Below are 55,263 nucleotides of genomic sequence, written 5' to 3'. Positions count from 1 at the left end.
GTGCCATCGATTTCGTAAAAATACCGCTCATGGTGCCCTCCTTTGTGACGGTGACCGGATTCTCGGCGCCGTGAGAGGGGGATTCCATGATGCGCATCAAGGAAGGCCAGGCCTTGGGAATCCTTGTGCCATGCGGGTTTGAGGCAAATCAAATCAGGCGGAACGGGAGCGGAAAAAGCGGAAAAAACCCTAATTCGGGTGGTGTGATTTAGGAATCATCAAAGACACCAGGGGGGTCCGCCGGGAAACTTGAGCGCATTGCTCCGGGGGTTCGGTCGCAATAAATTCGATTTAATACAGGAGAGTAGACATGAAGATGAAGTCGCTAGGGGTACTCGCTTTGACCGTCATGGCAGGTGCCATGAGCTCGGCCTTTGCTCAGTCGGCAGCGCCGGCCATGACCGATGCCGAGAAGGAGCAGGCCAAGAAGATTTACTTCGAGCGTTGCGCCGGGTGTCACGGTGTGCTGCGTAAAGGCGCCACCGGCAAGAACCTGGAGCCGCACTGGACGAAGAAGGATGCCAGCGGCAAGGTGACCGAAGGGGGTACGCTCAAGCTGGGCCAGAATCGTCTGGAAAAGATCATCGCCTTCGGTACCGATGGCGGCATGGTGAACTTCGACGACATCCTGACCAAACAGGAAATCAATCTGATGTCGCGTTACATCCAGAATGTGCCGGATGTGCCGCCGGAATACAGCCTCAAGGAGACGATGGATTCCTGGAAGTTGATCGTGCCGGTGGAAAAGCGCCCGACCAAGCAGATGAACAAGATCAATCTTGAAAACATCTTCTCCGTCACCCTGCGCGACACGGGCGAAGTGGCCCTGATCGACGGCGACACCAAGGAAATCCGTTCCATCGTCAAAACCGGCTACGCCGTGCATATCTCGCGCTTGTCCGCGTCCGGTCGCTACGTTTACGTGATTGGCCGCGACGGTCGTCTGTCGCTGATCGACCTGTGGATGGAAAAACCGGCCGTGGTTGCCGAGCTGAAGATCGGTTTCGATGCCCGTTCGGTCGATACCTCGAAGTTCAAGGGCTTTGAAGACAAGTACGCGATTGCCGGTTCCTACTGGCCGCCGCAGTTCGTCATCATGGACGGCGAAACCCTGAAACCGCGCAAGGTGGTGTCCACCCGCGGCATGACGGTCGATGGCGAATACCATCCGGAACCGCGCGTGGCCTCCATCGTTTCCTCCTTCATCAAGCCGGAATGGGTGGTGAACATCAAGGAAACCGGCCAGATCCTGCTGGTGGATTACTCCGACATCGAAAACCTGAAGACCACCACCATCGCTTCCGCCAAGTTCCTGCATGACGGCGGCTGGGATGCCTCCAAGCGCTACTTCCTGGTGGCCGCCAATGCCTCCAACAAGATTGCGGCGGTCGATACCAAGGAAGGCAAGCTGGCCGCCTTGGTCGATGTCGCCAAGATCCCGCACCCGGGCCGTGGCGCCAACTTCGTGCATCCGCAATATGGTCCGGTGTGGGCGACCGGTCACCTCGGCGCGGATGTCGTGACGCTGATCTCGACGCCGTCCGATGATCCGAAGTTTGCCAAGTACAAGGAGTACAACTGGAAGGTGGTGCAGGAGATCAAACACGTGCCGGGCAACCTGTTCGTGAAGACGCACCCGGTGTCGAAGCACTTCTGGGCCGACGCGCCGCAGAACCCGGACAAGGATCTGGCGGAATCGGTTGCCGTCTGGGACATGGCCGATCTGTCTAAACCCAAGGCCATCCTCAACGTCGCCAAGGACTCCGGTCTGCCGCCGACCAAGGCCGTCAAGCGCGCCGTGCATCCGGAATACTCGAAGGACGGCAAGGAAGTGTGGATCTCGCTGTGGGGTGGCAAGACCGACCAGTCGGCCATCGTGGTGTATGACGACACGACGCTCAAGGTCAAGAAGGTGATCACCGATCCGAAGATGATTACCCCGACCGGCAAGTTCAACGTTTACAACACCCAGCACGACATCTACTAAGCCTGTTGTGCTTTTGATGTGAAGCAAGGAGACGGGGGCGCAAGCCCCCGTAATCTCTTGTCCGTGGGGATTTATTCTGTGAGAGGTGAATGATGAGATATGCATTGCACGCGGCGGCTGTCCTGGTGGGCGGCTTGAGCTTGTCTCCCCTGGCGTTCGCAGCGCCGGACTGGACTTCGGTGCCGGCTACGACCATTCATGTGTTCCACCCGGGCGTGACCCCGTGGGAGTGGATCGAGAGCAAGGGCAAACATGGCGGCAGCCGGGGTCTGAGCCGGGGTGAAAGCTGTGCGGGGTGCCACGTCGAGAATGGCGAGATCAACGTCGATCTAGAACGTATGGCGGGCGAGCTGGACCCCAAGGGCGGGCCAGCGGTGCGCGCTTTCCCGGTCCAGGTGCAGGCGGCTTACGATGCGGGGCAGCTGTACGTGCGCATGAGCTTCAAGGCGCCGGCGGGCGGGATCGACAAGTCGGACAAGGACAATGCAGTGAAGGCCACCGTGCTGTTCCCCAATGCCGAAGTGCCGATGGCTGAGCAGGTCGGCTGCTGGGCAACCTGCCACCAGGACGCCAGGACCATGCCGGACGGCAAGGACAAGACCAAATACACCAGCGCCGGTGCCTATGAATTGATGCAGTGGGCGAGTTCCGGCAAGGTGGCGGACGGCAGCATTACCGATCAGCGCCGCATGGAAGGCGGCCAGGCCGGCGTCAAGGCCGAGGGTGCCAAGCAGGGCGATACCTGGACGGTGACCTTCAGTCGTAAATTGCCTGCCAGCCCGACGGTGCATTTCGGTATTGCCGTGCATGCAGACCATGCTGCCGGTCGTTTCCACCATGTTTCCTTCGGTCATACGATTGGTCTGGGAGCAGAGGGCGATGTCAAGGCCAAGAAGTTCTAGGGCGGCGTTACGCCGCAAGGCGGCCTGGCGCTGGCTGGCGCGATCCACGCTGGCGCTGGCCGGGGCCCTGCTGATGCTGTTTCAGGCAACCGCAGAGGCCAGCGGTGCCGCGGCGGAAACGGCTGCCGTGCCCGGCATGGAACGCCAGCGCCAGCTGGTGCACATGGTGCGCCAGGAGTGCGGCTCCTGCCATGGCATGAGCTTGCAGGGCGGATTGGGGCCGGCGCTGCTACCGGCGGATCTGCAGGAAAAATCCGCCGAAGGTCTGGCGGCGACCATTTACCACGGTCGCCACGGCACGGCCATGCCGCCCTGGCAGCGGTTCCTGACGGAAGCCGAGGCGACCTGGATCGTCGAGCGTCTGCTGGCCGGTTTCCCCGAGTAATGCGCTGATGGGCGTGGCCCATCGTTTTTTCACTGGCTGTGTGCAGCCATTTCTTGCCAGGGGTGTGTCCATGCGTCGCCTGCTCGTCCTGTTTTTCGTCACCCTGTTGCTGGGCTGTGCCAGCACGGCGCCGACCGCGCCGCGCGCCACCGGCGATCTGGTACTCATCATCGAACGCGCCAGCGGCCATGTCACCCTGGCCAGCACCACTAGCCGCCAGCCCTATGCCCGCATCGGCGGTCTGGGCGATCTATCGCATGCCTCCGCCGTGTATTCGCGCGATGGCCGCTACGCTTATGTCTTCGGGCGCGACGGTGCGCTGAGCAAGATCGACATGCTGGAAGCACGGGTGGTCAAGCGGGTGGTGCAGAGCGGCAACGCCATTGGCGGTTCGATCTCGCAGGATGGACGCATCGTGGTGGCGCAGAACTACACACCGGGCGGCATCAAGGCCTTCGATGCGGAAACGCTGGAGCTGCTGTCGGAAGTGCCGGCCGAGTATGCGCCGGGGCAGTTTTCCAAGGTGGTTGGTCTGGCCGACACTGCCGGCAACAAATTCGCTTATGCGCTGTTCGAGGCGGGTGAAATCTGGGTCACCGATTTCAGCAATCCACGCCAGCCGCAGACGCAACGCTTCCCGGCCGGCAAGAACCCCTACGATGGCCTGGTGACGCCCGATGGCCGCTATTTCATGGCCGGCCTGTTCGGTGAAGACGGCATTGCCCTGCTTGATCTGTGGCAGACCGACCGGGGCGCGCGCAAGATACTGCAGAACTATGGGCGCGGTGAGGAGCGTTTGCCGGTGTACAAGATGCCGCACCTGCGTGGCTGGACCATGGCGCAGGGCAAGGTGTATCTGCCGGCGGTCGGGCGGCATGAAGTGCTGGTGGTCGATGCCACGACCTGGCAGGAAGTCGGGCGGATTCCGGTACGCGGCCAGCCGGTGTTTGTCATGGCGCGACCGGATGGGCGGCAGATCTGGGTCAATTTCTCTTTCCCCGATTACAGCAAGATCGATGTCATCGATACCCTGCAGGGCAAGGTGGTGAGCCAACTGGAACCGGGCAAGGGCATCCTGCACATGGAATTTACCCCGCGCGGCGAACATGTCTGGCTGTCGGCACGCGATGATCACAAAATTTTGATTTACAGCACGGAAACCCTTACTCAGATCGGGGACATTAAGGCCGACGCGCCCTCGGGAATTTTCTTTTCCAGCCGCGCCCACCGTATTGGCTTCTAAATGACATCCGAACTCACCTTCCGTCTGCTCAACGATTACCAGCGTGACTTTCCCCTGGTGGCGCGGCCTTTTGCCGCGCTGGCCACGACGCTGGGATGTACAGAAGACAGGGTGATCGAGCAGCTGCAGCACATGCACGCCGACGGGCGCATCTCGCGCATTGGCGCCGTGCTGCGCCCGGGGTGTTTCGGTGCCTCGACCCTGGTGGCGATGGCCGTGCCGGCAGCGCGTCTGGCGGAGGTGGCCGGGCTGGTGAATGCGTTTCCCGGTGTCAACCACAACTACCAGCGTGAACACGCGTACAACCTGTGGTTCGTGCTGACGGCGGGCGACAGCGGGGCGCTGACTCAGACGTTGCGCCAGATCGAAATGCAAAGTGGTCTGGCGACCTTGTCGCTGCCGATGGAAAAGGCCTACCACATCGACCTGGGTTTTCCCCTGTGCGGTGGCGCCAGGCCCCGGCAGCGCAGCGTAGCGGCCGCGGTGCAATCCCTGTCGGCGCAGCAGAAAACCATCCTGGCCCGGCTGCAGGAAGGCCTGCCCCTGGTCAGTGCGCCGTATCACCACATGGCGGCAGACTGCGCGCTGCCGGAAACGGAATTCGTGCAGCAACTGACGGACTGGCTGGCAGTCGGCGCGATCAGCCGCTTGGGTGTGGTGGTCCGCCACCGCGAACTGGGGTTTGCCGCCAATGCCATGCTGGTGCATGACATTCCCGACCATGCGGTGGATGCCGTGGCAGCGCAACTGGCGCAGGAAGATGCGGTGACCTTGTGCTACCGCCGCCCGCGCCACCTGCCGCAGTGGCCGTACAACCTCTTCTGCATGATCCACGGCCAGTGCCGGAGCGCGGTGGAGGCGGCCATCACTGCCTTGCGTGCGCGTCACGCCCTGCATGACACGGCGCACGCCGTGCTTTTTTCCCGCCAGTGTTTCAAGCAGACGGGGGCGCGCTATGTCTGACGCCATGGCCCTCGATCCGCTGGAGCGCAGCATCATCGATCACTTGCAGGGCGGTTTTCCCGTGTGTTCCCACCCCTATGCGGTGGCGGCTGCCCGTCTGGGTATGCAGGAAAGCGAGTTGATTGCGCGCATCAAAAATCTGTTGCAGCGCGGCGTGCTGACGCGTTTCGGGCCGCTGTTCCAGGTCGAGCGGGTGGGTGGTGCCTTCGTGCTGGCGGCGCTGGAAGTTCCGGAAGCCGACTGGGAGCGGGTGCTGGCGGTGGTCAATGCGCTGCCGCAGGTGGCACACAATTATCGGCGTGAGCATCGTTTCAATATGTGGTTCGTGTTGGCGACCGAAACTCCGGCAGGGATTGCCGAGGCAATTGCCTGCATCGAAGCCGGTACCGGCCTGAGGGTGCATGCTTTTCCCAAGGAAAAGGAATATTTCGTGGAAATGAAGCTGGCCAGCCGCGGGGGGCGCTATGGATGATTTCGCGCGTCGCCTGATCCTGGCGACCCAGCAGGGCCTGCCGCTGACCCCGGAACCTTATGCCGAACTGGCGCGGACCCTGGGTTGCGACGAGGCGACAGTCCTCGCCGGCATTGAGGATCTGCTTGCCCGCGGCGTGATCCGGCGCATCGGCGTGGTGCCCAATCACTACGCCATCGGCTATAGCGCCAATGGCATGAGCGTGTGGGATGTCGACGATGCCGTGGTCGATGCCCTGGGCGAGCGCATCGGCCAGCTGCCTTTCGTCACCCACTGCTACCGCCGGCCGCGCCATCTGCCCGACTGGCCGTACAACCTGTTTGCCATGCTGCATGGCGGCAACCGGGACGAAGTCATGGTGCACGTCGAAGAAGTGCGCGCGCTTCTGGGGGAAGCCTGTCGCAGCAGTGATGTGCTGTTTTCCACCCAGATCCTCAAGAAAACCGGGCTGCGGCTCACCGCCTGACAGGAGTAGGCATGTTTCGTATCAGTCAGTTCATCGCCGAAATCGACACTCCGACGCCCGTCGGGCCGCATCGCTCGCCGCCGGGTCCGGTCGTGATCTGGAACCTGCTGCGCCGCTGCAACCTGACCTGCCGCCACTGTTACTCGGTGTCGACCAATACGCATTTCCCGGGCGAGTTGAGTACCGAGGAAATCTACCGTGTGCAGGATGATCTCAAGGCCGCCCGCGTCCCGGTGCTGATTCTCTCCGGTGGCGAGCCGCTGCTGCATCCGGACATCTACGCCATTGCTCGGCGTGCCAAAAGCATGGGCTTTTATGTCGCGCTGTCGTCCAATGGCACGCTGATCGATGCAAGCAATATTGCCGCCATTGCCGAGTGTGATTTCGACTACGTCGGCATTTCGCTCGATGGCCTAGGCGCGACGCACGATCGTTTCCGCCAGCAGCAGGGGGCCTTTGATGCCTCCTTGCACGCCATTCGCCTGTGCCGTGACCATGGCCTGAAGATTGGCGTGCGCTACACCATGACACGCGACAATGCCGACGATTTGCCCGGCCTGCTGCAACTGGTCGAGGATGAGGGGATCGATCGTTTCTATTTTTCCCACCTCAACTATGCCGGGCGCGGTAATAAAAATCGTGCCGAAGACGCGCAGCACAAACTGACGCGCCAGGCGATGGAATTGCTGTTCGACACCTGTCTCGCCTATCGTCGGCGGGGTGTGCACAAGGAATTCACCACCGGTAACAACGATGCCGACGGGCCGTTCTTCCTGCACTGGGTGCGCCGGCATTTTCCGCAGCAGGCCGAGCACATTGCCGGCAAGCTGCGCCAGTGGGGTGGCAATGCTTCCGGCCAGAATGTGGCCAATATCGACAACCTGGGCGTCGTGCATCCCGACACCATGTGGTGGCACTACCCGCTCGCCAACGTGCGGGACAAGGCGTTTGGCGCTATCTGGGCCGATCTGTCTGATCCCCTGATGGCCGGGCTCAAACAGCGCCCGCGTCCGGTCGAGGGGCGCTGTGCCGGCTGTGCGCATCTGGCGATCTGCAATGGCAACACCCGGGTGCGGGCACAGCAACTGACCGGCAACCTGTGGGCGGAAGATCCCGGTTGCTATCTGACCGACGCCGAAATCGCCGCCTGAACCAGGCTACCCAAAGGAAACCCCATGTGCTCGCGCAATCACCCCGGAAAAATCACCCCAGTCGCCGCCAGGTGGACCTTCCTGGCGCTGCTGTTCGCCGCCGTGGCCGCTCCCGCGCTGGCGGCAGACGATACTGCGGCGCTGTATCAGAAGCATTGCGCCAGTTGCCACGGTGTTGACCGCCTCGGCGGCATGGGGCCGGCGCTGCTGCCGGAAAATCTGGGGCGCTTGCGCAAGGGTGAAGCCAGCAAGGTGATCGCCGAAGGCCGGCCGGCGACGCAGATGGAAGGTTTCGCCAAGCATCTCGACGCTGCGCAAATCGATGCCTTGCAGGCCTATATCTACACGCCGCCAGTGGTTAGTCCGCGCTGGGATGAAGCCGATATCAAGGCATCGCACATCGTTCATGCCGATGCGAAGCAATTGCCCCACCGGCCTTCCTTCAAGGCCGACCCGATGAATCTCTTCATCGTTGTCGAAAGTGGCGATCATCACGTGTCCATTCTCGATGGCGACACGCTTGAGCCCATCCACCGCTTTCAGTCCCGCTTTGCCCTGCACGGTGGACCGAAGTTCTCGCCGGACGGGCGGTTCGTCTATTTCGCCTCGCGCGATGGCTGGGTGACCAAGTACGACATCTGGAACCTGACGCCAGTGGCTGAAGTGCGGGCCGGCATCAATACCCGTAATGCAGCCGTCTCGGGCGATGGCAACTATGTCGCCATCGCCAATTACCTGCCGCACAGTCTGGTGATTCTCGACAGCGACCTCAAGCCCGTGCGCGTGCTGCCGGTGACGGACAAGGATGGCAAGCACAGCTCGCGGGTATCGGCGGTGTACGACGCCGCGCCGCGACAGAGTTTTGTGGCCGCACTGAAGGATGTGAACGAAGTCTGGGAGATTTCCTACGACCCGAAACACCCGGACATCGCGGTCGGCTGGGTGCACGATTTCCAGTACAAGGAAGGGGCCTTCATCCCTGGCTTCCTCAACCCGCAACGCACCAAGACCGAGGGTTATCTCGACGACTTTTTCTTCACCCAGGATTACAACGACCTGATGGGTGCCTCGCGGGAAGGCGGCCGCGGACAGGTGATCAACCTCGATGCGCGCAAGAAGGTGGCCGAACTGCAATTGCCCGGCATGCCACACCTGGGGTCCGGCATTACCTGGGCCTGGCAGGGGAAAACCGTGATGGCAACGCCCAATCTGAACGAAGGGCTGGTCAGCATCATCGACACCGGCAACTGGCAGCTGATCAAGAGCATTCCCACCCTGGGGCCGGGCTTTTTCATGCGCAGTCATGAAAAGAGCCGTTACGCCTGGACCGATTCGATGATGCACCGGGAACACCGCGACACCTTGCAGGTCATCGACAAGGAGACACTGGAGATCGTGGCGCGCCTGCGCCCGGAACCGGGCAAGACGCTGGCGCATGTCGAATTCACGCGCGATGGGCGCTACGTATTGGCGAGCCTGTGGGAGCGCAAGGCAGCAGGGGGGGCGCTGATCGTGTTTGATGCGGCGACACTCAAGGAGGTCAAGCGTATTCCGATGGACAAACCTGTCGGTAAGTACAATCTGCACAACAAAATCACCCGCTCGGAAGGGACCAGTCACTGAGTCGGTGGGAAGCAATGCGCCAATGGAAAAAGGGGGAAAAGATCATGCTCGGTAAAGTCAGTCTGGTGGGTGCTGGGTCGGGTGACCCGGAATTGCTCACGTTGCGCGCCTATCGCCTGATCCGCGAGGCGGAGGCGGTGGTGTACGACAATCTGGTCGGTGATGAGGTGATTGCGCTCATTTCTCCTGCGGCGCGTACGGTGTATGCCGGCAAGGAGTCCGGGCGACATGCCCTGCCGCAGGATCGCATCAATGAACTGCTGGTCAGTCTCGCCCGCGAGGGCCTGCACGTGGTGCGTCTGAAAGGTGGCGACCCCTTCATTTTCGGTCGTGGCGGGGAGGAAATGGCGGCGCTGGAAGCGGCCGGGATTCCGTTCGAGATTGTCCCCGGGGTGACCACGGCGTCTGCTGTCGGTGCTTACACCGGCGTACCGCTGACGCACCGGGCGCATGCCTGCACCCTGGTGCTGACGACGGGCCATCTGAAGGAAGGTTCGCTCGATCTCGACTGGGATGTGCTGGCCCGCGAGCGGCAGACGCTGGTGGTGTACATGGGACTGGCCGCCTTGCCGAAGGTCTGCGCCCAACTCATGGCGCACGGTCTGCCGGCGACGACGCCGGGTCTGGTGGTGCAATCGGCGACGACGCGAGGTCAGCGGAGCGTGGCCGCGCCCATTGCGGAACTGGCCGAGAAGGTGGCAGCGGCCGACCTGCAGTCGCCCGCACTGATCGTGATCGGTGCGGTGGCGGGCAATTACTCTGCCAAACGCGAGGCCGGTTTGCTGGCCGCACGTTATGGCGCGTCGGCCGGAGTCCCGGTGGCGGACAGCGCGCCGCTGCAATCGCTCAATCTGGAATGCGCGGTGAGCATGGCCTGACGGCCCGGCTTCAGCGCGCCGGCAATTGCGCCAGGCGCAAGGCGGTGGCGATGTCGGCCACCAGGGCGTCGCATTCGTCGGCACGCAGCGGTTCGCCACCGTGGTAGCCGTAGGGTACGGCGTACACGGCACAACCGGCGTTGCGGGCGGTAGCGATATCGTGGCGGGAATCGCCGATGTGCAGATTCCCCGCCACCGCCCGCTCCATCGTGGCGCAGGCGTGCAGCAGCGGGGCGGGATGTGGTTTGCGCTGCGCGGTCGTGTCGCCGCCGACGACGACCGGGAAAAAGGGGGTTAGCGCGAGTTTCTCCAGCAACTGCAGGGTGAACGCTTCTGGTTTGTTGGTGACTACGGCCATCGCAATGCCGGTGGCCTGCCAGGCGTGCAGGGCTTCTTCCACACCCGGGTAACAGCGGGTCAGGGTGCCGTTGGTGAGCGCGTAATGATGACGGAAGGTGGCGATGCCACGCGCCAGCAGTGCGGCATCCGGTGGCGCAGCGAAGGTCAGGCAGCGTTCCACCAGCACGGCCATGCCCTCGCCTACGAAACGGCCGATCTCGTCCAAGCTGCGGCTTGGCAAGCCAAGCTCCTGCAGCATTCGCTGACAGGCTGTGCAGAGATCAGGCAGGCTGTCGACCAGCGTGCCATCGAGATCGAAAGTGACGGAAGTGAATTGCATGCCTTGTCGATTCTTGCGGACAGGGTTTATTGAGTGCACGGCGAGGCGGTTGCGGCGGTTTGCTTGTGGTACATCGCCGGCGCCGGAGGGGCTGCTCTTTGTTACACTGCAGCCATCGATCTGCACAGTGACGGGGGAGCCGATTATGCAGGAAAACATGACCAATGTCGGGCTTGACCTGGAGATGCTGCAGGAGTTTGCCGATGCCTTGTACGACCGCAGTCCTGCCATCGAACGCGATGTGGCGCGCTTGCGGCAGGGGGGTAACGAACGGGAACTGACCGCCGATCTGTTTCGTGCCATTCACAACATCAAGGGTGATGCAGCCTTGTGCAAGTTCGATCTGGGCGTGGCCATCGCGCATCCGGTCGAGTCCCTGATGTCACGCTTCCGCGATGGTGAAATTCCCTTCACCGACCTGCTGGCGGAAACCATCCTGCTGTCGATCGATCGGCTCGAACTTGCCACCGATGCCTTGCTGCATGGCCGTTCGACCGGCAATCTGCATCTGCCCACCCTGCTGGAGTATCTCGGTGGTCTGGCCAATGCTCCGGTTGATCAGCTGGACAGCCGTTGCGCCGAACTGGTGCAGGCGGTGACCGGTTTCAATCCCAGCGCCGGCGGGCTGCTGGCAGCGCCCGCGGGACGTGCGGCCAGTGGGCAGGCGCGGCTCAACGAGGATCTGGCCTTTTTCCGCTCATTGGCGCTGCAACTCGAAAGTCGTTCGCCACTATTCAAGGGGCGGACCATGCGCGTGCTGCGTCTGGCGCTGGAGACCAATAAGGTCGGCGGTAGCGTGGTTGACGTCCTGCAACTGGAGGCGGCGGTGTACCTGCACGATGTGGGCATGATGTTCCTGCCTGAAGCAGCCTGGTTGAAGGTCGGTCGCCTGACGGAGGACGACAAGAAGTTGCTGGATAGTCATCCCGGGCTGGCGGCTGGGCTGCTGCAGCGCATGCCGGGCTGGATGGCGGCTGCGGAAATGGTCGCGCAGCATCATGAAATGCCGGATGGACGCGGCTATCCGCAGCAGTTGCGGGGGGATGCGATTTGTCCGGGGGCGAAGATTCTTGCCATCATCGATGCTTTCGAGGCGGTGATGCTCAAGCACAGCGACCGTGGCAAGACCCGCTCGGTGTTGCGTGCGATTGCCGAGATCAATGCCTGCGACAAGCAGTTCGCTCCGGAGTGGATTGCGCCGTTCAATAGCGTGATTCGCAAGACCATCGAGGCGTGATGGCGGAAGCTCCTGATTTTTCGCGCCGCTTCGGCGGCGTGGCCCGACTCTATGGGGAAGCGGGGTTGCTGCGTCTGCAGGCAGCGCATGTGGCGGTGATCGGCCTTGGCGGTGTCGGCTCCTGGGCCGCCGAAGCCCTGGCGCGGACGGCCGTTGGCCGGTTGACGCTGATCGATCTGGACATGGTGGCGGAATCGAATACCAACCGCCAGTTACATGCTCTGGGCGATGTCTATGGGCAGGCCAAGGTGGCGGCGATGGCGACGCGCATCATGGGCATCAATCCTGCCTGCCAGGTCGCCTGCATCGAAGATTTCGTCACCCTCGACAACCTGTCTGAATTATTGACTCAAGATTTCGATGTGGTGATCGATGCCATCGATCAGGCGCGAGTGAAGGTGGCGATGATTGCGCATTGCCGCCGGCAGCGCTTGCCTGTCGTTGTCGCCGGTGCGGCAGGGGGGCAGCTGGACCCGACGCAGATTCGTCTGGCCGATCTCAGCCAGACCACGCAGGACCCGCTGCTGGCCAAGGTGCGTGCTTCATTGCGGCGCGAGCATGCTTTCCCCCGGCAGGGCAAGTTTGGCGTGGCGGCGGTGTATTCCACCGAACCTTTGCGCTATCCGGCCATGGACGGCAAGCGTTGCGACACTTCCGGCGCGGCGCCGCAGGGGCTGAACTGCGCCGGCTTCGGTTCGGCAGTGTGCGTGACTTCCGTGTTCGGCATGGTCGCTGCCAGCTGGGCGATCAACCGGATCGCCCTTGACTGAAAACAGAACCGGGGCGTTGCTGTGCTCAGGCCGCCTGCTGATCCAGCCAGACGCCGAGACCCTGGGCGTTGAGTTCGAGATCGGTGGCCCAGAGTTCAAGCACTTCGGCATCGGGCAGCGTGCAGCCGTGCCGGCGGACTTCGGCCAGCAGGTAGGCGCAGAGATCACGGTGGATGCGCTGGTGGCGTTCGCTGCCGGCCTGCTGGTGAGTGCGCGCCAGAGACACCGAAAAGTCCAGGTGGCGTAGTAATTCGGCAGCCTGCCGCTCTACTTCCGGTACTTGCCCGTAGTGGGTGAGGTACATTGCGCTCGGCTTGAAGCTGAGCAGGCGCTCGATGGACCGCCGCATTTCCTGCGGTTCGAACTGGCTGGGCGAGGTGGTCGGGAAAATGAACTGACGCCCATCGACATCCAGTTCGCGGTAGGACAGGCCAAACGTGTCGCCCGTAAAGATGGCACCGGCCGTCTGGTCGACGATACAGATGTGGTGACGGGCATGCCCCGGCGTATCGAGACAGAGCAGTTCGCGACTGCCGAGTGAAATGCGGGTGCCTTCGCCGGCTTCGATGATGCGTTCGGCCGGGATCGGCAGGATGTCGCCATAGACGCGGGCGACATATTCTTCGCCATAGACGGCGGTGACGCCGGCAACCAGCTTGGCCGGTTCGGCCATGTGCCGTGCGCCACGTGGATGCACCACCAGCCGGGCTTGCGGAAATTCGCGCATGAGATGCCCGGCGCCGCCGGCATGATCAAGGTGGATGTGTGTCAGGATGATGTAATCGACAGCGCTGGCATCGAGCCCCAGTTTCTGCAGGGCAAGGCGGGCGTTGGGGAGGGAATCCTTGCTGCCGGTATCGACGAAGGCGACACGCCCGTGGTCAACGATCAAGTGGATCGCCGCTAGAATCGGCCGCACATACCCTGCATCAAAGGCGTAAATTCCATTGCCGTAGTCGCGCCAGTCGAACATGCCTGCCCCCTTGGAAAAAGCCTGATTATAGGGGCAGCCGGAGTTTCCGGAAGAGGTCAGATGACTTGCAGCAGTTTGCCGCGCAGGGCCTCGGCTTCGCGGCGGCCTTCGCGTGAATTGACCAGGGTGTGGAACCACTCGTCGAACAGTTCGCGCAGATGCTCATGCGTTTGCGCTTCACTGATGCGCTGCAACAAGGAGCTTGCCCCCATGGTGCCGATGAAGGCGTTGAGGGTGTTGGTCATGAAATTGCGCGCTTGTTGCAGATGCGTCGGGTCCGGCGCAGGAGGGAGCGGGCGGAAGGCGGTGATCGAGGCGGCCGCTGCTGCAGGGGGCGGCGCGCTGGCAATGGCGGCACCATGAATCAGTTCAATGTACCCTTCTTCTTCCAGCCGGCCGAGGGTGATCTGCAGATCGTCAGCCGTCAGCATGCTCCGCAGATCTTCTACTGTGCGCTTGCCATCGATGAAAATCAGTACGCGGCGGATGCGCGGTGTCAGCCCGCCCGCCTTGGTGGTGATTTCCGCGTGGCCCTTGGCGGTTTTGGCAAATATTGCATCCATGCCTTGTCTCCATTGGTTTTGAATATTATTTAATGGATTTTACATAAAAAGAAAGGCCCGCCAACAGGCGGGCCTTTCTTTTTTAGGCAGGTAAAGCCGAACGACTACATGGGCTACGGCGCCGCGTTCAGGCGGCAGCCTGCACCGGAATCTTGTGACCGCGGCGGGCGATGCGGTTTTGCGAATCGACGTAGATCAGGTCGGGTTCGTGGCGGGCAAGTTCGACTTCGCTATAGCTGGCGAAGGTGGCGATGATCAGGATGTCACCCGGTGCAGCGCGGCGGGCGGCCGAGCCGTTGACCGAGATGACGCCCGAGCCACGTTCGGCACGGATGGCATAGGTGGTGAAGCGCTCGCCGTTATTCACGTTCCAGATGTCGATCTGTTCGTATTCCTTGATGTTGGCCGCTTCAAGCAGATCCTCGTCGATGGCGCAGGAGCCTTCGTAGTGCAGGTCGGCGTGAGTCGTGGTCACGCGATGCAACTTGGATTTCAACATGGTTCTCTGCATGGTTTGACTCATCCAGACGGTTGGGGGAAGCGCATTGTAACGGCAATCGACGTGCTGTCAACCGCTGATTCAAGTGCGGGAAATGGCCTTTCAGGCCGCGTCAAATCTCAATGTTGTCGATCAGGCGGGTGCCGCCCAGACGACTGGCGGCGAGAATCACCAGCGGGGTGTTCAGGCTGCGAGCCGGGGCCAGATCGGCCTGCTGGCGGATGGCGATGTAGTCGCTTTGCCAGCCGTGCGCTGCCAGTTCGTCGATGGCGTTACGTTCGAGGCGGGTGAAATCATCCTCGCCGGCGAGTAGGGCCGCGCGCATGTTCTGCAGGCAACGGTAGAGGCGCGGTGCTTCGGCACGTTCGGCGGCGCTCAGGTAACCGTTGCGCGAAGACAACGCCAGGCCGTCTTCGGCTCGCACGGTTTCGCCACCGATGATTTTGATCGGCAAGGCCATTTGGCGGGTCATGTTGCGCAGGATCATCAGCTGCTGGTAATCCTTTTTGCCGAACAGGGCAGCTTGCGGTTGCACACAGTTGAACAGCTTGCTGACCACTGTGGCAACGCCACGGAAATGCCCGGGGCGGAATTCGCCATCAAGCACGTTCTGAATGGCGGGAGGTTCGACAAAGTATTCCTGCGGCTCTGGGTAGAGATCCTGCTCGCTGGGGGCGAACAAGACATCGACGCCAGCGTTGGTCAGCTTGTCGCAATCGGCCTGGAAAGTGCGCGGGTAGGTATCGAAATCCTCGTTCGGGCCGAATTGCAGTCGATTGACAAAAATCGAGGCCACGACGGTATCGCCATGCGCGCGCGCCTGCTCCATCAGACTGATGTGCCCGGCGTGGAGATTGCCCATCGTCGGCACGAATACGATCTGCCGGCGTTGTGACAGTTCCTGGCGCAGTGTTGCAATATTCGAAATGACCTTCACGCTGATAACCTCGTTACTGTGGATTGCAATGCAGGACGCCGCCTTCAGGCGGCGTAGGTGTGTTCCGGCCCCGGGTAGTCGCCGCTTTTCACTGCGGCCACGGCTTGACAGGCGGCATCGTGCAGCGAACTCGCTCCGGCCATGAAATTCCTGACGAATTTGGCCTTCTTGCCGGGCGGGATATCGAAAGCATCATGTACCACCATGACCTGGCCAGAGCAGTCTTTGCCGGCGCCGATACCGATGGTGATGATGTCCAGTGCCGCCGTGACCTGTGCTGCCAGGGGGGCAGGAATGGCTTCCAGCACCAGCATGCTGGCCCCGGCGGCCTGCAGTGCCTTGGCGTCAGTGAGCAGGCGCTGGGCGGCCGCTGCTGTTTTCCCCTGCACCTTGTAGCCCCCCATGGCATGCACGGATTGCGGTGTCAGGCCGAGATGGCCGCAGACCGGAATGCCGCGCTCGACCAGAAAGCGCACCGTGTCGGCCATGTCGCCGCCGCCTTCCAGTTTTACCATCTGCGCGCCGGCTGCCAGCAGGGTCGCTGCATTGCGGAAGGCTTGCTCGGGTGATTCCTGATAGCTGCCAAACGGCATGTCGGCAACGATGAAGGGTTGGTTGCAGCCGCGCTTGACTGCCGCCGTGTGATAGGCAATGTCGGCAACAGTGACCGGCAGGGTGCTGTCGTGTCCCTGAATGACGTTGCCCAGCGAATCGCCGATAAGCAAGCATTCGACACCGGCGCCTTCGAGCAGCCGGGCGAAGCTGGCGTCATAGCAGGTGAACATGACGATCTTCTCGCCGGCAGCATGCAGCTTGCCGAGATCGGACTGGGTCAGGCGGCGAGTGGGAGTGTGAGCGGACATTTATGACCTGAAGACGAAATAGACGGCGCCTAGGATACACAGGGCCGCCCACAAGTAGTCAAGCTTGAGCGGCTGCTGCATGTAGAAGACGACGAAAGGCACGAAAATCGCCAGGGTGATGACTTCCTGCAGGATTTTCAGCTGTGCCAGCGATAGTTCAGCATGGCCGATACGGTTGGCCGGGACCTGCAGCATGTATTCAAATAGGGCGATGCCCCAGGAAACGAGCGCAGCGATCCACCAGGGCTTGTCGTTGAGGTGCTTGAGATGGGCGTACCAGGCGAACGTCATGAAGACATTGGCAATCGATAGCAGAATCACTGTCTGCCACAGTACGGGAAGGCCAAACAGACTCATAGGCGGGCAATACGTTGGTTGGCGACGGCGGGCAGCCAGGCGGTGAGGCTGCCACGGCCGGGAATGCTCAGGTCGGGAGCGATTTCAGCCAGCGGCTGCAGCACGAATGCGCGCAAATGCAGGCGCGGATGTGGCACGCAAAGCTGCGGGCTGGTGATTTCCTGGGTATCGTAGAGCAGCAGGTCAAGATCCAGCGTGCGTGGGCCGTTGTGGATGTCACGGCGGCGGCCGAAGGCCTGTTCGATGGCCTGCAAGGCCTGGAGCAGGTCGTGTGGCATCAAGGTGGTGGACAGCGAGGCCGCGGCGTTGATGAAATCGGGTTGCGCGGCCAGGCCGATCGGAGCGGTACGATAGAGCGAGGAGCGGCGCAGCAGTGTGCTTGCCGGTAACTGCTCGAGGGCCGTAAAAGCGGCCGCCAGCGTTGCCACGGGGTCGCCCAGGTTGGCGCCGAGGGCAAGGTAGGCCAGACTCATGCGCTGGTGCCGGAGACCGAGTTGGAGGGTTTCTTGCGCCGCCGGCGCCGCTTTTTTTCATCGGCGGGAACAGGCAGCAGCATTTGGGCGCGGTCTTCGCCATCGACACTCTGGAAGCGAGTCCACCAATCAGCAATCTCGCTGGCGATTTCACCGGCCTGGGCACGCAAGAGCAGGAAATCGTAACCCGCCCGGAAGCGAGGCTGCTCGAGCAGGGCGTAGGGGCGCTTGCCGGCCCGTTGCTCGAAGCGCGGCTGCAATGACCAGATTTCCTTGATGTCGCCGGCAATGCGGCGGGTGATGGCGAGTTTTTCGCCCTGCACATCGAGTACCGTGTCCATCGCCTGAAAGAGCGCTGGAATCTTTGCTTCGCCGGCCTGCTGGAGTTTTTCCCAGTGCGCCAGGACTTCGTGCCAGAGCAGGGTGGCGAAGAGAAAGCTGGGCGAAGCGCCTTTGCCGCGTTGCACCCGGTCGTCGGTATTGGCCAGCGCCAGCATGACGAAGCGCTCGCCCATCGGCTGCTCGAGAATGACGTCAAGCAGCGGCAGCAGGCCGTGGTGCAGACCTTCATCGCGTAGTTGGGTGATGCATTTGACGGCGTGCCCGGAGGTGAGCAGCTTGAGCATTTCATCAAACAGTCGTGCCGCCGGGACGTTTTCCAGCAAGCTGGCCATTTCCCGGATGGGGCGGCGCGCTTCGGGGTCGATCGACAGGCCAAGCTTGGCGGCTAGCCGCACCGCGCGCAGCATGCGCACCGGATCCTCGCGGTAACGTGCCCGCGGTTCGCCGATCATGCGCAGCGTCTTTGCCTTGAGATCGCCGACACCATGGTGGTAGTCGATGACGTTTTCGCTTGCCGGGTCGTAATAGAGTGCGTTAGCGGTGAAGTCGCGGCGGGCGGCGTCTTCCTGCTGCGTGCCGAAGACATTGTCGTGCAGGACCCGGCCGTGTTCGTCCTTTTTCGTGTTGGCGTCAAGCTCGCCGCGAAAGGTGGTGACTTCGATCACTTCCTGCCCGAACATCGCGTGCACGATCTGGAAGCGGCGGCCGATGATGCGTGAGCGACGGATGCAGCGGCGCACCTCTTCCGGTGTGGCGTTGGTGGCGACGTCGTAATCCTTGGGTTCGGCGCCGAGTAGCAGGTCGCGTACCGCGCCACCCACGACGTAAGCCTGGAAACCTGCTTTGTGCAGGGCTTCGCAGGTGCGGCGGCTGGCGCTGGAGAGGCGGTCACGGGTAATGCCATGGCTGGCGACCGGAATGATGGCGGCTGCGCCGGCAGCGGGCTTTTTCTTGTTGCCGCGAAAGACGCGGGAGATGAGCTTGCGGATCACGAAGTCGGAGGTATCGGGAAAGAGGGCAATTTTACCGCAGGCTGATGATTTGCCAGCCCATTTGCTGGGCATGCTGGCGTAGCGTGTCGTCCGGGTCGACGGCGACCGGCTGGCTGACGCGCTGCAGGAGCGGCAGATCGTTGTGCGAATCGCTGTAGAAATAGCTGTGCGTGAAGCTGTCCCACCACAGTGCCTGACTTTCCAGCCAGTCTTCTAGGCGTGTGATTTTTCCCGCCTGGAAAGCCGGTGTGCCGCTGGCGCTGCCGGTGAATCGGCCGCTCTGGCGGTTGATGGCGGGGATGGAGGCGATTAGGTGGGGAACGCCCAACTCGCGTGCAATCGGCCCGGTCACGAAGCTGTTGGTGGCAGTGATAATGACGCACAGATCGTTGGCGTGCCGCTCCAATAGCGCCCGGGTGCCCGGCGCGATCATGGGGCGGATATGCTGGGCCATGAATTCGGCGTGCCAGGTGCTCAACTCAGCACGCGAATGGTGGCTGAGCGGGCCCATCTGGAAGGTCATGAAGGCCTCGATGTCCAGGGTGCCGGCCTTGTAATCGGCATAGAAAGCCGCGTTTTTCGCCGCCTGAAGTTCAGGGTCGACGATGCCCCGGGAAATGAGGAATTGCCCCCATTCAAAATCGGAATCGCCGGCCAGCAGGGTGTTGTCGAGGTCAAACAGCGCCAGATTCATGCAGATCTCTCCTGGATGAGTAGTTCGCGCAACAGCGGCACGGTGACGGCGCGGTGGTGTTCGAGGGTATAGCGGTCGAGTGCCACGATCAGGGAAGATAAGGCTCGCATGTCGCGCGGTGCATGGTGCAGCAGGTAAGTGAGTGCTTCCATCGGTATTTTCAGGGCGCGGCTTTCCGCCTGAGCGCTGAGGGCGGTCATCTTTTCGTTGTCCGATAGGGGCTGCAGCCGGTAAATCAGGCCGGAGCCGAGGCGGGTGCGCAGGTCTTCGCGCAGGGTGAGGGCGCTTGGCGGCTGGTGGGCGGCCGTCAGCAACTTGCCGCCACTGGCCTTGCAGTGGTTGAAACGGTTGAACAGAGCGATCTGCCCGGTCATGCTGAGGGATTCGATGTGATCAACCGCAGCGCGAGGGTGTTCGCCCAGCTGGTTCAGGTCGGGGTCGTGCAGGGCGTCGACATAGTGCCAGCCGCTGGCGCGCAGGAGGTGGCTGCAGCCGCTGCCGGGTAGGCCGTAGAGGCAGAACGAGGTCTCGTCGGCGGTGGTCAGCCAGAGCGTCAGCGCCGCCAGGGTCTCGCCATTGTCACGGCCGGCGACGAAGTTGTTCAGCGTCGGCGGATTGTCGGGAAGCAGATCAAGCAGGAGCTGGCGCATGGAGCGGTGAAGGAACGCAAAACATCGCGGGGCCAGTGGTCTGGCAAGCAAAACGGCTCGAATGCCATCGCTTCGAGCCGTCAGGGAATAAGCATTCTGGCCCGCCCGGCGCGATTCGAACGCACGACCCCTGCCTTCGGAGGGCAGTACTCTATCCAGCTGAGCTACGGGCGGAAGCCGCGGATTGTAACCTGTGGAAAGAGGACAGTCTATTTTTCAGGCGCAGGAAATGGTGTTTCCGCAAAAAATACAAGCCAGCGGCGGTGCTGCAAGCTGGCTTGCAATCCTCCGTCGGGGGCGGGAGGATCATGCCGTTTGGGGGAGGCCGAGGCGGCGGCAGATTTCGCAGGTCAGCGCCGACTGGTTCATGCTGTAGAAGTGCAGCCCCGGGGCGCCGCCCTTGAGCAGGCGTTCGCACAACTCGGTGACCAGGTCGAGGCCGAAGGCGCGGATCGAGTCGCTGTCGTCGCCAAAGCTCTCGAACTTCTTGCGCATCCAGCGCGGCAGGTCGGCGCCGCAGGCGTCCGAGAAGCGGGCCAGCTTGGTGAAGCCGACGATGGGCATGATGCCGGGCACGATGGGGATGTCGACGCCGAGCGCGCGTGCTTCGTCGACGAAGTGGAAGTAGGCGTCGGCGTTGTAGAAATACTGCGTGATCGCCGAGTTGGCGCCGGCCTTGACCTTGCGCGCGAAGGCGTCGAGGTCGTCCTTCGGGCTGCGTGCCTGCGGGTGCCATTCCGGGTAGGCGGCGACTTCGAGGCTGAAGTGGCTGCCGGTTTCGGCGCGGATGAATTCGACCAGTTCGTTGGCGTAGCGGAACTCGCCGGCCTCGGCCATGCCCGAGGGCAGGTCGCCGCGCAGGGCGACGATGCGACGGACGCCGGCGGACTTGAATTCGGCCAGGATTTCGCGGATCGATTCTCGCGTCGAGCCGATGCACGACAGGTGCGGCGCGGCGTCGAAGCCTTCGCTGGTGATCTCGCGAACGATGGCGAAGGTGCGCTCGCGGGTCGAGCCGCCGGCGCCGTAGGTGACCGAGAAGAACTCGGGTTTCAGCTTGGCCAGTTCGGCCCGGGTGGCGCGCAGCTTTTCCACGCCTTCGGGCGTCTGCGGCGGGAAGAATTCGATCGAGATATTGGTGTTCATTTTTTCAGCCAGATAAAGAATTCGCGGTTGCCGTCGCCGCCGGTGATGGGGCTGTCGAGCCAGGCTTTGGCGGTCAACCCGAGTTTTTTGGCAATTTCCAGGAAGCGCCCTTCGACCTCGCGGTACAGCGTCGGGTCGCGCACGATGCCGCCCTTGCCGATGTGGTGCGGGCCGACTTCGAACTGCGGTTTGATGAGCAGCAGCAAGTCACCGTCGGCGGCGAGCAGCGCCGGTAGTTGCGGCAGCACCAGGGTCATCGAGATGAACGAGACGTCGCCGACGATCAGGTCGAAACCGCCGGCCGGCATGGCGTCGCCGAGATCGACGGCGGTCAGCGTGCGGCAGTTGATGCCTTCGAGTGCAGTGACGCGGGCGTCGTTTTTCAGCTTGGCGTGCAGTTGACCGTGACCGACATCGACGCCGACCACTTGCCCGGCACCGGCCTGCAGCAGGCAGTCGGTGAAGCCGCCGGTGGATTGGCCGATGTCGAGGCAGATCCTGCCGGTGACAGCCAGACCGGTGTGCGCCAGGGCGCCGGCCAGTTTGAGGCCGCCGCGCGAGACGTAGCGGTCGCTTTCGTCTTCGACAACGGTGAGGTTGGCGTCGGCCGGCAGCTCCTGCGATGGTTTGGCGATTGCCTTGCCGTCGACGCGTACCCGGCCTTCGCCGATCACCCGCTGCGCCTGCGTGCGTGACGCCGCCAGTCCGCGCTGGACCAGCAGGGCGTCGGCGCGCAGCAGGCCGTGACGGTCGACCGGCGTTTTGACCGGTTTTTCGTCCGCTTTTGCCAGCTGAGGCCGACCGCCCTGGCGGGCATGGAAGGAGTTCATGCTCATCGGGGCGGCCTCGGTGGCAGCTACGGACGATCAGTAGCGGTAGTGGTCGGCCTTGTACGGGCCTTCCACCGGCACGCCGATGTAGTCGGCCTGTTGCTGCGTCAGCGTCGACAGCTGCACGTTGAGCGTCTTCAGCTGCAGGCGGGCGACCTTTTCGTCGAGGTGCTTGGGCAGCGTATAGACACCCACCGGGTAGTCGGCGGTTTTGGTGAACAGTTCGATCTGGGCGATGGTCTGGTTGGCGAACGACGAGGACATCACGTAGGACGGATGGCCAGTGCCGCAACCGAGGTTCACCAGGCGACCCTTGGCGAGCAGGATGATGCGCTTGCCGTCCGGGAAGATCACGTGGTCGACCTGCGGCTTGATCTCTTCCCACTGGTACTTTTCCAGCGAGGCGACGTCGATTTCGTTGTCGAAGTGGCCGATGTTGCAGACGATGGCATTGTTCTTCATCTTGACCATGTGGTCGTGCGTGATGACATGGAAGTTGCCGGTCGTGGTGACAAAGATGTCGGCCTTGTCGGCGGCGTATTCCATGGTGACGACGCGATAGCCTTCCATGGCGGCCTGCAGCGCGCAGATCGGGTCGATTTCGGTGACCCAGACTTGTGCCGACAGGGCGCGCATGGCTTGCGCCGAACCCTTGCCCACGTCGCCGTAGCCACAGATCACGGCGATCTTGCCGGCGACCATGACGTCGGTGGCGCGCTTGATGCCATCGACCAGCGATTCGCGGCAGCCGTAGAGGTTGTCGAACTTGGACTTGGTGACCGAGTCGTTGACGTTGATCGCCGGGAACTTGAGGTCGCCGCGCGCATGCATCTGGTACAGGCGATGGACGCCGGTGGTGGTTTCTTCGGTCACGCCCTTGATCTGGGCCAGGCGTACGGAATACCAGGTCGGATCGACGGCCAGCTTGGCCTTGATCGCGGCGAACAGGATGGTTTCTTCTTCCGAACCCGGCTTGGCCAGCACGGAAAGATCCTTCTCGGCCTTGGCGCCGAGGTGCAGCAGCAGCGTTGCGTCGCCGCCGTCGTCCAGGATCATGTTCGAGTAACCGCCGTCGGTCCATTCGAAAATGCGGTGGGTGTAGTCCCAGTAATCGACCAGGGTTTCGCCCTTGACGGCAAAGACCGGGATGCCGGCGGCGGCGATGGCGGCGGCGGCGTGATCCTGGGTCGAGAAGATGTTGCACGAGGCCCAGCGGACTTCGGCACCGAGCGCGGTCAGCGTCTCGATCAGCACGGCGGTCTGGATGGTCATGTGCAGCGAACCGGTGATGCGCGCGCCCTTGAGCGGCTGGGTCTTGGCGAATTCTTCGCGAATGGCCATCAGGCCCGGCATTTCGCCTTCGGCGATGCGGATTTCCTTGCGACCCCAGTCGGCAAGGTTGATGTCAGCAATGACGTAGTCTTGGGTGTTAGCCACAGTAAGCTCCTGAATAACTGTGACGGGGAGGGGCGGTGTTCAACTCACCGAACCCCCTGCGCCCGGCAGGGTTGGACAGTGAGCGCGGTTTTGAACCGAGCCTGAGAGACGGGGTCTCTTGCAGCGCTCCTCGGTAGGGGGCGGATTATAAACCGGCTTTATTGTGTTTCGGCGACCCAGAAACGATTGACGTCGGTGATGCCCCACTTTTCCGCGTCTTCGCGGGCAACGATTTTTTCCGCGCTTTTTGCCAGATCGACCACCTGCGGTGCGATATAGCTGCGTGATTTGGTCGAAAAAAACACTTTCAGGCGCGGTTTGAGCAGTGTCTGCGGATTCTGCTCAACAACGACGCCGAGTTTGCCTGATTCGAGGCGCACCAGGGAGCCGATGGGATAAATGCCCAGGCTTTTGACAAAGGCCTGAAATACGGTCGGATCGAAATGGCCCTTCCAGCTCGCCATGCGTTGCAGTGATTCGGCTGGGTCCCAGCCATCCTTGTAAGGACGATTGGATGTGATGGCGTCATAGACGTCGCAGACCGCGCCCATCTTGGCGAACAGGCTCATGGTGTCGCCCGTGAGATTCTTGGGGTAGCCCGTGCCATCGATCTTTTCGTGGTGGTGCAGGCAGACATCCTTGACTGCAGCACTGGCGCCGCTGCCTTCTTCGAGCAGGCGGTGTCCTTCGGCTGGATGGCTCTTGATGATGTCAAATTCGGCGTCGGTCAGGCGCCCGGGTTTGTTGAGGATCTCTGGCGGGATCATGGCTTTGCCCATGTCATGCAGCAGCCCGGCCATGCCGGCTTCGCGCACTTCCTCCTCGGACAGGCCCAGTTGCCGGGCCAGGGCGATCATCAGGGCGCACACTGCCACCGAATGCATGTAGGTGTAATCGTCGGCCGTTTTCAGGCGGGCAAGGCTGATCAGGGCGCCCGGGTTGCGGAGTACTGAATCGGAAATTTCTTCCACCAGAGGGGCGGCGGCTTCGGCTTCGATGGCCTTGCCCATGCGGACTTCCTGGAACATCGACAGGACGGCTTCCTTGCCTTTGCCGACGATGCGCCCGGCACGCTTGACCTCGTCAGCAAAGCTGGTTTTTTCCGGAGGGGGCGGCGCTTCTACCGGAATTTCAGCAGCAGTTTCGTAGGTGACTGCGGCTGATTCTGGCTGCGCAGGGACATCCAGGCCGAGATCAATATTGATCCACACCTCACGGATCACGCTGTTGCGGATCAGAGTGAGGTCTTTCGGGTCCTTCAGGACGAAACGGTTACGCCAGAAGGGATGATCAATCCATGCACCACAGAAGGCGTGGATGTGCATGCCAAGGCGTATTTCGGTAACGGGGATTTTCTTCAGCATATACCGTCAGGATATCATCAAGGCAGCCGCAGCTGCCTTGATGAATTTATAACAAGTGATTAATTTAGCATGTTCGTGCTGAAAAAAACCGATTTTGCAGTTCTTTACAGTCCTGAATCGTTTTTTAACAAAGCGGCGCGATCAGTATTTTCCCAGGTGAACTCCGGCTCGTCGCGACCGAAGTGGCCGTAGGCGGCAGTTTTCTGGTAAATCGGGCGCAGCAGGTCGAGCATGTTGACGATGCCCTTCGGGCGCAGGTCGAAATGCTTGCGGATCAAGGCCGTCAGGGTTTCGTTGCTGACTTTGCCGGTGCCATAGGTTTCAACCATGATCGAGGTCGGTTCAGCGACGCCAATGGCGTACGACACCTGCACCTGGCAGCGCGAGGCGAGACCGGCAGCGACGATGTTCTTGGCAACGTAACGGGTGGCATAGGCGGCGGAACGGTCGACCTTGGACGGGTCCTTGCCGGAGAAGGCGCCGCCACCGTGCGGCGCGGAGCCGCCATACGTATCAACGATGATCTTGCGCCCAGTCAGGCCGCAATCACCTTGCGGACCGCCGATGACGAAGCGGCCAGTGGGATTCACCAGGTACTTGATGTCGCCCTTGATCAGTTCCTTCGGTAGCACCGGCTTGATGATTTCTTCGATGGTCTGCTCGCGCAGCGCATCCAGGCTGATATCCGGCGAATGCTGGGTGGACAGCACCACGGTGTCGATGGCGAACGGCTTGCCGTCGACATAACGGATGGTGACCTGCGACTTGGCGTCCGGGCGCGCCCACGGCAGGCGGCCGTCCTTGCGCAGCATGGCCTGGCGCTCGACCAGACGGTGCGACAGGTAGATCGGTAGCGGCATCAGCGACGGCGTTTCGTCGCAGGCGTAGCCGAACATCAGGCCCTGGTCGCCGGCGCCCTGGCCGAGGTTGTCGTCATAAGCAGCATTGACGCCTTGGGCGATGTCCGGGCTCTGCTTGTCGTAGGCGACGAGCACGGCGCAGCCTTTGTAGTCGATGCCGTAGTCGGTGTTGTCGTAGCCGATCTGCTTGATCGTGTCGCGCGCCACCTGGATGTAGTCCACGTTGGCGTTGGTGGTGATTTCACCCGCCAGCACGACTAGGCCGGTGTTGCACAGGGTTTCGGCAGCGACGCGGGAATGCTTGTCCTGCGACAGGATGGCGTCGAGAATGGCGTCGGAAATCTGGTCGGCAACCTTGTCCGGGTGGCCTTCCGACACCGATTCGGAAGTGAAGAGGTAATCGCTCATCTAGCTTTGCTCCAGTGGTCCTTGTGTCCGGCGTAACCGGCTCCGGACCACGAGCGGGCGACGCTTTAGCGGTATTTACGGGCTCTCGCCCTCGCCCCGCAAGTTGTCTGATTAACTCGGCGATCCGATAATGATAGGCATTTTTTCACCCGACGCAACCCTGTGAATGCCATGGTTTTTATTTTTCGTATTCTCTCCCGCCTGCCCCTGCGTGCCGTGCACGCACTGGGCGCGTTGCTCGGGCGACTGATTTACCTGCTTTCACCGACATACCGGCGGCATGTGCGGGAAAACCTGGCGCAAGCAGGTATAGATCCTGCCCTGCGTGGGGCTGTGGCGGCGGAAAGCGGCAAGCAGATGCTGGAGCTTGCGCGTATCTGGCTGCGCCCGCTGGAAGAAGCCAATGCCCTGGTGGTGGAAGTGGTGGGGCGGGATTGTCTTGATGCGGCACTGGCAGAGGGGCGGGGCGTGCTGTTCCTGACGCCGCATCTGGGGTGTTTTGAAATCACGGCACAGTATCTTTCCTCCTTTGGCGATATCACCGTGCTCTACCGGCCGCCCAAGTCGGCAGCGGCGCAGGAGCTGATCCAGACCGGTCGCAAACGGGCGCGGCTGCATCTGGCGCCGGCCGATCTGTCCGGTGTGCGGGCGCTGATCAAGGCGCTGAAGAAAGGACAGATGGTGGGCATGCTGCCGGATCAGGCGCCCAAAACGGGGGAAGGGGTGTGGCTGGACTTCTTTGGTCGTCCGGCGTACACCATGACACTGGCGGCGCGGCTGAGTGAAACCGGCGCCACCACCCTGCTGACCTGGGGCGAGCGTTTGCCGCAGGGGCGCGGCTACCGCATTCACTTTCAACCGCTGACGCCGCCGTTGAGCGGTACGACGCAAGAACGCGCGCAGCAGATCAACCATGCGGTGGAAGCATTGGTGCGTCAGTGCCCGGCACAATATCTGTGGGGCTATAACCGCTACAAGCGTCCGCGTGGTGCAGAAGCGCCGCCGCAAAGCTGAGTCGTTCTCGAGAAACTGCTTTAGAAAATTGAGATAAATCCCTGTCTCTGCTATTCTTTTTTGCATTGAATGGCCGCGCTTTGTGCGCCTTTTCCAGAGAGGAACGAGAACATGTTTCCGGACGACATTGCCGATTATTTGAAGAACAACCCCAGCTTTTTTGAGCAATATGCTGACCTGATGGCGCAGATTTTTGTGCCGCACCCGCATGGTGGGCGGACGATTTCGCTGGTCGAGCGGCAGATGCTGACGTTGCGCGAGAAAAATCGAGCCAGCGAAAGCAAGCTTGCCGAACTGATTGCCTTTGGCGAGGAAAACGATCAGATCTCGGAAAAGGTGCACCGACTGGCGGTGGGCCTGATTGCCGCCGAAACTTTTCAGGCGGTGATCCATCTGCTGAATTTCCATCTGCGCGATGATTTTTCCGTGCCGCATGTGGCGTTGCGCCTGTGGCACAAGCCGGAAGAGGTTTCCGATCTGCCGGAATTTGCCGCTGTCAGTGAAGAGTTGCAGGTGTTTGCGGAAACACTGGCGCGCCCCTATTGTGGTTCCACTGCCGGTTTTGGTACGGCTTCCTGGTTTGGGGAAGCCGCGCCGCATATCCGTTCGCAAGCGCTGATCGCCTTGCGCAACGGGGGCGGCACCATCGGCCTGGTGGCGCTGGGAAGTGAAGAGGCGCAGCGGTTCTACGCTGACATGGGCACGCTCTACCTGGAGCGTATCGGTGAAATGGTTTCGGCGGCGCTGGCGCGGGTGACCAAGAGCGCGTTGTGAACGTGCGCGATGCGTCCGGCATGGCGACAGCCCTGGCCGCTTATCTCGACTTTCTGGCCGCTCAGCGGCGTCTTTCGCCGCACACCCTGAGCAATTACCGGCGCGACCTGCTCCGCCTCGAGCAGGTGCTGGCAGGTCGTGCGCTGGCGCAGGTGCAGGCGCAGGATATCCGCCGTTGTGTTGCCCAGTTGCACGGCGAAGGTTTGTCCGGCCGCACGCTGGGCCGTCTGTTGTCAGCCTGGCGGGGGTTTTTTGCCTGGCTGGGTGAGGCGGCCCTGATCAGTTGCAATCCCTGTCTCGGCATCAGGCCGCCAAAATCGCCCCGGCGCTTGCCGCGCGCTTTATCGGTGGATGAAAGCGCCGCCCTGCTGACGCCTGCCGAGGATGAGAACGAGGCTTTGGGCGCCCGCGATACCGCTATGTTTGAACTGTTTTATTCCTCGGGCTTGCGTCTTTCCGAGCTGGCCGGCCTGGACCTGGCTGCCGTGGAAGGGGTGCTCGTCGAGGGTGAGGTGCGGGTGCTCGGGAAACGCAACAAACTACGCCTGGTGCCAGTGGGGAGTCCGGCGCGCGCAGCGCTGGCGGCCTGGCTGAATTATCGGCCTCGGCTGGCTGCGCCAGAAGAAGAGGCGCTGTTCGTCAACCAGCAGGGAAGGCGCTTGGGCGTGCGCAGCATCCAGCGTCGTCTGGCCGAGCGAGGGCGCCGGCAGGGGCTGGCGCAGCACGTTCATCCGCATATGTTGCGACATTCGTTTGCTTCGCATGTGCTGCAGTCTTCCGGGGATCTGCGGGCGGTGCAGGAAATGCTGGGGCACGCCAGCATTGCGTCGACGCAGGTGTACACCCATCTTGACTTTCAGCATCTGGCCAGCGTCTATGATCGCGCGCATCCCCGGGCAAAGCGTTGAAATGGTGGGGAAAGTGCATGCAGGCCATTGACCCGGGCCGGGTGGGGCCGCATAATCTCCCTTTTGTTTTTTTCCGCATACCGGAGTTTTTCATGGCGATCAACCGCACCCGTCGTAACATCCTGGAGCGCCGCTGCGTTTCCAAAACCGTCAAGCGCCTGTTCAAAGGCGATGGCAAGACCAGTTTCAAGACCATGTATGCGGTCGAGTGCCATCAGCGCAACCGCAAGACGCTGGGCAACTAAGCAGTTCCGGCAAGCTGGCCGCAAGGCTTGCGTCAAGCTGGTGGGAGAAGTCCTCGTGTGCACTGCGCGAGGATTTTTTTTGCCCGTCGTTGTTGCAACCGGGTGATTATTGCGGACGTGTAAGATTCTGCAAACCTCTGGCAAATCGTTGCTAGAAGCGGCTGGGCATGCTAAAACTGACCTTCCCCACGCGGAGTCGTCATGGTTTTCTCTTTCTTCAAAAAACCGCCTCAGAAAATGCCGGAGCCGACCTCGGCTCGGCCGCGCATGCCCTTGCCGGAGATGAAGATCAAGCAGGATGAAGCGCCGGCGCCAGCAAAACTGAGCGAGCCTTTGCCTGACCTGGATTTCGTTACTGACAAATCGACCGTCCCGCCTGCGGCGAAAGCCCCGCTGGCTTTGAGCGCCATCGATGAATTCGAGGCTGAATTCACCGAATCGAGCGTCATGGCGATTGACATTGACCAGGATGTGCCGCCGCTGCAGGCTGATGTCGAGCAGGTGGTGGTCCTGTTTGCCAATGATCAGGATGCGGCTGCACGTAGCGTTCTGGAGAGTCTGCTGTCAGCGTACTCTGGCAGTGACGGCGTGCGGTTATGGCGTCTGTTGTTCGACTTGCTGCAGGTGCAGGGGGAGCAGGCGGCGTTCGAGCGGCGTAGTGTCGAATTTGCGCAGCAATTCGAAATGTCGCCGCCGGCCTGGCGGACCTATGAAACTCAGGCTCCGACCGCCACCGGGAGTGGGGCGCAGGTTTTTGTGCTGCAGGGCGTGTTAACCGATGAGCATCGCAGTACGTTGCAGCAACTGGGTGCGATGCTTGGCAAGGCGGGTGAGTTGCGGATAGATTGCAGCAAGCTCGCGGGCTGTGACGAACAGATTGCTGGCATGCTGGCCGATATGCTGATTGCCGCCCGTCGCCTTGGCAAGGTCAGCCACCTGGCAGGCGTCGAAGGCTTCATCAAACGTCTGGATGAGCGCTTGCAGGCGGGCGTTCGTGAGCGTGAATCGGCCTGGCGGTTGCTGCTGGAGCTGTTGCAGCGACAAGGTACGCAGGCGCATTTCGAAGAGCGCGCGGTCGATTACGCAGTGACCTTTGAGCGTTCGCCTCCTTCCTGGGAAGAATTGCCGGTGGTAGAGCAGTCGGAGGACACCGCTTCAGCAGTACCGCCTGATGAGGCCATTTATCTTGCGGGCCCTTTGCGCAACCAGCGGTTCAACGAATTGCAGGAGATCATCGAGCAACAGGCGCAGCCCGTCATTGATTTTTCCGCTGTGCCGCGTCTCGATTTTTATTCGGCCGGGCAACTGGTCAACCGCCTTGCGCCATTCAAGGCGAAGGGCAAGGATGTTGTCATTCGCAGCCCCAACCATCTGGTGGCCGAGTTGATGGCGGTGGTCGGGCTGAACAAGCATGCTCGCATCATCGTTCCCAAATCCTGAACGTGCTGCGGGCACGCTTCGGTGGCGTGCCCGCAGCGGTGCGCCACTTCACATTTCACCTGACGCGAAGAAATCATGGAGCAATATCACGGTACGACCATTCTCTCGGTTCGCCGCGGCCGTTCGGTCGCCATGGGCGGAGATGGTCAGGTTACGCTGGGTAACATCGTCATCAAGGGCACCGCAAAAAAAGTGCGGCGTCTTTATCAGGGTCGTATCCTGGCTGGTTTTGCCGGTGGTACGGCCGATGCATTTACCTTGTTCGAGCGGTTTGAAGCCAAGCTTGAGAAGCACCAGGGCAATCTGGTGCGCTCGGCAGTTGAACTGGCCAAGGACTGGCGGACCGATCGTGCCCTGCGCCGCCTTGAGGCGATGCTGTCGGTGGCTGATAGTGAGTCTTCACTGGTCATCACGGGTAACGGCGATGTGCTGGAGCCGGAATACGGGATCGTCGCCATTGGTTCCGGTGGTGCCTACGCCCAGAGCGCGGCGCGCGCGCTATTGGAAAACACCGACCTCAGCCCCCTTGAAATCGTGACCAAATCGCTGGAGATTGCCGGTGATTTGTGTATCTACACCAACCGCAATTTCACCCTGGAGACGCTGGAATGAGTGGTGCCACGATGACTCCGAAAGAAATCGTGTCCGAACTGGACAAGCACATCGTTGGCCAGGACAAGGCGAAGAAGGCCGTAGCCATCGCGCTCAGGAACCGCTGGCGGCGTAGCCAGGTGGCAGAGCCGCTGCGCCAGGAGATCACGCCAAAGAACATCCTGATGATCGGCCCTACCGGTGTCGGCAAAACGGAGATTGCCCGCCGTCTGGCACGACTGGCGGACGCCCCCTTCATCAAGGTCGAAGCAACCAAGTTCACCGAAGTGGGCTATGTCGGCCGCGATGTGGAAACGATCATTCGCGATCTCGTGGAAATGGCGGTGAAAAAACAGCGGGAACGGGCGATGCAGGCCAATCGTCACCGCGCCGAGGATGCCGCAGAAGAGCGGGTGCTGGATGCACTGCTGCCGCCGGCACGCAGTCCCGGTTTTTATGCCGACGATAGTGCTGCCAATGCCGATAACGCGACTCGTCAGAAATTCCGTAAAAAATTGCGTGAAGGTGAGCTGGACGATAAGGAAATCGATGTTGAAGTAAACATGCCGGGCATGCAGGCAGAAATTTTTGCGCCGCCGGGGATGGAAGAACTGACGCAGCAAATTCAGGGCATGTTCCAGAATCTGGGCAGTGGCAAGAAAAAGACCCGCAAGCTGAAAATCAAGGAAGCTTTCAAGTTGTTGACCGATGAGGAAGCCGCCAAACTGGTCAACGACGAGGAAATCAAGCTGGCTGCGGTGCGTGCGGTCGAGCAGAACGGCATCGTCTTTCTCGACGAAATCGACAAGGTGGCCAGCCGTGCCGATGTGCAGGGGGCTGATGTTTCCCGTCAGGGCGTTCAGCGCGACCTGCTGCCGCTGGTCGAGGGGACGACGGTGTCGACCAAGTACGGCATGATCCGTACCGATCACATTCTGTTCATCGCCTCCGGCGCCTTCCATCTCGCCAAGCCCTCCGATCTGATTCCAGAGCTGCAGGGTCGTTTTCCCATCCGGGTCGAACTCGAGTCGTTGTCTGTTGCCGATTTCGAGCGCATCCTGATCCAGACCGATGCCTGTCTGACCAAGCAGTACCAGGCGTTGCTGGCGACCGAAGGAGTGCAGGTCGATTTTGCCGCTGACGGCATTCGTCGTCTGGCCGAAATCGCCTACCAGGTGAATGAGAAGACCGAAAACATCGGTGCGCGGCGTCTGCATACGGTACTGGAAAGGCTGCTGGAGGAAGTTTCCTTCACCGCCGGTTGTGGCGGTGCGACGGAACTGGTGGTCAACGCCGCCTATGTGAATGACAAGCTGGGCGAGGTTGCCGCTGACGAGGATCTGTCGCGCTACGTGCTGTGATCTTGCTGCAGCCGAGTGTCATGCCTTTGCGGCATGCCAGGCGGGGTCCGCGACATGGCTGACGATAGCCTGACGCTGCGCCTGCTGGCGGTCCTCTTTCCTATTTTCGGGATTGTTGCTGCTGGTTATTTTTACGGTCGTCGGCACAAGCCGGAAATGGCGGTGGCCAACCGCTTGAACATGGATGTGTTCGTGCCCGCCCTGGTCTTTGCCGCCATGGCGGGCAAGTCCTTTGATCTGGCGGCCTATGCGCCGCTTGCCCTGGGCGCGTTCCTGCTGCTGGTGAGCTGTGGGCTGCTGGCCTGGCCATTTGCCCGCCTGTGCGGTGTGCCGGCAAAAACCCTGGTGCCGCCAATGCTATTCAACAATTCCGGCAACATCGGGCTGCCGCTGGCATTGCTGGCCTGGGGGGAGGCAGCAATGCCAGCGGCGGTGATCCTGTTCATGGTGGAAAACACCCTGCATTTCACTTTGGGTGCGCGCTGGCTTGACCCGCAGGCGCGCCTGCTTATGCTGTGGCGCATTCCCGTCGTGTTCGCCGCCATTGCTGGGTTGCTGGTGGCGACCTTGAAAATTACGCTGTGGGCGCCGCTCCTGATCGGCATCAAGATGCTGGGCGATATTTCCGTACCGCTGATGCTGTTTGCGCTCGGCGTGCGTATGACCGGCTTCACACTTAACGACTGGCAACTTGCGACCGCTAGTGCCGTGCTACGTCCGCTTGCTGGCATGGTGATCGCCTGGGGCATCATTCACCTGCTCGGTCTGGAGGGGCGAGATGCCGCGATGCTGCTGGTGTTTGGTGCGCTGCCGCCAGCGGTACTCAATTTCCTGTTCGCAGAGCGTTACCGGCAGGAGCCGCAGCGGGTGGCCTCGATCGTGCTGATCGGCAATCTGGCGGCGCTGTTCTTCCTGCCGCTGGCACTTGCCCTGGTGTTGTAGTTTTCTGCCGGAGCTGGGGGGCAATTTTTTTAGTGGCTACTTGCGGCGAGGTGTTCGGTATGGAAAGCCGGCTGTGGCTGGGCACGCTGCCGTAGTTCGGCGATGATTTGCGTACTGTTTTTTTGTGCCAGGAGCCGTTGCTCCTGCAGTTCACTCTGCTCGATCAACGCGAGTGCCTGCTGGCGCCAGGCCAGCATCTGCGGGCTGTTTGCGTGGTGAAAGTGGTGCTTCCGGTGCATGGTGAACCAGCGGTGTGCCTCTTCTGCATCGGCCTCTACGCCTTGGCCAAGCTGATACATCAGTCCGATCTGAATCTGGGAAACTTTGTCGCCCCGCTCTGCTGCCACGCGATACCAGCGCATCGCGGTGGCCAGGTCAAGGGCAACGCCATCGGCATGATGATGGATGAGGGCAAGGTTGTAGGCCGCATCCGTGTCGCCCTGGTCTGCCCAGCGCTCCCAGATGGCGATGGCCTGACGGGTTTCGCCCGTTCTGTGCAGTTGTGCCGCCAGGCGCAGATCAACGTCTACGGAGGCGGCTTGTGCCCCGAGTGTGGTGAGTGAGATCAGGACGATGGCACAGATGCGAATCAATAGGGGTGACATGGTTTTCCTCCGGGATGCAAACTGCGCCGGAATTCGCCGCAGTTGATCTAGGTGATAAATCGTGAAAGCTGCGGCATCGTAGTTGCGAATGACATTGCGTGGAATTAGGCAAATTGTCGCGCGACAATTTGCCGCACAGGGGGCATCGGTATTTTTTGTACTATCAGGAATGATGCATATAGAAGGTGGGCCAGGCGCTGGCCTATGGCCGTCAGGTCGTGTTTCAGGGTGGAATGAGTGCGGACGTTGAATTTCGGTGAAACGGTTTTCCGGGCGGGTGAAGCGGGGCCGGCGTGGCGCGTCCGGCGTGGTGCGGTGCGTCTTGATATGGTCGATGCGATGGGGCAGCGACGGTTTGCCAGTCTGGCCATCGGCGGAGACATTCTCGGGTGTGAGACGCTGTTGCTCGGGGCCTATACGTTTACCGCGTCGGCCTTGACGCAGTGCGAGCTGATCTCCTGGCCAGAGGCGGCGGGGACGCTTGCTCCCGCTGAGTCCATGCTGGCCTCCCTGGCGCAGGCCCACAGGCGTGCAGCGGACTTACTGACCTTGCGTGGCGGTCAGGCTGTCGAGCGTGTGCTGGGTCTGATCCGTCTGCTCGCAGAGCGGAGCGGGCGGCTGATCTTGCCGACTCGGCAGGATATTGCCGAGATTACCGACCTGCGTATCGAAACCATCTCACGCGTCATCAAGGATCTGGAGCGTAGTGGTGTTCTGCGCACTTTTCGGATCGACGGCGTACATGCGACGCGGAGCTACATCGTCAATCAATCGGGGTAAGCGTGCCGGATCAAGGTCGCAGCGGGCTGCTGCATGATCCCGACGGAAACGCCTAGCCCAGGTCGTCCAGCTGGCGGCGCTCCCGTTTAGTTGGGCGGCCATGCCGGTTGGCGGCGGGTTCGGCGCTGAACTTACGCAACATCTGTGCAGCTTCGCGCGCGGCAATGCTCTCGGCGCTTTCCGCGTACAGCAGCCGCGCTGTACTGGCCGGACCGCGCTGGTCGGAGAGGGCAAGCACGCTGATCTCCCAACGGTTATCGCCGTTGTGGATGGTCAGTCGGTCACCGACCCTGATCTCCCGCGCCGGTTTGCTGGCGGCGCCATTGAGCTTGACCTTGCCGCCGCTCACCGCATCGCAGGCAAGGCCGCGCGTCTTGAAGAAGCGCGCAGCCCAGAGCCATTTGTCGATACGGATGCCCATGCTTCAGGGCAACAGCTTTTCTCCGGCGTACAACTGCTCGACACTTTCCCGGGCACGGATCAGATGGACTTGCGTGCCATCGACCATGATTTCTGCCGCGCGCGGGCGGGTGTTGTAGTTGGATGCCATTGCCATGCCGTACGCGCCGGCCGACATGACGGCTAGCAAATCGCCCGGCTGCACCGTGAGCGGACGGGCCTGGCCGAGAAAGTCACCGGTCTCGCAGACGGGGCCGACGACGTCATAGTCCTGGGTGACGCCCGGGCGTGGTGTGACCGGTACGATGTCGTGCCAGGCTTCGTACAGCGCCGGGCGCATGAGGTCGTTCATGGCGGCATCGATGATGGCAAAGTTCTTTTCCTCGCCAGCTTTCAGGTATTCGATGCGGGTCAGCAGCAGGCCCGCGTTGCCGACCAGGCGCCGGCCAGGTTCAAGCACCACCTTGAGGCCGCGCCCCTTGAGTTTGTCGAGGAGTGGGTTGAGATACGCTGCCACCGTCGGCTGTACCTGATCGGCGCGGTACTTGATGCCCAGGCCGCCACCGAGGTCTACGTGGTGGATGCGGATGCCTTCAGCTGCCAGCTGGTCGACCAGGGCCAGGATGCGATCGAGGGCTTCGATGAAGGGCGAAGGGTCAAGCAATTGCGAACCGATGTGGCAATCGATACCGGTCACGGCGATGTTCGCCAAGCCGGCTGCGCGCCGGTAAAGCGCCAGTGCATCATCGTATGCCACGCCGAATTTGGCCGCTTTCAGGCCGGTCGAGATGTAGGGGTGGGTTTTGGGATCGACGTTGGGGTTGACCCGCAGGCTGACGGGAGCCTTCTTGCCCAGTTCGCCGGCAATGTCGTTGAGGCGGTCGAGCTCGGGGATGGATTCGATGTTGAAGCAGAAGATGCCTGCTTCCAGGGCCTGGCGCATTTCCTCTGCGGTCTTGCCGACGCCGGAAAACACGATCTTTTGCGGGTCGGCACCGGCGGCCAGGACGCGCTGAAGTTCACCGCCGGAGACAATGTCGAAACCGGCACCCTGGCGTGCGAACAGATTGAGGATGGCTAGATTGGAATTGGCTTTGACGGCGAAACAGACCAGTGCGCCCGCGCCTGCCGGATGCGCATTGAGTACGTCGTGAAATTCCTGCAGTGCCGCAGTGAGCGCGCTGCGTGAATAAACATAGGCCGGGGTGCCGAATTGTTCGGCAACGTGAGTCAAGGCGACGGATTCGGCATGCAATGTGCCGTTCTGCAGGGTGAAGGCAGTCATGGTTGGGTGTCTTTGCTGGCGGAGGAGGAAGGGGAAGCGGGCGTGCTACCATCGCCGCCCTGAATTGCCGGTTTGGCAGTGGTTGCCGCACTCGCTCTGTGGGGCAACTCGAGTGGGCCTTTCATGCCGCAGGCCGCGAGACCCAGGGCCAGTGAGAGGGTGACGAGACGGAGCATGGTACGGTAACGGCGGAGCCGCAGGGTAAAAAACGGGAAAGGATGGTAGCACAGCATGGATGAACGTGAATTCAACGATCTGAGCGAACAGATTTTTGCCCGGATCGAACGCAGTCTGGAAGCAAACCATGAGGCGCTCGACTGTGAACGCCTGGCGGGTGGAAATCTCGAAATCACCTGTCCGGACGATAGCGTGGTGATCATCAACCGGCACGCGGTTAATCGGGAAATCTGGGTGGCCGCGCGCGCGGGCGGTTTCCATTTTCGGTTGCAGGACGGCGTGTGGGTCGATACGCGCGACGGCGCCGAGCTGTTGCAGAAACTTGCCGCTCTGCTGACCCAGCAGAGCGGAGAAGTGGTGCGCCTGACCTGACCGTCAGTGCCGGTCGTAACTGCTCGGCAGGTCGGCGGTGCTGGCAGGGACGATGCCGACGGCTTGTGCCGCAGGGGCTTTGCGTTCTTCCGGGAGGGCTGCCCCCGGTTCGCCTGCCGGCGACTCATCTGAGTGCAGCAGCGGTAGATTTTCGGTGTACATCAGACTGCGACCGTCACCGCCCGGTGGTGCGGTGAGGCCGCTGGGGGGGCTCGGGATCTGCTCTGGAACGCCGCGTAGAGCCGTCTGCATGTATGCGATCCAGATGGGCAATGCGGCGACGCCGCCGGTTTCCCGGCTGCCCAGTTTTTTCGGCTGGTCGTACCCCATCCAGGCGCAACCGGCGACCGTGGCCTGGTAGCCACAGAACCAGGCGTCGTAATAATCATTGGTGGTGCCCGTTTTTCCTGCCAGATCGCGTCGTTTGAGCTGCGCCGAGGCGCGGGCTGCCGTACCGAAGAGGGTGACGTCACGCAGCATTGAGTCCATCAGCCAAGCGTTGCGCGGGTCAATGGCGCGGATGTTTTCGTCGCCAGCCTTGGGCACGGCGCTGTTGGCGATTACCTTGTTCTTGTTGTCGTGAATTTCCTTGACGATATGCGGCGTGATACGGAAACCACCGTTGGCGAACACGGCGTTGGCAGCGGCCATCTGCCAGGCGGTTACCGACCCGGCGCCCAGGGCCATGGTCAGGTAGGGCGGATGTTTGTCGGCGTCGAAACCGAAGCGGGTGACATAGTCTTGCGCGTAGCGGGTACCGATGGCCTGCAGGATACGGATCGAAACCATGTTTTTCGATTTCATCAATCCGGTGCGCATGCTCATCGGGCCATCGTACTTGCCGTCGTAGTTTTTCGGCTCCCAGGCCTGCGAGCCGGTTTCGCCCGCGGAAACCACCAATGGTTCGTCAGCCACTACGCTGCCAGGGTGGAAACCTTTTTCCAGGGCGGCGGAATAGATGAAGGGTTTGAAACTCGAACCGGGTTGCCGCCAGGCTTGCGTGACATGGTTGAACATGTTGCGGTTGAAGTCAAAACCACCGACCAGGGCGCGAATGCTTCCGTCTTGTGGCGAGAGGGCGACAAAGGCGGCTTCAACTTCGGGCAATTGGCTGATCTGCCACTCTCCTTTATCGTTCTTGAGTAGGCGCATGATCGCGCCACGGCGTAGGCGCTTGTTTGGCGGCGCCTGGTTGTCGAGCATGCGGGCCGCAAATTTCAGGCTGTCTCCGCGCAGGGTGATGTTTTCGCCGCCCTTGATGTAGGCGCGGATCTCCTTGCTGTCGGCGGCCAGCACCAGGGCTGGGCGCAGGTCGCCGGCATCGCTGATGTCTTGCAGCAGGACATCGATGGCTTCGTCCTGATCGGAGTTGATGTCTTTGAGGTCAAGGTAGGCTTCGGCGCCCCGGTAGCCATTGCGCCGGTCATAATCAAGAACGCCTTTGCGTAGAGCCTGGTATGCGGCTTCCTGTTCGGCCTTGACCAGGGTGGTGTACACCTTGATGCCTGCGGTATAGGCGTTCTCGGGAAAGCTGTCGGCAGCGATCTGGCGGGCCATCTCAGCTGCATATTCTGCATGCACGGCATACTCCGAGAGCTCGCGCTTGATGATCAGGGGCTCTTTTAATGCCGCTTCATATTGTGCCGAATTGATGTAATTGAGCTCGCGCATGCGTCGCAGCACGTACTCTTGGCGAATTCTCGCCCGGCGTGGGTTGGCGATAGGGTTATAGGCGGAGGGGGCTTTGGGTAGCCCGGCCAGCATGGCTGCTTCAGCGATGGAAATTTGTGCCAGCGGTTTGCCGAAGTAAATCTGGGCGGCAGCGGCAAAACCGTAAGCCCGTTGGCCGAGGAAGATCTGGTTGATGTAAAGCTCCAGAATCTGGTCCTTGCTCAAGCTGCTCTCGATCTTGAGTGATAGCAGTGCTTCGTAGAGCTTGCGGGTATAGGTCTTCTCCGTGGTCAGGAAAAAGTTGCGCGCCACTTGCTGCGTGATGGTGGAGGCGCCCTGTGTTTTCGAACCGCGCAGCAGATTGGCGCTTGCCGCGCGCAGGATGCCCATGTAGTCTATGCCAATGTGCTGGTAGAAGCGGTCATCTTCTGCCGCCAGGATGGCCTGCTTCATCACGGTGGGGACCGCATCAATGGCGACGACGGCACGACGTTCTTCGCCAAATTCACCCATCAGGAAACCGTCTGCGGTGTAAATTCGCATGGGAATCTTGGGATGATAGTCGGTCAGTACGCCCAGCGATGGCAGGTTGGGGTAGGCAAGCGCAATGATGATGGCGACGATGGCAACAGCAACCGCGGCCAGACCGAGAATGGCAAGCAGGGGATAAATGATGAGGATGCGCAGGGCGAAGGGCATACTGGACTGGCGTCAGGAAGAAAAGTGTGGCCGAATTATACGCCCGGGCTTCAGGGCGGCCCAAAAGTGCTTTACAGTCCTTCAAAGTTGCTGTTAGCATCTCAAGTGAATTATTGCTTTTGTTTCTAACCTCGTAATCTATAAGTATTTTTTTGGGGGTGTGGTGGGTTTCGATATCTCCGCTTTCTTAAATCCCAAGGCGCGCACTCTGCTTGGTCTGGACATTAGTTCGTCCGCGGTCAAATTCGTCGAGCTTGCTGCCAATGGGAAAGATGGCTATCGCGTCGAGCGCTACGCCATTGAAGTGTTGCCGAAGGATTCCGTCACCGACGGCAATATCACTAATCTCGATGCGGTAGTTGATGCCATCAAGCGGGCGTGGAAACGCCTGGGTACATCCACGCGCAACGTCGCCATGGCATTGCCGGCATCTGCCGTGATCACCAAGAAGATCATTGTCGCGGCTGGCTTGCGCGAGGAAGAGCTGGAGGTGCAGGTGGAAACCGAAGCCAACCAGTACATTCCTTTTCCGCTGGACGATGTCAATCTCGATTACCAGATCATCGGCCCCGCACCGTCGATGCCTGACGAGGTGGAAGTGCTGATCGCAGCTTCCAAGAAAGAACGTGTCGAAGACCGGGTGGCGGCAGCGGAAGCTTCCGGGCTGAAGGTGCTGGTGGTGGATGTTGATTCGCTGGCCAAGCTGGCTGCCTTTGAACTGGTCGAGCGGCAGTTGCCCGATGGTGGCAAGGATCAGATTGTGGCCCTGGTTGATATTGGCGCCAGCGCCATGCATCTGACGGTCCTGAAGAATGGACAACAGGTGTATGCCCGTGAGCAGGCTTTTGGCGGTGGCCAGCTGACACAGGATATTGCCCGCCATTACGGCATGAACCAGGAAGAAGCTGAAGCGGCCAAACGCACCGGCAATCTGCCGGAAGGTTATGAGGCCGAACTGCTGGTGCCGTTCATGGAGAACCTGGCGCTTGAAGTTTCTCGTGCCCTGCAGTTCTTCTTCACGTCCACTCAGTTCAGCAAGGTTGACCACATCGTGCTTGCCGGTGGCTGTGCTTCCATTCACGGCGTTGATGAAGTGGTGGCGACCCGCACCCAGTTCGATACTCTGGTGGCGAACCCATTTGCCAATATGGTGCTGTCCGACCGGGTACGCGCCCGTGCGCTGCTGACCGATGCGTCGGCTTTGATGGTGGCCTGCGGTCTGGCCTTGCGGAGGTTTGATACAGCATGATACGGATCAACCTGTTGCCGCACCGTGAGGCGGCTAAAAAGGCCCGGCGTGAGCAGTTCTATGTGCTTTTTGGCTTGGTGGCATTGCTCGCGGCAGTCATTATTTTCGCGGTCTACACCCTGATCGAAACGCAGATCGAGCAGCAGAACCGAAAGAATGATTTCCTCAAGCAGGAAATTGCGGTGCTGGACAAGCAGCTGGAAGAAATCAAGCAACTGCGGGAAAAAACCAACGCGCTGCTGGCGCGCAAAAAGGTTATCGAAGATCTGCAGCGTGATCGCGGCGAAACCGTCTATCTGTTGAGTGAATTGACGCAACAGGTGCCGGAAGGTGTGTATCTCAAATCGCTCAAGCAGGACGGGCTCAAGGTGAATATCGCGGGTTATGCGCAATCGAACGCGCGCGTTTCCGCGCTGATGCGTAATCTCGAGGCGTCGCCGTGGCTGGAGCAGCCGATACTGATCGAAACCAAGGCGGTGGTTCTGGATGGGCGGCGGGTCAACGAATTTTCCATGAGCTTCAGCTTGACGCGAGCCGCTGCTGACGAGAATACCGGGGAGAAGGCAAAATGAGTAACAAATCTCCTGGGCTCAAGGAAACTTTGGGGAAAATCGATATTCAGGCCGTGCTTGAAGACTTTCGTCACCTGAATCCAAATGATCCGGGCGCCTGGCCGCTGGTTCCAAAAATCGTCATCCTGATTGGTTTCCTCTTGCTGCTGCTGGTCGGTGGTTGGTGGTTCCTGTGGGATGCGCAACTGACGACCCTGACGACGGCTGAAACCGAGGAACAAACCCTGAAAGACCAGTACCTCGTGAAGAAACGGCAGGCGGTGAATCTGGATCTCTATGTGCAGCAACTCGCCGAAATTGACCGTTCTTTTGGTGCGCTACTCAAGCAGTTGCCGAACAAATCCGAGATGGAGGCCCTGCTGATCGAGGTCAACCAGGCTGGCCTGGGGCGTGGCCTGCAGTTTGAGCTGTTCCGTCCCTCCGCCGAACAGGCGAAGGATTTTTATGCGGAATTGCCTGTCACGGTGAAAATCAACGGGCCGTACCATGATATCGGTGCCTTTGCTGCGGATATCGGCAAATTGCCACGCATCGTGACCCTTAACGGGATCGCCATTGCGCCAGTCAAGGGCGGCGCCCTGACGCTGGATGCCACGGTGAAAACCTTCCGTTACCTTGATGACGAGGAAGTTGCACAGCAGAAACAGAATGAAAAGAAAGGGGCGAAAAAGTGAAGAAAACACTTGTGCCAGCCCTTGGCCTGATCATGAGCCTGCTGCTGGCAGCCTGTGCTGGCGGCGAGCATGATGACCTGCGGCTGTGGATGGAAGAAAACAGTCGTGATTTGCGCGGCCGGGTCGACCCCTTGCCCGAAGTCAAACCCTACGAGCCGATTCCTTACGAAGTTGCAGATCAGGTCGATCCTTTCCAGAGTAGCAAGATCGAACCGACTTCGCGGCGCGGGCAGGGGGCCGGCAATGCCGGTCAGTTCCAGCCTGATTTCGAGGCGCGCGATCTGCGTAACAGCGTGCTGGAGAAATATCCGCTGGAGTCTTTGACCATGATCGGTCGTCTGGTTGTCAATAATCAGCCGCTTGCCGTCATCAAATACGAAGACAACGTCCGCCAGGTCAAGGTGGGTGACTATATCGGCCTGGATTTCGGGATGGTGACGCAAGTCACTGAAAATGAAGTGAAATTACGTGAATTAATTCAGGATTCTGCGGGCGAATGGACCGAACGGCAGAGTTCGTTGCACCTGCAGACCACGGAGGGGAGTAGCCAATGAAATGGGTTAAATATGCAGTCGCAGCCTGGATGGGTTGCGCCGCGCTGGTTTCCGGCGCGCAGGCGGAGGAGGCCAAGGCCACGGCAAGTGCCAACGCCAATGCAATCGAGGCCATCAATACGTCGCGTAACGGCAACGAGATCGCCATCAAGATCGATCTCAACAAACACATGGCGTCTCCTCCGGCGAGTTTTGCGGTGTCCAATCCGCCCAAGGTGGCACTTGATTTTCTGGGTACGGTGAACGCTCTGGGTAAGAACACGCAACAGGTGAATGAAGGTGATCTGCGCAGCCTGAACGTGGTCCAGGTCGGCGACAAGACCCGGGTGGTGCTCAACCTGGTACGCTCGATGAACTACAACACCCGGGTCGATGGCAACTCGCTGTACGTCACCTTGACGCCGATTGAACGCGTCAATGATGTGGCTGCCGAGCGCAGCCAGCGCTTCCAGGAAGCCAACCCGCTGAGTACCGGGCATGCGGTGCGTGATCTGGTGTTCCGCCGTGGCAAGGATGGCGAAGGGCGTGTTGTGGTGGATCTGAGCGATCCGGGCACTGCAATCGACATCCGTAAGCAAGGTGCGAATCTGGTAGTCGATTTCATCAAGACCACCTTGCCGGAAAACCTGCGGCGCAAGCTCGACGTGACCGATTTCGCCACCCCGGTGCTGGCGGTGGAAACGAAGCCGGTGGGGCAGAACACCCGCCTGACGATTTCGCCCAAGGGCGCCTGGGAACACAATGCCTATCAGGCAGATAACCAGTTCATCGTCGAAGTCAAACAGATCGTCGAGGATCCGAACAAGCTGGTGCAAGGGACCAAGATCGGCTACCAGGGACCGCGTGTCAGCATCAATTACCAGAATGGTGATGTGCGCGCCCTGCTGCGTCTGATGGCGGAGGAGCTGGGCCTGAACGCAGTGATCAGCGAAACGGTGACCGGAACGACCACCCTGGTGCTGAAGGATGTGCCGGCGGATCAGGTGATCGACATCATTTTCCAGCAAAAAGGGCTGGACATGCGCAAGAAGGGCAACATCATCATGATCGCCCCGCGCGATGAAATTGCGACGCGTGAAAAACTCGATTTCGAATCGCGCCAGCAGATCCGCGAACTGGAGCCGTTGCAGACCGAGCAGTTTGCGCTCAATTACCAGAAGGCGGGTGAAGTCGCCGCCTTGCTGGCTGGCCCCGGTGGGGCTTCGGAGGCCGAAGCGGGGAGCAGCGCTTCCCAGCGCATTCTCAGCAAGCGTGGCAGTGCGGTGGCGGACAAGCAGTCGAACATCCTGTTCGTCTCGGATATTCCGACCAAGCTGGAAGAAATTCGTGCCTTTATCAAGACTATTGATGTTGGCGCGCGCCAAGTGCTGATTGAGGCGCGGATTGTTGAGGCGCAGGATAGTTTCCAGCGAGAAATAGGAGCGAAACTTGGGTTGACCAATTCGCGTGCGTCAAATCTTGGAAATTCTCACTGGGGTGTTGTGGGTGGCAAGCTTTCTCCCAGTCAGATTGATATGTCCAAGGTGACTGATATTGGGGTGACTCAACCGACAACGCTGCTGACACAGGCTGCAATGGCAGGAACCAATCTTCCCCTGCCGGCTAAAGGTGGCAACCTAGCTCTTTCCCTATTCAACTCCTCTCTCACCCGCATTCTCAACCTGGAAATCGCGGCGATGGAAGGAGATGGCTTGGGTAAGGTGGTTTCCAGCCCACGCGTGGTGACGGCGAACAATGTCAAGGCGAAGATCGAAGACGGTACGGAAATTCCCTACGTGACGTTGCAAAGCTCCGGTGGGACCAGCACGGCGACGGTCAACTTCAAGGCGGCCAAGTTGTCCCTGGAAGTGGTGCCGCAGATCACGCCGGAAGGCACGGTGAGCATGAATCTGATCGTCAAGAAGGAAGAGGCTGACTGGACCAAGGCGGTCGTGCTCAATGGTTATGCCAACCCGCCGATCAAGAGCTCCATCGTCGAGACCAACGTGGTGGTCGATAACGGCGGCACGGTGGTGATTGGTGGTGTGTTCATCACCGATACCCAGCGCAATGTTGAGAAAGTGCCGCTGCTGGGCGATATTCCGGCCCTCGGCTGGTTGTTCAAGTACCGCAAGGAAGATTCCAAACGGCGGGAATTGCTGGTCTTCATTACCCCGCGCATCATTTCGGACAAGATGAGTCTGAACTGACAGACGGATCAAGCAAGCAGCAGGGCGGGTCATTGACCCGCCCTTTTTCTTCGTGAACCCGCGCGTCTCGGCTAGAATTTCGCGGTGGATAAAAATACCAACATCTATCTGGTCGGCCTGATGGGGGCTGGCAAAACGACGGTGGGGCGGCAATTGGCGCGACGACTGGGGCGGCGCTTCTATGATTCCGACCATGAAATCGTGGCGCGTACCGGTGTGCCTATCCCGACCATTTTCGAAATCGAAGGTGAGGCCGGCTTTCGCCGACGTGAAAGCCAGACCATCGCCGAACTGAGCGAGTTACGCGGCATCGTCATGGCGACCGGCGGTGGTGCGGTGCTGGCAGAAGAAAACCGCCACTGCCTGCAATCGACTGGCTGGGTGGTTTACCTCTGCGTCCCGCCGCTCTTGCTGCATCAACGCACCCGCAATGACCGCAACCGGCCACTGCTACAGGTGGAGGATCCGCTCGCCCGTCTGGAAAGTCTGCATGCTGTGCGCGATCCGCTGTACCGTGCCACCGCCCACCTCGTCGTGGAAGGAGGCATGCTGCTGGCGGCCGGCATCACCCATCACATACTCAGGGAGTTCAATCAGGCATGTGCACGCACCAGTTCGTGACGCAGGAGGTGGCGCTTGGCGAGCGCAGTTATCCCATTCACATCGGCAGTGGTCTGCTGCAGCGCGGCGATCTGTTGCTGCCGCACATCCGCAGCAAGAAAGTAGTGGTGGTGAGCAATACCACCGTCGCTCCACTCTATCTGGACAGCGTGCGTGCGACCCTGCGCGCCGGTGGCATCGATGTGTTGCCGGTCATCCTCCCGGATGGCGAGCAATACAAGACGTGGGAAACGCTCAACCAGGTCTTTGACGCCCTGCTGGGCAACCATTGTGAACGGAGTACACCGCTGCTTGCCCTGGGGGGCGGGGTGATTGGTGATATGGGCGGTTTCGCGGCAGCCTGCTACCAACGCGGCATGCCCTTCATCCAGATACCGACCACGCTGCTGGCCATGGTCGATTCCTCCGTAGGCGGCAAGACGGCGATCAACCACCCGCTGGGCAAGAACATGATTGGCGCTTTTTACCAGCCGCGACTGGTGCTGGCGGATATCGACACCCTGTCCACGCTGCCCGAGCGGGAATTGCGGGCGGGCATTGCCGAGGTGATCAAGTACGGCTTGATCCGTGATGCCGAGTTCATCGATTGGCTGGAAACACACATGCCGGCGCTGCTGGCGCGTGAGACAGGGGCGCTGATGACGGCCGTGGCCCGTTCCTGCGCGCACAAGGCGGAGGTGGTAGCGGCAGATGAGCGCGAAAGCGGAGAGCGCGCCTTGCTCAACCTGGGACACACCTTTGGTCATGCCATTGAAACCGGCCTGGGTTACGGTGCCTGGTTACACGGCGAAGCGATTGCCGCCGGCAGCGTCATGGCGGCTGAGTTGTCACGTGCGCTGGGGTGGCTGAGTAGGGCTGATGTGGTCCGCGTGCAGGCGCTGTTTGCCAGTGCTGGTTTGCCGGTGTGTGGTCCGCGCCTGGGCGCAGAACGCTATCTCGAGTTGATGCGGCACGACAAGAAAGTTCAAGACGGGCGTCTACGCCTGGTGCTGCTGCAGAAGCTGGGGCAGGCGGTGCTGTCGGACGTGGCCAGCGTCGACCAGATCGCTGCGGCAATCGATACCTGTTGCGCGCCAACCTGAATGCAGTAGGTTGTTGCCCGCGCCGCCTGCTAGCGGGCGGGGGCGCAGCTTTCCTGCCACAGGCGCTGTCGTTCGGCCAGGCGCAGGAGTGGCAAGACGTCGCAGTAACGCAGATCGTTTGCATCGTTGAGCACGACTGCCGCCGCACCATGCTCAATCTCGCTGGCGAGCTCCCCGATACTGCGCTGCCAGTGGTTGATGACAGCCTCCCAGGTGGTCAGGCCAGCTTGCGCATAAGGCTTGTTGGTTGCGGCGCTGACGGCAGGGACTTTGGCCAGTCGCTCCGGCTGTGCCGAAATACCGCTGAATCCAGGCTCATCGAGAACCACGCGGGCAAAACTGACGGTTTCCATGGCGCAGTCGCCAAAAGCAGCGTACAGCGGTAGCTGCGGTTCGCTGATGCGGTCGGCCAGCCAACTTTTCGTATCGACGGGACCGGTCTTGTAATCCAGTACGGCGAGGCTGCCGTCAGCGAGTTGATCGACCCGGTCAATGACGACACGGATGCGGAGGTTGCCCACTGCCAGCACTTTTTCCTGCTCGCAGGCGAGTACGCTAAAGGCACAGGGGCGCTCTGTTTCTACGGTCAGCCAGCGTTGCAGCAGGCGCTGCAGGCGCTCGCATTCAAGTTGGCGGAATTCCGCTGGCAGGGAAAAGCTTCCGTCCTGTTCAAAATCTGCCAGAGCAAGATGGATGGCCTCTGCGATAGCCGCTTGTCGTGACGCATCGTTTTGTGCGAGCAAACTGCCTTGGTCTTTGGTGGCCAACCAGAAATGTTGCAGCGCGGAGTGCACCAAAGTGCCACGCAGACTCGCATCCAGGCCATCGACGGGCGTTTCCAGCGCCGCAGCGGCCAGGCGGTAGCGATAGAAGGCCCAAGCCGGGCACAGCGCCTGCGCCTTGAGCACGCCGCTGCCGCCTTCAAGCAGCTCGCCAGAGGCAAGGGGTGGTGCCTTGGCATCATGTATGCGCTCATGCGGGCGACTGGCTGCCCGCGATGCTGCCAGGGTAAGGATGTGATCGCTCGCCAGCGGCGACACCACACTGTCTGGATCGAGCAGTGGGCTGGGGCGCAGGATGCGGTTGCCATCGCTGCTGGCCCAGGACAGGGTGACTTGCGGCGCTGCGCCGAGCAGGCGGGCATGGACCTTGCGGGCAAAAGCCAGTTCTACCGCCGCGCTGGCACGCGCGCAGCCGGCGGCCTGCTGGCTGGCGATGGGCAAGAGCGGATTCGGGCGGGCGGGCGGTGGCCAGAGCTCGTCATTCAAGCCCATGACCCAGAGCGCATCGAAGTGCAGGCCGGCGCTTTCCAGGACGCCGAGGATCTGGATGTGCGGTTCGCCCCGCGTTTGTGGCTGGAACAGCCGGCGGCGGCAGAGCTCGGCGAGGCGCTGCAGGGCGGTAGGGAAGGACAGCGGGCCGAGCAACGCATCGAACTGCCCGAGTTCATAGCACAGGGCCAGGAAAGCCTGTTGCACTTGAAACTCAACTGATGTGAGTGTTCGCTCACCCGGCCAGCCGGTGGTTTTGAGCAAGGCCGGCAGCTGCTGTGCCCACTGGCTGGGCAGTTGTCGCCGTGGCAGCGCCTGCGCGGCCGTCATGGTGGCGCGCAGGGCGTGAGCCGAACGGGAGGCGCCGGCAGCTGCCAGGCTGTGGAATACGCTGGCCCACTGGGGGGTGGCCGGCAGCTGGCGCCGCATGCGGGCTTCGCCCTGAGCGCGGGCATCCGCTTCGCTGTCGTCGCCGGCCCAGAAAGATCCCAGCAACAGCGGCGACATATCGGCTTGGGCGATGTGCGGGGTGGTGCGGCCCAGCAGGCGTAACAAGCTCAGGGCGGTCGCAATCAGGGGTTGCTGCGCCAGCGGTTCGCCCAGCGAAATGTTGTAGCTGCGCGGCATGTCGACGGCATCCGGGCGCAGACTGGCAGGGTGCAGGGTGGCGTCGAGCAGGCGGATGAGTGGCGTGCGTACACGCGACAGATCGGGGGCCACGATGCCCAGGCGGGCCTGTGGATTGGCCTGCAATTGTTTCTGCGCCCAGGCGACTGCGGCATGGCATTCAGCCAGGCTGTCGGCGCAAGGCTGATGCGTCACGCTGCCCGTGCTGCCGGCGGAGAGCTCCTGGCGCTCGACAGTGCAGCCGCGGGCGCTGAATGCGGCGAACAACCGCTCTTCCAGTGGCGTGAAGCGGTCGAAGCCTGCCAGTACGATGTGCTGCGGCAGGCTGCCGTAGCCGGCCTGCAGGAGTTCGACCAATGACTGCAGCTGATTAACCTGTGGCAGGCGCTGCAATTTTGTGCACTGGTTGAGAAAATCCTGTTGCCAGGCGGCAAAAGCGCGACTTTCCGGGCTCGCGGCGTGGGGTGCCGGCAGTTGCCAATGGGTCGCCAGCGCATGCGCAGCCATGGCTTCCGCCGCCAGTCCGCTCAGGTCGAAGAGTTCGGCTGACGCCTCGCCACCGATTGCCTGCGCCAGAACCACTTCCCAGAGCAGCTGCTCGCTTTCGGCAGTCAGTGCCGGCAGCAGCGTGGCACGACCGGACAGCAGGATTTCTTCTGCCATTTGCGTCTGCCATTGCGCCAGAGTCAGCGCTGCCGGCGTACGCCAGCGTTCAGTTACCGCGTCATTTGCCTGACGCAGGCTCTGGGCCAGCCGGCTGGTGGCGCACAGGTACAGGGTGCCGGGGGTCATGGTGTGCCGATGAACAAGAAGAGATTGGCGACCCCGCTGCCGGAATAGCCGAGGCCGATGTAGGCCGGGCCGAACGGTGTTTCGCCGCCAAGATAGAGCGCTGTGGAATCGAACCAGTCGTCGTTTCGGGTTTCGCTGAAGCGCCGGCCCAGACGCGCGGCTTCGAAGGCGATGCCGATCCGCATGTCGCCGCGCAGGCCCAGTGGCAGGCGGCCGATGATCTGCTCCATGCGCACGCCGGCGTAGCGGACCCGGTCGCCCAGTAGCTGGTTGGTGGCATAGGCCGTCATGTTGAGAAAGCCGCCCAGCCGTCCGGCGTCGTAGATGGGTAATTGGCCACGCGGCGAGTCGACGCTCGCCAGGCGGGCGGTGAAGACAGTGTCGCGGAGCTTGAAAGCGCCGCGTAATTCGAGATCGAGTTTGCTGTAGTCCTCTTTCGCCGAAGAAAAATAACGCATGTTTGCCGACCAGCCCCGGCTGGGGAAGTAGAGGCTATCGAAGCGGTCGAAATCGGCATCAAGTTGCCAGCCGCCAAAACTGGCGCGGACGTTGGGCAGAGTGAGCGAACCGATGTCCGGGGTATAGCGCTGCCTGTTCTGCCGCCAGCCCAGGCGCAGCGCGCCATAGGTGCGCGCGTTGTAGCCCAGCCACAGGGCAGCGTGTTCTTCCCGCACCTTGTACTGGGCAATGCGGTTGTTGTTTTCGTAGAGATTGATGCGCTCCTGGAGCAGGCCCAGTTCAACTTCGGAAAAGAAACGCTGGCGTGCCTCCAGTGGCTGGTACAGATTGAACAGCAGGCGGTTTTGTGTGCCCAGTTCGGTGTGGGCGAGAAATTCACCTCCCAAGGCATTGAGCTGTGTGCGATGGTAAGCGCCGCGCAGGCCGAAATTGCTGCCCTCGCTGGTGTCGGCCTGCAATTTGAGGCCAAAACGCAGGTAATCCGGGCCCCAGGGTTTTTCCACCGGCAGGATGCGCAGCACGGTGCGCTCGCGTTCGTTCAGGACCGTGTAGTCGACGCTTTCGTAACGGCCGTCGCCATAGATGCGCAATAAATCGCGGTCGATGCGCTCGGCGGATGCGGTATTCCCCGGTTCGATCGTGATGAAACGCTCGAGCGAGAGCGGGTGGGTGTGACGCAAACCGACGATTTCAATGCGGTCCACCGGTTTTGCCTGCGGCCGTGGGGCACGCAGACGGTTCTCCCAGGACGCGTAGTCGGATGCGGTCATGCTGAGCTGTTGCAGCCGGCTGACGACGGCTTCCGCCGCTGCTCTGCCTTGAGCAATGGCGTCATCGTGGCGTTGAAAGTCGACACTGCCGATGCCGTCCAGCACCGGCTGAATGTAGATGTCGGCGGTGCCTAGCTGGGCCCGCGAGCGGGTTGAATTCTGTTGTGTGAGGATGCCGATCATCTGTGCTGAAACGGTCAGCAGGGAGCCGACCTCCGCACTGGGCAGCAGCGGCGAACTGACGTCGACCGCGATGATGACGTCAGGCTGGCAACGTGTGCGCACCTCGCCGACGGGCAGGTTGTCCACCAGGCCGCCATCGACCAGTTTGTGTCCGGCATGTTCGACCGGGGCGAGCAGGCCCGGGACCGACATGCTGGCACGCATGGCCATGCTCAGAGGGCCCTGGCGCAACACGACCCGCTCGCCGGTGCCGATGTCGGTGGACAGGATGGACAGCGGCAGCGGCAGATCCTCGATGTGTCGTTCCAGTCGCTCGGCGCCGATCAGGCGATTGAAGAACAGTTTGATCTTCTGACCCGAAACGACACCGGTCTGATAGCGCACACCCTCTGGCCCGATGCCGGTTTCCGTGCCCGACAGATAACGGCGCTGAATCTGCCGGTTGCGCTGGCTCATTTCGGCGGATTCCGGGCTATCGATGAAAATGTCGCGCCAGTCCATCTCGGTCAGGTTGCGCCGCATCTCTTCCGGCGTCAGCCCGGCGGCCCACGCACCGGCCACCAGCGCGCCCATGCTGGTGGCGGCGATGCACGCGACGGGGACGCGTTCCCTCTGCAGCACCTCCAGCACCCCGATATGCGCGGCCCCGCGGGCACCGCCACCGCCGAGCACCAGCCCGACACGCGGCGCGGCAAGTGCGGGTGCGGTGAATAGCACCAGCAACAGGAATGCCAGGGGCAGCAGGCGGCGATGGGGTTCCTGGTGCAGGGAAAAAACCAAGGGCATGAGGCAGCGGAAAAATGAAGGGGGCAGGGGTCGTCGATATTAACCCGGAGGGGGCGGATTGCATGCGTTGCGGCAGGGAAACTCACGTCGGCAAACCGCCTTGCCTGTTGTCCGAGGCAGTACAATGCTCTCCCCATAACGCCTGAATCTGGAGTTGCCTGATGCGTCTGCCTCGTCTATTTGCGGTCATCCTGGCTGCCTTGAGTGGTGCGCTCCTGCCCGCTTGCGACATCGTCAATCTGCCGGAAATCAAGGTGGGGGTGACGGCGCAAAGCGAAGTGAAAAGGCGCATGGGCGAGCCGGGTTTCGTACACCACGATGCGGATGGCAGCGTGGTCTGGGAATACAGCCGGCAGCCGGCGGGCCGCACCTGCTACATGATCCGTTTCGATCGTCAGGGTATCGTCAGCGAGATGGCTCAGGTGCTGAGTCCGCCCTATTTTTCCCGGGCCACGCCTGGACTGACGCCGGATGAAATACGTCGGCTGTTCGGACAGCCGGCGCGCCGGCAGGTATTTGAGAACCTTAACGAAGAGGTCTGGGAATGGCGGGTGGAAGGCGAAAATCCGCTCGACGACAGCTATTTCAACGTCTATTTCAGCCTTGATGAAGGGCGGGTGAAGAAAAGTGGCCTGCGCATCGAGCACAAGGCGTGACCCCGCCCGGGCTGCGGCCGCATCGTGGCGGCCCGGTTATCATCCCCTCCCCGCACTACAGGTAGAACTGATTGAGACTGCTTTTTTCCCAGATGTTGCGCCGTTTGCGGCGCCAGGACATCGACCCGCACCAGCGTCTGCACAAGGCGCTGAATGACTTCCGTAACCCGGAGGCGGAACCGCTGGGCTTGTGCCGCCGGCTGGTGGCGGCCTTGCGCCCGGAAGATGGCGACCTTGTCGCCTGCCGTGAGCGCTATGAGAGCATGCTGGTGTGCCTGGAGAATGATGCCGATCTGCTGGCCGCTTTCCGCCAGCATCTGACCCATTTCGTCACCAGCCGGCGGGCGCTGAGTTTTCTGACGGATAGCGGCATTCTTCCAGGGACCGGGTTTTTCTCCGAGTGGTGGCATATCCTGGGCAGCCGCCTGCTGCCGGAAGTCCCTGACGAACGGCGGCTGATTGATTCGCTGCACCTCATATTTGACCGCCGCGATGACTGGGAATGGCTGGAGGCGATTCCTGCCGAGTTGTCGCAACGCTTCTGGGGGCTGCTGACTCTGCCCGAAATGGCGCAGGATATTGGTCAGCGCGGCTTCATCCAGCAGGTTCTGGATGCCGTGCTGTTGCTGGCGCATCGGGTCAGCGGCCTGGGGGTGGAAAGCGAGTTGATGCGGGCATCGCCGAATCCGGATCTCGACGTGCCCCGCTTCATTGCTCTGTCTACCGAGGCGCAGGCTTTTGTCGATGCTTTCCGGGCCGGGTTGGAGGGGCAGGATGCGGCGTTCGATGATGGCAGCCAGCTGCTGGTCATTGTGGACCAGTGCCAGGATACGCTGACCCGTATCCGCAAGCGGGCGCTCACTGTGGGCACCAGCCTGCGGCTGTCCTACTTCCTGACGCGCTGCGAGCAGAGCTTGCATCGCATAACTGAACTGACCGACATTCTGACTGCGCGTTTGCGCGGCGTGCCGCAAAGCGAGCGGATCAGCGGCTGGGGCGCTTTTGCCCGCGCTGCTTTTCTGGCCGAAAACCGCCGTCTGAGCTTGCGCCGCTACTGGCAGCAGCTGTCCAGCGTGCTGGCGGTACGGGTGACGGAGAACGCGGCGCAATCGGGCGAGCACTACATCTGCGAGGATGCGGCCGATTACCGCAAGATGTGGCGTGCCGCCGCGTCCGCGGGGGTCATCATTGCCTTGATGGCCTTTCTCAAGATCCAGGCGGGCACCCTGGGGGCGCCCTTGCTGATCGAGGCTTTCCTGTTCAGCATGATTTACGGACTGGGTTTCGTCCTCATCTACCTGCTTGATTTTACGGTGGCGACCAAACAGCCGGCCATGACCGCGCAGACGCTGGCCAGCCTGCTGGGTGATCTGAAGCCTACGCGCAGCGCCGAGCTGGAGCGCATCACCGACGTGGCGGCAGCGGTGAGCCGCAGCCAGCTGGCGGCAATTGGTGGCAATGTGATGGTGGCCTTGCCGGTGGCACTGCTGGTGGGCTTTGTCCTGACCCAACTGATGGCGGCGCCGGTGATCGATGTGCACAAAGCCGATCATCTGCTGGCCGATCTCGACCCACTCTCCTGGGCGGTGCCGCATGCGGCAATTGCCGGTTTCTACCTGTTCCTGTCCGGTCTCATCAACGGCTATTTCGACAATCAGGCGGCCTACGCCAACATTGGCGAACGCATCGGCCGTCTGCGCTGGCTGCAATTGCTGCTCGGCAAGCAGCGGGCGGCGCGCGTTGGTTGCTATGTTGGCGACCACCTGGGCGGCATCATGGGGAATTTCCTGTTCGGCTGCATGCTGGGTTCGACCGGCGTGATCGGCAAGATGCTCGGGTTGCCGCTGGATATTCGCCACATTGCCTTTGCCTCGGCCAATGTCGGCTACGCCGTGACGGGCTATGAGTTCCAGCTGGCCTGGCAAGCGATCCTGCTGGCCATGCTCGGAGTGGCCCTGATCGGACTGACCAATCTGGCCGTGAGTTTTGCTCTGGCTCTGCGCATGGCCCTGCGCGCGCGCCAGATCGAATTTGCCCATTGGGGGCCGTTGCTGGCGGCGGTATGGCAGCGTTTTCGCCGTCAGCCGCGCAGCTTCTTCATGCCGCCGCGCGGCGCCACCGGGCCGGCGGATGATCCGCCCTCCTGATGCGCAGGCTGGCCTTCTTCCTGTGCTGCGGGGTGGCCACTGCGCACGCAGATCTGCGTCTGGATGTGCCGGCAGATCTGGCAGCGCGGCTGCGGCCGCATCTGGCAGCCGAAAGCGGTGAGCGTCGCCTGCGTCAGACGAGCACGGACATCCTCGCCACCGAAGGTTATTTTTCGCCACAGATCGCTATCGACACGCAGGGCCATGATCTGCTGCTGCGCATCGACCCCGGGCCGCGCACGCACATCAGCAGCGCTGAAGTCGAGATTACCGGCGCGGTGACTCCCGAACGGCTTGCCGCCCTGCGCGAGCGCTGGCTGCTACCGGTGGGGCGGCCTTTCCGCCAGGAAGACTGGAATAACGCCAAGAACCAGCTGCTGAGTGATCTTCTGGCGGAAGAGCATGCGGCGGCGCGGTTGCTGGACAGTCTGGCCGATATCGATCCTGACACGCAGCGCGCAGCGCTGCAGGTCAGCTACGACGCGGGTCCGCGCTATCGCTACGGCGAGCTGGAGATTGACGGCCTGTACCGTTTTCGCCCGGAGCTGGTGGCGCGTTACAACGCCGATGTCCGTCCGGGCAAGGTGTATCGGGCAGAAGAAGTACAGGCGCTGGTCCACGCCTTGCAGAGCAGTCCATATTTCGCAACGGTGCGGGGAGAGCTCGATCTGGCGCAGGCTGTCAGCGATGGCGAAGCGGACAGCCTGCGGGCGCCGGTACGGCTGACGGTGCAGGAACAGCCAGTGCATCGTGCCCGCTTTGGTGTCGGCGCCAGTTCCAATACCGGAGCGCGGGTGGAGGCGAGCTACAGCACTATCGATTTTTTACGCCAAGCCTGGGAGCTTGATACCGGCGTGCGTCTGGAAGAAAAGCGGCAGACGTTCTACAGCGATGTGTTCCTGCCGCCGATGGGTGATGGGGTCCGCTACGGTGCGGGTTTCGTGGCGGAACAGAGTGATATCGAGCAACTGCGCATCCAGCGCCAGTCAGTGGGGGTGCAGCGGATCGAGCAGCGTGGCCGTCTGGAAGAACGGCTGTCACTCAACTGGCAGCATGAAAAACGTCAGCCCGGCGATGGTGACTGGACGACCAGCCGGGCGTTGGTGCCGAATGTCACCTGGACCTGGCGGAAACTGGATCAGATGCTGGATCCCCGGCGCGGTGTGGTGCTGCAGCTGAGTGTGGGAGGCGGCACGAAAAGCCTGCTGTCGGACGAGAATTTCC

Annotated in this window: 55 protein-coding genes, 1 tRNA gene and 1 riboswitch (1 of these 57 cut by a window edge); of the genes, 32 read left to right on the top strand and 24 right to left on the bottom strand. The window is 61.4% G+C overall.

Features of this window, described 5'->3' with window-relative positions; translation table 11 throughout:
- Positions 1 to 310 precede the first annotated feature (310 nt).
- From JYJ39_RS08445 to cobA, 10 genes are all read left to right on the top strand, one after another.
- Positions 311 to 1,987 carry a cytochrome D1 domain-containing protein gene (locus JYJ39_RS08445; protein WP_205203588.1) on the top strand — a complete coding sequence of 559 codons (1,677 nt, stop codon included), beginning with the start codon at positions 311 to 313 and terminating at the stop codon, positions 1,985 to 1,987.
- A gap of 89 nt (positions 1,988 to 2,076) precedes the next feature.
- Positions 2,077 to 2,889 carry an ethylbenzene dehydrogenase-related protein gene (locus tag JYJ39_RS08440; protein ID WP_240189602.1) on the top strand — a complete coding sequence of 271 codons (813 nt, stop codon included), beginning with the start codon at positions 2,077 to 2,079 and terminating at the stop codon, positions 2,887 to 2,889.
- Positions 2,867 to 3,274 carry a c-type cytochrome gene (locus tag JYJ39_RS08435; RefSeq protein WP_240189601.1) on the top strand — a complete coding sequence of 136 codons (408 nt, stop codon included), beginning with the start codon at positions 2,867 to 2,869 and terminating at the stop codon, positions 3,272 to 3,274. The genes JYJ39_RS08440 and JYJ39_RS08435 overlap by 23 nt, the downstream gene beginning before the upstream one ends.
- Positions 3,275 to 3,344: 70 nt before the next feature.
- Positions 3,345 to 4,517, top strand: a complete 1,173-nt coding sequence (locus JYJ39_RS08430; protein WP_275887966.1) for a cytochrome D1 domain-containing protein — start codon at positions 3,345 to 3,347, stop codon at positions 4,515 to 4,517.
- Positions 4,518 to 5,480: an Lrp/AsnC family transcriptional regulator gene (locus JYJ39_RS08425; protein ID WP_205203586.1), complete on the top strand. Its 963-nt coding sequence runs from the start codon at positions 4,518 to 4,520 to the stop codon at positions 5,478 to 5,480.
- Complete coding sequence (locus tag JYJ39_RS08420) at positions 5,473 to 5,952, top strand: Lrp/AsnC family transcriptional regulator (RefSeq protein ID WP_205203585.1); 480 nt, start codon at positions 5,473 to 5,475, stop codon at positions 5,950 to 5,952. The genes JYJ39_RS08425 and JYJ39_RS08420 overlap by 8 nt, the downstream gene beginning before the upstream one ends.
- Positions 5,945 to 6,418, top strand: a complete 474-nt coding sequence (locus tag JYJ39_RS08415; RefSeq protein ID WP_205203584.1) for an Lrp/AsnC family transcriptional regulator — start codon at positions 5,945 to 5,947, stop codon at positions 6,416 to 6,418. The genes JYJ39_RS08420 and JYJ39_RS08415 overlap by 8 nt, the downstream gene beginning before the upstream one ends.
- Positions 6,419 to 6,429: 11 nt before the next feature.
- Complete coding sequence (gene nirJ, locus JYJ39_RS08410; RefSeq protein WP_205203582.1) at positions 6,430 to 7,569, top strand: heme d1 biosynthesis radical SAM protein NirJ; 1,140 nt, start codon at positions 6,430 to 6,432, stop codon at positions 7,567 to 7,569.
- Between the two features lie 24 nt (positions 7,570 to 7,593).
- Positions 7,594 to 9,192: a cytochrome D1 domain-containing protein gene (locus JYJ39_RS08405; protein WP_205203580.1), complete on the top strand. Its 1,599-nt coding sequence runs from the start codon at positions 7,594 to 7,596 to the stop codon at positions 9,190 to 9,192.
- A gap of 44 nt (positions 9,193 to 9,236) precedes the next feature.
- Positions 9,237 to 10,070 carry a uroporphyrinogen-III C-methyltransferase gene (gene cobA, locus JYJ39_RS08400; protein ID WP_240189600.1) on the top strand — a complete coding sequence of 278 codons (834 nt, stop codon included), beginning with the start codon at positions 9,237 to 9,239 and terminating at the stop codon, positions 10,068 to 10,070.
- 10 nt (positions 10,071 to 10,080) lie between these two features.
- On the opposite strand, the gene gph is transcribed toward cobA, so the two are convergent.
- On the bottom strand, positions 10,081 to 10,749 hold the full coding sequence (gene gph / locus JYJ39_RS08395; protein WP_205203576.1) for a phosphoglycolate phosphatase: 669 nt from the start codon (positions 10,747 to 10,749) through the stop codon (positions 10,081 to 10,083).
- 145 nt (positions 10,750 to 10,894) lie between these two features.
- On the opposite strand from gph, the gene JYJ39_RS08390 reads away from it, so the two are divergent.
- Both JYJ39_RS08390 and tcdA read left to right on the top strand, forming a co-directional pair.
- Positions 10,895 to 11,986 (top strand): HD-GYP domain-containing protein, encoded by a 1,092-nt coding sequence (locus JYJ39_RS08390; RefSeq protein WP_205203574.1) that lies wholly within the window; start codon positions 10,895 to 10,897, stop codon positions 11,984 to 11,986.
- Positions 11,986 to 12,756 carry a tRNA cyclic N6-threonylcarbamoyladenosine(37) synthase TcdA gene (gene tcdA, locus JYJ39_RS08385; protein ID WP_205203572.1) on the top strand — a complete coding sequence of 257 codons (771 nt, stop codon included), beginning with the start codon at positions 11,986 to 11,988 and terminating at the stop codon, positions 12,754 to 12,756. The genes JYJ39_RS08390 and tcdA overlap by 1 nt, the downstream gene beginning before the upstream one ends.
- 25 nt (positions 12,757 to 12,781) lie before the next feature.
- Here tcdA and JYJ39_RS08380 read toward each other — a convergent pair whose 3' ends face one another.
- The 16 genes from JYJ39_RS08380 to metK form a co-directional block, all read right to left on the bottom strand.
- Complete coding sequence (locus JYJ39_RS08380) at positions 12,782 to 13,729, bottom strand: MBL fold metallo-hydrolase (protein WP_205203570.1); 948 nt, start codon at positions 13,727 to 13,729, stop codon at positions 12,782 to 12,784.
- Between the two features lie 56 nt (positions 13,730 to 13,785).
- Positions 13,786 to 14,292, bottom strand: coding sequence for a hypothetical protein (locus JYJ39_RS08375; RefSeq protein WP_205203568.1), 507 nt, complete (start codon positions 14,290 to 14,292; stop codon positions 13,786 to 13,788).
- 127 nt (positions 14,293 to 14,419) lie between these two features.
- Positions 14,420 to 14,791 carry an aspartate 1-decarboxylase gene (gene panD / locus JYJ39_RS08370; RefSeq protein WP_275887965.1) on the bottom strand — a complete coding sequence of 124 codons (372 nt, stop codon included), beginning with the start codon at positions 14,789 to 14,791 and terminating at the stop codon, positions 14,420 to 14,422.
- Positions 14,792 to 14,903: 112 nt separating this feature from the next.
- Positions 14,904 to 15,728 carry a pantoate--beta-alanine ligase gene (gene panC / locus JYJ39_RS08365; RefSeq protein ID WP_205203564.1) on the bottom strand — a complete coding sequence of 275 codons (825 nt, stop codon included), beginning with the start codon at positions 15,726 to 15,728 and terminating at the stop codon, positions 14,904 to 14,906.
- Positions 15,729 to 15,772: 44 nt separating this feature from the next.
- Positions 15,773 to 16,591, bottom strand: a complete 819-nt coding sequence (gene panB / locus JYJ39_RS08360) for a 3-methyl-2-oxobutanoate hydroxymethyltransferase (protein ID WP_205203563.1) — start codon at positions 16,589 to 16,591, stop codon at positions 15,773 to 15,775.
- Positions 16,592 to 16,948 (bottom strand): DMT family protein, encoded by a 357-nt coding sequence (locus JYJ39_RS08355; RefSeq protein WP_205203562.1) that lies wholly within the window; start codon positions 16,946 to 16,948, stop codon positions 16,592 to 16,594.
- A complete protein-coding gene (gene folK, locus JYJ39_RS08350) occupies positions 16,945 to 17,421 on the bottom strand; it encodes a 2-amino-4-hydroxy-6-hydroxymethyldihydropteridine diphosphokinase (RefSeq protein WP_205203561.1) in 477 nt (158 codons plus the stop codon). The genes JYJ39_RS08355 and folK overlap by 4 nt, the downstream gene beginning before the upstream one ends.
- Complete coding sequence (gene pcnB, locus JYJ39_RS08345) at positions 17,418 to 18,755, bottom strand: polynucleotide adenylyltransferase PcnB (RefSeq protein ID WP_205203608.1); 1,338 nt, start codon at positions 18,753 to 18,755, stop codon at positions 17,418 to 17,420. The genes folK and pcnB overlap by 4 nt, the downstream gene beginning before the upstream one ends.
- Positions 18,756 to 18,786: 31 nt before the next feature.
- Positions 18,787 to 19,449, bottom strand: a complete 663-nt coding sequence (locus tag JYJ39_RS08340) for an HAD family hydrolase (RefSeq protein WP_205203560.1) — start codon at positions 19,447 to 19,449, stop codon at positions 18,787 to 18,789.
- The gene (locus JYJ39_RS08335; RefSeq protein WP_205203559.1) at positions 19,446 to 20,099 is read right to left on the bottom strand and encodes an HdaA/DnaA family protein; all 654 of its coding nucleotides are present in this window, start codon (positions 20,097 to 20,099) and stop codon (positions 19,446 to 19,448) included. The genes JYJ39_RS08340 and JYJ39_RS08335 overlap by 4 nt, the downstream gene beginning before the upstream one ends.
- Before the next feature lie 97 nt (positions 20,100 to 20,196).
- Positions 20,197 to 20,273, bottom strand: a tRNA-Arg gene (locus tag JYJ39_RS08330).
- 132 nt (positions 20,274 to 20,405) lie between these two features.
- A complete protein-coding gene (gene metF / locus JYJ39_RS08325; protein WP_205203558.1) occupies positions 20,406 to 21,245 on the bottom strand; it encodes a methylenetetrahydrofolate reductase [NAD(P)H] in 840 nt (279 codons plus the stop codon).
- Entirely contained in the window at positions 21,242 to 22,081 is an 840-nt protein-coding gene (locus JYJ39_RS08320) for a TlyA family RNA methyltransferase (protein WP_205203556.1), read from the bottom strand. The genes metF and JYJ39_RS08320 overlap by 4 nt, the downstream gene beginning before the upstream one ends.
- A 30-nt stretch (positions 22,082 to 22,111) precedes the next feature.
- Positions 22,112 to 23,512 carry an adenosylhomocysteinase gene (ahcY, locus tag JYJ39_RS08315; RefSeq protein ID WP_205203554.1) on the bottom strand — a complete coding sequence of 467 codons (1,401 nt, stop codon included), beginning with the start codon at positions 23,510 to 23,512 and terminating at the stop codon, positions 22,112 to 22,114.
- 73 nt (positions 23,513 to 23,585) lie between these two features.
- Positions 23,586 to 23,650: riboswitch (S-adenosyl-L-homocysteine riboswitch) on the bottom strand.
- Positions 23,651 to 23,670: 20 nt separating this feature from the next.
- Positions 23,671 to 24,876, bottom strand: coding sequence for an HD-GYP domain-containing protein (locus JYJ39_RS08310; protein ID WP_205203552.1), 1,206 nt, complete (start codon positions 24,874 to 24,876; stop codon positions 23,671 to 23,673).
- 104 nt (positions 24,877 to 24,980) lie between these two features.
- Positions 24,981 to 26,144 (bottom strand): methionine adenosyltransferase, encoded by a 1,164-nt coding sequence (metK, locus tag JYJ39_RS08305; RefSeq protein ID WP_205203550.1) that lies wholly within the window; start codon positions 26,142 to 26,144, stop codon positions 24,981 to 24,983.
- Between the two features lie 171 nt (positions 26,145 to 26,315).
- Here metK and JYJ39_RS08300 point away from each other — a divergent pair, with 171 nt between their 5' ends.
- The 8 genes from JYJ39_RS08300 to JYJ39_RS08265 all read left to right on the top strand — a co-directional run bounded on the left by JYJ39_RS08300 (position 26,316) and on the right by JYJ39_RS08265 (position 33,419).
- Positions 26,316 to 27,158, top strand: a complete 843-nt coding sequence (locus tag JYJ39_RS08300; RefSeq protein WP_205203548.1) for a lysophospholipid acyltransferase family protein — start codon at positions 26,316 to 26,318, stop codon at positions 27,156 to 27,158.
- A gap of 111 nt (positions 27,159 to 27,269) precedes the next feature.
- Positions 27,270 to 27,932, top strand: a complete 663-nt coding sequence (locus tag JYJ39_RS08295; RefSeq protein WP_205203546.1) for a DUF484 family protein — start codon at positions 27,270 to 27,272, stop codon at positions 27,930 to 27,932.
- Between the two features lie 20 nt (positions 27,933 to 27,952).
- Positions 27,953 to 28,840, top strand: coding sequence for a tyrosine recombinase XerC (xerC, locus tag JYJ39_RS08290; protein ID WP_205203607.1), 888 nt, complete (start codon positions 27,953 to 27,955; stop codon positions 28,838 to 28,840).
- A 92-nt stretch (positions 28,841 to 28,932) separates the two neighbouring features.
- Positions 28,933 to 29,085 carry a hypothetical protein gene (locus JYJ39_RS08285; protein WP_205203545.1) on the top strand — a complete coding sequence of 51 codons (153 nt, stop codon included), beginning with the start codon at positions 28,933 to 28,935 and terminating at the stop codon, positions 29,083 to 29,085.
- Between the two features lie 201 nt (positions 29,086 to 29,286).
- Positions 29,287 to 30,525, top strand: coding sequence for an STAS domain-containing protein (locus JYJ39_RS08280; RefSeq protein ID WP_205203544.1), 1,239 nt, complete (start codon positions 29,287 to 29,289; stop codon positions 30,523 to 30,525).
- Positions 30,526 to 30,600: 75 nt separating this feature from the next.
- Positions 30,601 to 31,137 (top strand): ATP-dependent protease subunit HslV, encoded by a 537-nt coding sequence (hslV, locus tag JYJ39_RS08275; protein ID WP_205203543.1) that lies wholly within the window; start codon positions 30,601 to 30,603, stop codon positions 31,135 to 31,137.
- Positions 31,134 to 32,477, top strand: a complete 1,344-nt coding sequence (gene hslU / locus JYJ39_RS08270; protein WP_430622471.1) for an ATP-dependent protease ATPase subunit HslU — start codon at positions 31,134 to 31,136, stop codon at positions 32,475 to 32,477. Before hslV ends, hslU begins: the two co-directional genes overlap by 4 nt.
- Positions 32,478 to 32,531: 54 nt before the next feature.
- Positions 32,532 to 33,419: an AEC family transporter gene (locus JYJ39_RS08265; RefSeq protein WP_240189599.1), complete on the top strand. Its 888-nt coding sequence runs from the start codon at positions 32,532 to 32,534 to the stop codon at positions 33,417 to 33,419.
- Positions 33,420 to 33,448: 29 nt separating this feature from the next.
- Here the strand turns inward: JYJ39_RS08265 and JYJ39_RS08260 are convergent, their stop codons facing one another.
- The gene (locus JYJ39_RS08260; protein WP_205203542.1) at positions 33,449 to 34,024 is read right to left on the bottom strand and encodes a tetratricopeptide repeat protein; all 576 of its coding nucleotides are present in this window, start codon (positions 34,022 to 34,024) and stop codon (positions 33,449 to 33,451) included.
- A 246-nt stretch (positions 34,025 to 34,270) separates the two neighbouring features.
- Between JYJ39_RS08260 and JYJ39_RS08255 the strand changes: the two genes are divergently transcribed.
- Positions 34,271 to 34,804 carry a Crp/Fnr family transcriptional regulator gene (locus JYJ39_RS08255; protein WP_205203541.1) on the top strand — a complete coding sequence of 178 codons (534 nt, stop codon included), beginning with the start codon at positions 34,271 to 34,273 and terminating at the stop codon, positions 34,802 to 34,804.
- A gap of 52 nt (positions 34,805 to 34,856) precedes the next feature.
- Here the strand turns inward: JYJ39_RS08255 and JYJ39_RS08250 are convergent, their stop codons facing one another.
- From JYJ39_RS08250 to lptM, 3 genes are read right to left on the bottom strand one after another with little or no spacing between them, the layout of a single operon-like run.
- On the bottom strand, positions 34,857 to 35,225 hold the full coding sequence (locus tag JYJ39_RS08250; protein ID WP_205203540.1) for an RNA-binding S4 domain-containing protein: 369 nt from the start codon (positions 35,223 to 35,225) through the stop codon (positions 34,857 to 34,859).
- 3 nt (positions 35,226 to 35,228) lie between these two features.
- Positions 35,229 to 36,488, bottom strand: a complete 1,260-nt coding sequence (gene lysA, locus JYJ39_RS08245) for a diaminopimelate decarboxylase (protein ID WP_205203539.1) — start codon at positions 36,486 to 36,488, stop codon at positions 35,229 to 35,231.
- Positions 36,485 to 36,664, bottom strand: coding sequence for an LPS translocon maturation chaperone LptM (lptM, locus tag JYJ39_RS14190; protein ID WP_430622470.1), 180 nt, complete (start codon positions 36,662 to 36,664; stop codon positions 36,485 to 36,487). The genes lysA and lptM overlap by 4 nt, the downstream gene beginning before the upstream one ends.
- Before the next feature lie 55 nt (positions 36,665 to 36,719).
- On the opposite strand from lptM, the gene cyaY reads away from it, so the two are divergent.
- Entirely contained in the window at positions 36,720 to 37,037 is a 318-nt protein-coding gene (gene cyaY, locus JYJ39_RS08240; protein ID WP_205203537.1) for an iron donor protein CyaY, read from the top strand.
- 3 nt (positions 37,038 to 37,040) lie between these two features.
- Here cyaY and JYJ39_RS08235 read toward each other — a convergent pair whose 3' ends face one another.
- Positions 37,041 to 39,407: a penicillin-binding protein 1A gene (locus JYJ39_RS08235; RefSeq protein WP_205203535.1), complete on the bottom strand. Its 2,367-nt coding sequence runs from the start codon at positions 39,405 to 39,407 to the stop codon at positions 37,041 to 37,043.
- A 163-nt stretch (positions 39,408 to 39,570) separates the two neighbouring features.
- Here JYJ39_RS08235 and JYJ39_RS08230 point away from each other — a divergent pair, with 163 nt between their 5' ends.
- From JYJ39_RS08230 to aroB, 7 genes are all read left to right on the top strand, one after another.
- Complete coding sequence (locus JYJ39_RS08230; RefSeq protein WP_205203533.1) at positions 39,571 to 40,656, top strand: pilus assembly protein PilM; 1,086 nt, start codon at positions 39,571 to 39,573, stop codon at positions 40,654 to 40,656.
- Entirely contained in the window at positions 40,653 to 41,228 is a 576-nt protein-coding gene (locus JYJ39_RS08225; protein WP_205203531.1) for a PilN domain-containing protein, read from the top strand. The genes JYJ39_RS08230 and JYJ39_RS08225 overlap by 4 nt, the downstream gene beginning before the upstream one ends.
- The gene (locus JYJ39_RS08220) at positions 41,225 to 41,902 is read left to right on the top strand and encodes a type 4a pilus biogenesis protein PilO (RefSeq protein ID WP_205203530.1); all 678 of its coding nucleotides are present in this window, start codon (positions 41,225 to 41,227) and stop codon (positions 41,900 to 41,902) included. The genes JYJ39_RS08225 and JYJ39_RS08220 overlap by 4 nt, the downstream gene beginning before the upstream one ends.
- Positions 41,899 to 42,456 carry a pilus assembly protein PilP gene (locus JYJ39_RS08215; protein ID WP_205203529.1) on the top strand — a complete coding sequence of 186 codons (558 nt, stop codon included), beginning with the start codon at positions 41,899 to 41,901 and terminating at the stop codon, positions 42,454 to 42,456. Before JYJ39_RS08220 ends, JYJ39_RS08215 begins: the two co-directional genes overlap by 4 nt.
- Positions 42,453 to 44,645: a type IV pilus secretin family protein gene (pilQ, locus tag JYJ39_RS08210; protein WP_205203528.1), complete on the top strand. Its 2,193-nt coding sequence runs from the start codon at positions 42,453 to 42,455 to the stop codon at positions 44,643 to 44,645. The genes JYJ39_RS08215 and pilQ overlap by 4 nt, the downstream gene beginning before the upstream one ends.
- 120 nt (positions 44,646 to 44,765) lie before the next feature.
- Positions 44,766 to 45,266 carry a shikimate kinase gene (locus JYJ39_RS08205; RefSeq protein WP_205203603.1) on the top strand — a complete coding sequence of 167 codons (501 nt, stop codon included), beginning with the start codon at positions 44,766 to 44,768 and terminating at the stop codon, positions 45,264 to 45,266.
- Positions 45,245 to 46,348, top strand: a complete 1,104-nt coding sequence (aroB, locus tag JYJ39_RS08200) for a 3-dehydroquinate synthase (RefSeq protein WP_205203527.1) — start codon at positions 45,245 to 45,247, stop codon at positions 46,346 to 46,348. The genes JYJ39_RS08205 and aroB overlap by 22 nt, the downstream gene beginning before the upstream one ends.
- 29 nt (positions 46,349 to 46,377) lie before the next feature.
- Here the strand turns inward: aroB and JYJ39_RS08195 are convergent, their stop codons facing one another.
- Together JYJ39_RS08195 and JYJ39_RS08190 are read right to left on the bottom strand one after the other, a co-directional pair.
- Complete coding sequence (locus JYJ39_RS08195) at positions 46,378 to 49,038, bottom strand: PD-(D/E)XK nuclease family protein (protein WP_205203526.1); 2,661 nt, start codon at positions 49,036 to 49,038, stop codon at positions 46,378 to 46,380.
- A complete protein-coding gene (locus tag JYJ39_RS08190) occupies positions 49,035 to 51,236 on the bottom strand; it encodes a patatin-like phospholipase family protein (protein ID WP_205203525.1) in 2,202 nt (733 codons plus the stop codon). The genes JYJ39_RS08195 and JYJ39_RS08190 overlap by 4 nt, the downstream gene beginning before the upstream one ends.
- A 161-nt stretch (positions 51,237 to 51,397) precedes the next feature.
- Between JYJ39_RS08190 and JYJ39_RS08185 the strand changes: the two genes are divergently transcribed.
- The 3 genes from JYJ39_RS08185 to JYJ39_RS08175 all read left to right on the top strand — a co-directional run.
- Complete coding sequence (locus JYJ39_RS08185) at positions 51,398 to 51,892, top strand: hypothetical protein (protein ID WP_205203524.1); 495 nt, start codon at positions 51,398 to 51,400, stop codon at positions 51,890 to 51,892.
- 71 nt (positions 51,893 to 51,963) lie between these two features.
- Complete coding sequence (locus JYJ39_RS08180) at positions 51,964 to 54,039, top strand: site-specific recombinase (RefSeq protein WP_205203522.1); 2,076 nt, start codon at positions 51,964 to 51,966, stop codon at positions 54,037 to 54,039.
- Positions 54,039 to 55,263: the 5' portion of an autotransporter assembly complex protein TamA gene (locus tag JYJ39_RS08175; protein ID WP_205203520.1), read on the top strand. 443 nt of this gene lie beyond the right edge of the window; only the first 1,225 of its 1,668 coding nucleotides appear in the window; it begins with the start codon at positions 54,039 to 54,041; the stop codon falls past the right edge of the window. The genes JYJ39_RS08180 and JYJ39_RS08175 overlap by 1 nt, the downstream gene beginning before the upstream one ends.

The organism is Azonexus hydrophilus, from assembly GCF_905120355.1.
Taxonomy (GTDB): domain Bacteria; phylum Pseudomonadota; class Gammaproteobacteria; order Burkholderiales; family Rhodocyclaceae; genus Azonexus.
This window is presented reverse-complemented; position numbering and strand designations above follow the sequence as displayed.

What these genes read in the sequence shown, in the direction of transcription:
- JYJ39_RS08445 (WP_205203588.1), top strand. Translation starts at nt 311, where the DNA reads ATGAAGATGAAGTCGCTAGGGGTACTCGCTTTGACCGTCATGGCAGGT.
- JYJ39_RS08440 (WP_240189602.1), top strand. Translation starts at nt 2,077, where the DNA reads ATGATGAGATATGCATTGCACGCGGCGGCTGTCCTGGTGGGCGGCTTG.
- JYJ39_RS08435 (WP_240189601.1), top strand. Translation starts at nt 2,867, where the DNA reads ATGTCAAGGCCAAGAAGTTCTAGGGCGGCGTTACGCCGCAAGGCGGCC.
- JYJ39_RS08430 (WP_275887966.1), top strand. Translation starts at nt 3,345, where the DNA reads ATGCGTCGCCTGCTCGTCCTGTTTTTCGTCACCCTGTTGCTGGGCTGT.
- JYJ39_RS08425 (WP_205203586.1), top strand. Translation starts at nt 4,518, where the DNA reads ATGACATCCGAACTCACCTTCCGTCTGCTCAACGATTACCAGCGTGAC.
- JYJ39_RS08420 (WP_205203585.1), top strand. Translation starts at nt 5,473, where the DNA reads ATGTCTGACGCCATGGCCCTCGATCCGCTGGAGCGCAGCATCATCGAT.
- JYJ39_RS08415 (WP_205203584.1), top strand. Translation starts at nt 5,945, where the DNA reads ATGGATGATTTCGCGCGTCGCCTGATCCTGGCGACCCAGCAGGGCCTG.
- nirJ (WP_205203582.1), top strand. Translation starts at nt 6,430, where the DNA reads ATGTTTCGTATCAGTCAGTTCATCGCCGAAATCGACACTCCGACGCCC.
- JYJ39_RS08405 (WP_205203580.1), top strand. Translation starts at nt 7,594, where the DNA reads ATGTGCTCGCGCAATCACCCCGGAAAAATCACCCCAGTCGCCGCCAGG.
- cobA (WP_240189600.1), top strand. Translation starts at nt 9,237, where the DNA reads ATGCTCGGTAAAGTCAGTCTGGTGGGTGCTGGGTCGGGTGACCCGGAA.
- gph (WP_205203576.1), bottom strand. Translation starts at nt 10,749, where the DNA reads ATGCAATTCACTTCCGTCACTTTCGATCTCGATGGCACGCTGGTCGAC.
- JYJ39_RS08390 (WP_205203574.1), top strand. Translation starts at nt 10,895, where the DNA reads ATGCAGGAAAACATGACCAATGTCGGGCTTGACCTGGAGATGCTGCAG.
- tcdA (WP_205203572.1), top strand. Translation starts at nt 11,986, where the DNA reads ATGGCGGAAGCTCCTGATTTTTCGCGCCGCTTCGGCGGCGTGGCCCGA.
- JYJ39_RS08380 (WP_205203570.1), bottom strand. Translation starts at nt 13,729, where the DNA reads ATGTTCGACTGGCGCGACTACGGCAATGGAATTTACGCCTTTGATGCA.
- JYJ39_RS08375 (WP_205203568.1), bottom strand. Translation starts at nt 14,292, where the DNA reads ATGGATGCAATATTTGCCAAAACCGCCAAGGGCCACGCGGAAATCACC.
- panD (WP_275887965.1), bottom strand. Translation starts at nt 14,791, where the DNA reads ATGTTGAAATCCAAGTTGCATCGCGTGACCACGACTCACGCCGACCTG.
- panB (WP_205203563.1), bottom strand. Translation starts at nt 16,591, where the DNA reads ATGTCCGCTCACACTCCCACTCGCCGCCTGACCCAGTCCGATCTCGGC.
- JYJ39_RS08355 (WP_205203562.1), bottom strand. Translation starts at nt 16,948, where the DNA reads ATGAGTCTGTTTGGCCTTCCCGTACTGTGGCAGACAGTGATTCTGCTA.
- folK (WP_205203561.1), bottom strand. Translation starts at nt 17,421, where the DNA reads ATGAGTCTGGCCTACCTTGCCCTCGGCGCCAACCTGGGCGACCCCGTG.
- JYJ39_RS08340 (WP_205203560.1), bottom strand. Translation starts at nt 19,449, where the DNA reads ATGAATCTGGCGCTGTTTGACCTCGACAACACCCTGCTGGCCGGCGAT.
- JYJ39_RS08335 (WP_205203559.1), bottom strand. Translation starts at nt 20,099, where the DNA reads ATGCGCCAGCTCCTGCTTGATCTGCTTCCCGACAATCCGCCGACGCTG.
- metF (WP_205203558.1), bottom strand. Translation starts at nt 21,245, where the DNA reads ATGAACACCAATATCTCGATCGAATTCTTCCCGCCGCAGACGCCCGAA.
- JYJ39_RS08320 (WP_205203556.1), bottom strand. Translation starts at nt 22,081, where the DNA reads ATGAGCATGAACTCCTTCCATGCCCGCCAGGGCGGTCGGCCTCAGCTG.
- JYJ39_RS08310 (WP_205203552.1), bottom strand. Translation starts at nt 24,876, where the DNA reads ATGCTGAAGAAAATCCCCGTTACCGAAATACGCCTTGGCATGCACATC.
- metK (WP_205203550.1), bottom strand. Translation starts at nt 26,144, where the DNA reads ATGAGCGATTACCTCTTCACTTCCGAATCGGTGTCGGAAGGCCACCCG.
- JYJ39_RS08300 (WP_205203548.1), top strand. Translation starts at nt 26,316, where the DNA reads ATGGTTTTTATTTTTCGTATTCTCTCCCGCCTGCCCCTGCGTGCCGTG.
- JYJ39_RS08295 (WP_205203546.1), top strand. Translation starts at nt 27,270, where the DNA reads ATGTTTCCGGACGACATTGCCGATTATTTGAAGAACAACCCCAGCTTT.
- xerC (WP_205203607.1), top strand. Translation starts at nt 27,953, where the DNA reads ATGGCGACAGCCCTGGCCGCTTATCTCGACTTTCTGGCCGCTCAGCGG.
- JYJ39_RS08285 (WP_205203545.1), top strand. Translation starts at nt 28,933, where the DNA reads ATGGCGATCAACCGCACCCGTCGTAACATCCTGGAGCGCCGCTGCGTT.
- JYJ39_RS08280 (WP_205203544.1), top strand. Translation starts at nt 29,287, where the DNA reads ATGGTTTTCTCTTTCTTCAAAAAACCGCCTCAGAAAATGCCGGAGCCG.
- hslV (WP_205203543.1), top strand. Translation starts at nt 30,601, where the DNA reads ATGGAGCAATATCACGGTACGACCATTCTCTCGGTTCGCCGCGGCCGT.
- hslU (WP_430622471.1), top strand. Translation starts at nt 31,134, where the DNA reads ATGAGTGGTGCCACGATGACTCCGAAAGAAATCGTGTCCGAACTGGAC.
- JYJ39_RS08265 (WP_240189599.1), top strand. Translation starts at nt 32,532, where the DNA reads ATGGCTGACGATAGCCTGACGCTGCGCCTGCTGGCGGTCCTCTTTCCT.
- JYJ39_RS08260 (WP_205203542.1), bottom strand. Translation starts at nt 34,024, where the DNA reads ATGTCACCCCTATTGATTCGCATCTGTGCCATCGTCCTGATCTCACTC.
- JYJ39_RS08250 (WP_205203540.1), bottom strand. Translation starts at nt 35,225, where the DNA reads ATGGGCATCCGTATCGACAAATGGCTCTGGGCTGCGCGCTTCTTCAAG.
- lysA (WP_205203539.1), bottom strand. Translation starts at nt 36,488, where the DNA reads ATGACTGCCTTCACCCTGCAGAACGGCACATTGCATGCCGAATCCGTC.
- lptM (WP_430622470.1), bottom strand. Translation starts at nt 36,664, where the DNA reads ATGCTCCGTCTCGTCACCCTCTCACTGGCCCTGGGTCTCGCGGCCTGC.
- cyaY (WP_205203537.1), top strand. Translation starts at nt 36,720, where the DNA reads ATGGATGAACGTGAATTCAACGATCTGAGCGAACAGATTTTTGCCCGG.
- JYJ39_RS08235 (WP_205203535.1), bottom strand. Translation starts at nt 39,407, where the DNA reads ATGCCCTTCGCCCTGCGCATCCTCATCATTTATCCCCTGCTTGCCATT.
- JYJ39_RS08225 (WP_205203531.1), top strand. Translation starts at nt 40,653, where the DNA reads ATGATACGGATCAACCTGTTGCCGCACCGTGAGGCGGCTAAAAAGGCC.
- JYJ39_RS08220 (WP_205203530.1), top strand. Translation starts at nt 41,225, where the DNA reads ATGAGTAACAAATCTCCTGGGCTCAAGGAAACTTTGGGGAAAATCGAT.
- pilQ (WP_205203528.1), top strand. Translation starts at nt 42,453, where the DNA reads ATGAAATGGGTTAAATATGCAGTCGCAGCCTGGATGGGTTGCGCCGCG.
- JYJ39_RS08205 (WP_205203603.1), top strand. Translation starts at nt 44,766, where the DNA reads ATGGGGGCTGGCAAAACGACGGTGGGGCGGCAATTGGCGCGACGACTG.
- aroB (WP_205203527.1), top strand. Translation starts at nt 45,245, where the DNA reads ATGTGCACGCACCAGTTCGTGACGCAGGAGGTGGCGCTTGGCGAGCGC.
- JYJ39_RS08195 (WP_205203526.1), bottom strand. Translation starts at nt 49,038, where the DNA reads ATGACCCCCGGCACCCTGTACCTGTGCGCCACCAGCCGGCTGGCCCAG.
- JYJ39_RS08190 (WP_205203525.1), bottom strand. Translation starts at nt 51,236, where the DNA reads ATGCCCTTGGTTTTTTCCCTGCACCAGGAACCCCATCGCCGCCTGCTG.
- JYJ39_RS08185 (WP_205203524.1), top strand. Translation starts at nt 51,398, where the DNA reads ATGCGTCTGCCTCGTCTATTTGCGGTCATCCTGGCTGCCTTGAGTGGT.